This is a genomic window from Kosakonia sp. MUSA4 (genome assembly GCF_013085925.1).
GTDB lineage: Bacteria > Pseudomonadota > Gammaproteobacteria > Enterobacterales > Enterobacteriaceae > Kosakonia > Kosakonia sacchari_B.
Map to the genome: position 1 here is coordinate 1,875,432 of NZ_CP025697.1, position 55,789 is coordinate 1,931,220.

Annotated in this window: 61 protein-coding genes, 1 tRNA gene and 1 other RNA gene (1 of these 63 running past the window's edge); 40 read left to right on the forward strand and 23 right to left on the reverse strand. The window is 54.3% G+C overall.

Annotated elements, in window-relative coordinates:
- On the forward strand, positions 1–267 hold a 267-nt coding region (locus C0557_RS08785), incomplete at its 5' end, for an IS3 family transposase (RefSeq protein WP_208658185.1).
- A 63-nt stretch (positions 268–330) separates the two neighbouring features.
- Here C0557_RS08785 and C0557_RS08790 read toward each other — a convergent pair.
- Together C0557_RS08790 and C0557_RS08795 are read right to left on the reverse strand one after the other, a co-directional pair.
- A non-coding RNA gene (locus C0557_RS08790) (RtT sRNA) lies at positions 331–466 on the reverse strand.
- A 47-nt stretch (positions 467–513) separates the two neighbouring features.
- A tRNA-Ser gene (locus C0557_RS08795) sits at positions 514–601 on the reverse strand.
- Between the two features lie 261 nt (positions 602–862).
- On the opposite strand from C0557_RS08795, the gene ghrA reads away from it, so the two are divergent.
- The 6 genes from ghrA to ymdB all read left to right on the forward strand — a co-directional run bounded on the left by ghrA (position 863) and on the right by ymdB (position 4,854).
- On the forward strand, positions 863–1,801 hold the full coding sequence (gene ghrA, locus C0557_RS08800) for a glyoxylate/hydroxypyruvate reductase GhrA (RefSeq protein WP_208658186.1): 939 nt from the start codon (positions 863–865) through the stop codon (positions 1,799–1,801).
- 84 nt (positions 1,802–1,885) lie between these two features.
- Complete coding sequence (locus C0557_RS08805; RefSeq protein WP_074777788.1) at positions 1,886–2,623, forward strand: phosphatase; 738 nt, start codon at positions 1,886–1,888, stop codon at positions 2,621–2,623.
- Between the two features lie 19 nt (positions 2,624–2,642).
- Positions 2,643–3,197 carry a molecular chaperone gene (locus C0557_RS08810; protein ID WP_208658187.1) on the forward strand — a complete coding sequence of 185 codons (555 nt, stop codon included), beginning with the start codon at positions 2,643–2,645 and terminating at the stop codon, positions 3,195–3,197.
- 101 nt (positions 3,198–3,298) lie between these two features.
- On the forward strand, positions 3,299–3,781 hold the full coding sequence (locus C0557_RS08815) for a DUF1097 domain-containing protein (protein ID WP_217273292.1): 483 nt from the start codon (positions 3,299–3,301) through the stop codon (positions 3,779–3,781).
- Positions 3,782–3,951: 170 nt separating this feature from the next.
- Positions 3,952–4,236: a type 1 fimbrial protein gene (locus tag C0557_RS08820; RefSeq protein ID WP_208658189.1), complete on the forward strand. Its 285-nt coding sequence runs from the start codon at positions 3,952–3,954 to the stop codon at positions 4,234–4,236.
- A gap of 75 nt (positions 4,237–4,311) precedes the next feature.
- Positions 4,312–4,854, forward strand: a complete 543-nt coding sequence (gene ymdB, locus C0557_RS08825; protein ID WP_074777796.1) for an O-acetyl-ADP-ribose deacetylase — start codon at positions 4,312–4,314, stop codon at positions 4,852–4,854.
- Between the two features lie 38 nt (positions 4,855–4,892).
- On the opposite strand, the gene mdoC is transcribed toward ymdB, so the two are convergent.
- On the reverse strand, positions 4,893–6,041 hold the full coding sequence (mdoC, locus tag C0557_RS08830; RefSeq protein ID WP_074777798.1) for a glucans biosynthesis protein MdoC: 1,149 nt from the start codon (positions 6,039–6,041) through the stop codon (positions 4,893–4,895).
- A gap of 271 nt (positions 6,042–6,312) precedes the next feature.
- On the opposite strand from mdoC, the gene mdoG reads away from it, so the two are divergent.
- From mdoG to C0557_RS08845, 3 genes are all read left to right on the forward strand, one after another.
- Positions 6,313–7,848 (forward strand): glucan biosynthesis protein G, encoded by a 1,536-nt coding sequence (gene mdoG / locus C0557_RS08835; protein WP_208662860.1) that lies wholly within the window; start codon positions 6,313–6,315, stop codon positions 7,846–7,848.
- The gene (gene mdoH, locus C0557_RS08840; protein WP_208658190.1) at positions 7,841–10,369 is read left to right on the forward strand and encodes a glucans biosynthesis glucosyltransferase MdoH; all 2,529 of its coding nucleotides are present in this window, start codon (positions 7,841–7,843) and stop codon (positions 10,367–10,369) included. The genes mdoG and mdoH overlap by 8 nt, the downstream gene beginning before the upstream one ends.
- Before the next feature lie 73 nt (positions 10,370–10,442).
- Positions 10,443–10,670 carry a YceK/YidQ family lipoprotein gene (locus tag C0557_RS08845; protein ID WP_043953916.1) on the forward strand — a complete coding sequence of 76 codons (228 nt, stop codon included), beginning with the start codon at positions 10,443–10,445 and terminating at the stop codon, positions 10,668–10,670.
- On the opposite strand, the gene C0557_RS08850 is transcribed toward C0557_RS08845, so the two are convergent.
- The 3 genes from C0557_RS08850 to C0557_RS08860 all read right to left on the reverse strand — a co-directional run bounded on the left by C0557_RS08850 (position 10,671) and on the right by C0557_RS08860 (position 13,536).
- Positions 10,671–11,045, reverse strand: a complete 375-nt coding sequence (locus C0557_RS08850; protein WP_208662862.1) for a MysB family protein — start codon at positions 11,043–11,045, stop codon at positions 10,671–10,673. It abuts the gene before it with no gap.
- A gap of 168 nt (positions 11,046–11,213) precedes the next feature.
- The gene (mdtG, locus tag C0557_RS08855) at positions 11,214–12,470 is read right to left on the reverse strand and encodes a multidrug efflux MFS transporter MdtG (RefSeq protein ID WP_208658191.1); all 1,257 of its coding nucleotides are present in this window, start codon (positions 12,468–12,470) and stop codon (positions 11,214–11,216) included.
- A 145-nt stretch (positions 12,471–12,615) separates the two neighbouring features.
- Entirely contained in the window at positions 12,616–13,536 is a 921-nt protein-coding gene (locus C0557_RS08860) for a Kdo(2)-lipid IV(A) acyltransferase (protein ID WP_208658192.1), read from the reverse strand.
- Positions 13,537–13,753: 217 nt separating this feature from the next.
- Here C0557_RS08860 and C0557_RS08865 point away from each other — a divergent pair, with 217 nt between their 5' ends.
- The gene (locus C0557_RS08865) at positions 13,754–14,803 is read left to right on the forward strand and encodes a rhodanese-related sulfurtransferase (protein WP_208658193.1); all 1,050 of its coding nucleotides are present in this window, start codon (positions 13,754–13,756) and stop codon (positions 14,801–14,803) included.
- 35 nt (positions 14,804–14,838) lie between these two features.
- Here C0557_RS08865 and C0557_RS08870 read toward each other — a convergent pair whose 3' ends face one another.
- The 10 genes from C0557_RS08870 to mdtH all read right to left on the reverse strand — a co-directional run bounded on the left by C0557_RS08870 (position 14,839) and on the right by mdtH (position 22,257).
- Positions 14,839–15,414, reverse strand: a complete 576-nt coding sequence (locus C0557_RS08870; RefSeq protein WP_208658194.1) for a YceI family protein — start codon at positions 15,412–15,414, stop codon at positions 14,839–14,841.
- A 1-nt stretch (position 15,415) separates the two neighbouring features.
- Positions 15,416–15,982: a cytochrome b gene (locus C0557_RS08875; RefSeq protein ID WP_208658195.1), complete on the reverse strand. Its 567-nt coding sequence runs from the start codon at positions 15,980–15,982 to the stop codon at positions 15,416–15,418.
- A 262-nt stretch (positions 15,983–16,244) separates the two neighbouring features.
- Positions 16,245–16,358 (reverse strand): YceO family protein, encoded by a 114-nt coding sequence (locus C0557_RS08880; RefSeq protein WP_064567264.1) that lies wholly within the window; start codon positions 16,356–16,358, stop codon positions 16,245–16,247.
- 50 nt (positions 16,359–16,408) lie between these two features.
- Complete coding sequence (gene solA / locus C0557_RS08885; RefSeq protein ID WP_208658196.1) at positions 16,409–17,527, reverse strand: N-methyl-L-tryptophan oxidase; 1,119 nt, start codon at positions 17,525–17,527, stop codon at positions 16,409–16,411.
- Between the two features lie 118 nt (positions 17,528–17,645).
- Entirely contained in the window at positions 17,646–17,900 is a 255-nt protein-coding gene (gene bssS / locus C0557_RS08890) for a biofilm formation regulator BssS (protein ID WP_017456389.1), read from the reverse strand.
- Positions 17,901–18,175: 275 nt separating this feature from the next.
- Complete coding sequence (dinI, locus tag C0557_RS08895) at positions 18,176–18,421, reverse strand: DNA damage-inducible protein I (RefSeq protein WP_007374461.1); 246 nt, start codon at positions 18,419–18,421, stop codon at positions 18,176–18,178.
- Between the two features lie 73 nt (positions 18,422–18,494).
- Entirely contained in the window at positions 18,495–19,538 is a 1,044-nt protein-coding gene (pyrC, locus tag C0557_RS08900) for a dihydroorotase (protein WP_074777816.1), read from the reverse strand.
- A gap of 115 nt (positions 19,539–19,653) precedes the next feature.
- Positions 19,654–20,214 (reverse strand): lipoprotein, encoded by a 561-nt coding sequence (locus C0557_RS08905; protein ID WP_007374463.1) that lies wholly within the window; start codon positions 20,212–20,214, stop codon positions 19,654–19,656.
- A gap of 121 nt (positions 20,215–20,335) precedes the next feature.
- Entirely contained in the window at positions 20,336–20,983 is a 648-nt protein-coding gene (gene grxB, locus C0557_RS08910; protein WP_074777818.1) for a glutaredoxin 2, read from the reverse strand.
- Between the two features lie 65 nt (positions 20,984–21,048).
- Positions 21,049–22,257, reverse strand: coding sequence for a multidrug efflux MFS transporter MdtH (mdtH, locus tag C0557_RS08915; RefSeq protein ID WP_208658197.1), 1,209 nt, complete (start codon positions 22,255–22,257; stop codon positions 21,049–21,051).
- Positions 22,258–22,495: 238 nt separating this feature from the next.
- Between mdtH and rimJ the strand changes: the two genes are divergently transcribed.
- From rimJ to murJ, 4 genes are all read left to right on the forward strand, one after another.
- Positions 22,496–23,080, forward strand: a complete 585-nt coding sequence (gene rimJ, locus C0557_RS08920) for a ribosomal protein S5-alanine N-acetyltransferase (RefSeq protein WP_064567252.1) — start codon at positions 22,496–22,498, stop codon at positions 23,078–23,080.
- 9 nt (positions 23,081–23,089) lie between these two features.
- Positions 23,090–23,737: a YceH family protein gene (locus C0557_RS08925; protein ID WP_074777822.1), complete on the forward strand. Its 648-nt coding sequence runs from the start codon at positions 23,090–23,092 to the stop codon at positions 23,735–23,737.
- A 2-nt stretch (positions 23,738–23,739) separates the two neighbouring features.
- On the forward strand, positions 23,740–24,663 hold the full coding sequence (locus tag C0557_RS08930) for a Gfo/Idh/MocA family protein (RefSeq protein WP_208658198.1): 924 nt from the start codon (positions 23,740–23,742) through the stop codon (positions 24,661–24,663).
- Positions 24,664–24,769: 106 nt separating this feature from the next.
- Positions 24,770–26,305, forward strand: a complete 1,536-nt coding sequence (gene murJ / locus C0557_RS08935; RefSeq protein ID WP_208658199.1) for a murein biosynthesis integral membrane protein MurJ — start codon at positions 24,770–24,772, stop codon at positions 26,303–26,305.
- Positions 26,306–26,350: 45 nt separating this feature from the next.
- Here murJ and flgN read toward each other — a convergent pair whose 3' ends face one another.
- The 3 genes from flgN to flgA all read right to left on the reverse strand — a co-directional run bounded on the left by flgN (position 26,351) and on the right by flgA (position 27,825).
- Positions 26,351–26,773, reverse strand: coding sequence for a flagella biosynthesis chaperone FlgN (gene flgN / locus C0557_RS08940; protein WP_074777828.1), 423 nt, complete (start codon positions 26,771–26,773; stop codon positions 26,351–26,353).
- Positions 26,774–26,777: 4 nt separating this feature from the next.
- Positions 26,778–27,071, reverse strand: coding sequence for a flagellar biosynthesis anti-sigma factor FlgM (gene flgM / locus C0557_RS08945; protein ID WP_074777830.1), 294 nt, complete (start codon positions 27,069–27,071; stop codon positions 26,778–26,780).
- A 94-nt stretch (positions 27,072–27,165) separates the two neighbouring features.
- On the reverse strand, positions 27,166–27,825 hold the full coding sequence (gene flgA, locus C0557_RS08950; protein ID WP_208658200.1) for a flagellar basal body P-ring formation chaperone FlgA: 660 nt from the start codon (positions 27,823–27,825) through the stop codon (positions 27,166–27,168).
- A 157-nt stretch (positions 27,826–27,982) separates the two neighbouring features.
- Here flgA and flgB point away from each other — a divergent pair, with 157 nt between their 5' ends.
- The 11 genes from flgB to flgL all read left to right on the forward strand — a co-directional run bounded on the left by flgB (position 27,983) and on the right by flgL (position 37,851).
- Positions 27,983–28,399 (forward strand): flagellar basal body rod protein FlgB, encoded by a 417-nt coding sequence (gene flgB / locus C0557_RS08955; protein WP_007374474.1) that lies wholly within the window; start codon positions 27,983–27,985, stop codon positions 28,397–28,399.
- A gap of 4 nt (positions 28,400–28,403) precedes the next feature.
- Positions 28,404–28,808, forward strand: coding sequence for a flagellar basal body rod protein FlgC (gene flgC / locus C0557_RS08960; RefSeq protein WP_043953897.1), 405 nt, complete (start codon positions 28,404–28,406; stop codon positions 28,806–28,808).
- An 11-nt stretch (positions 28,809–28,819) separates the two neighbouring features.
- The gene (gene flgD / locus C0557_RS08965; protein ID WP_208658201.1) at positions 28,820–29,503 is read left to right on the forward strand and encodes a flagellar hook assembly protein FlgD; all 684 of its coding nucleotides are present in this window, start codon (positions 28,820–28,822) and stop codon (positions 29,501–29,503) included.
- Positions 29,504–29,529: 26 nt separating this feature from the next.
- Positions 29,530–30,738, forward strand: coding sequence for a flagellar hook protein FlgE (flgE, locus tag C0557_RS08970; RefSeq protein WP_208658202.1), 1,209 nt, complete (start codon positions 29,530–29,532; stop codon positions 30,736–30,738).
- Positions 30,739–30,758: 20 nt separating this feature from the next.
- A complete protein-coding gene (locus tag C0557_RS08975) occupies positions 30,759–31,514 on the forward strand; it encodes a flagellar basal body rod protein FlgF (protein ID WP_007374478.1) in 756 nt (251 codons plus the stop codon).
- 15 nt (positions 31,515–31,529) lie between these two features.
- Positions 31,530–32,312, forward strand: coding sequence for a flagellar basal-body rod protein FlgG (gene flgG, locus C0557_RS08980; RefSeq protein ID WP_007374479.1), 783 nt, complete (start codon positions 31,530–31,532; stop codon positions 32,310–32,312).
- 57 nt (positions 32,313–32,369) lie between these two features.
- Positions 32,370–33,068 (forward strand): flagellar basal body L-ring protein FlgH, encoded by a 699-nt coding sequence (locus C0557_RS08985; RefSeq protein WP_208658203.1) that lies wholly within the window; start codon positions 32,370–32,372, stop codon positions 33,066–33,068.
- A gap of 12 nt (positions 33,069–33,080) precedes the next feature.
- Positions 33,081–34,175, forward strand: a complete 1,095-nt coding sequence (locus C0557_RS08990) for a flagellar basal body P-ring protein FlgI (protein ID WP_074777842.1) — start codon at positions 33,081–33,083, stop codon at positions 34,173–34,175.
- Positions 34,175–35,143: a flagellar assembly peptidoglycan hydrolase FlgJ gene (gene flgJ / locus C0557_RS08995; RefSeq protein WP_208658204.1), complete on the forward strand. Its 969-nt coding sequence runs from the start codon at positions 34,175–34,177 to the stop codon at positions 35,141–35,143. The genes C0557_RS08990 and flgJ overlap by 1 nt, the downstream gene beginning before the upstream one ends.
- 75 nt (positions 35,144–35,218) lie before the next feature.
- On the forward strand, positions 35,219–36,868 hold the full coding sequence (gene flgK, locus C0557_RS09000) for a flagellar hook-associated protein FlgK (protein WP_074777846.1): 1,650 nt from the start codon (positions 35,219–35,221) through the stop codon (positions 36,866–36,868).
- Positions 36,869–36,882: 14 nt separating this feature from the next.
- Complete coding sequence (flgL, locus tag C0557_RS09005; protein WP_074777848.1) at positions 36,883–37,851, forward strand: flagellar hook-associated protein FlgL; 969 nt, start codon at positions 36,883–36,885, stop codon at positions 37,849–37,851.
- Positions 37,852–37,930: 79 nt separating this feature from the next.
- Here the strand turns inward: flgL and C0557_RS09010 are convergent, their stop codons facing one another.
- A complete protein-coding gene (locus C0557_RS09010; protein WP_208658205.1) occupies positions 37,931–39,142 on the reverse strand; it encodes an MFS transporter in 1,212 nt (403 codons plus the stop codon).
- 173 nt (positions 39,143–39,315) lie between these two features.
- On the opposite strand from C0557_RS09010, the gene C0557_RS09015 reads away from it, so the two are divergent.
- Positions 39,316–40,218, forward strand: coding sequence for a LysR family transcriptional regulator (locus C0557_RS09015; RefSeq protein ID WP_371813242.1), 903 nt, complete (start codon positions 39,316–39,318; stop codon positions 40,216–40,218).
- A gap of 39 nt (positions 40,219–40,257) precedes the next feature.
- On the opposite strand, the gene rne is transcribed toward C0557_RS09015, so the two are convergent.
- Complete coding sequence (gene rne / locus C0557_RS09020) at positions 40,258–43,407, reverse strand: ribonuclease E (protein ID WP_208658206.1); 3,150 nt, start codon at positions 43,405–43,407, stop codon at positions 40,258–40,260.
- A gap of 571 nt (positions 43,408–43,978) precedes the next feature.
- On the opposite strand from rne, the gene rluC reads away from it, so the two are divergent.
- Positions 43,979–44,932, forward strand: a complete 954-nt coding sequence (gene rluC / locus C0557_RS09025) for a 23S rRNA pseudouridine(955/2504/2580) synthase RluC (RefSeq protein WP_090397083.1) — start codon at positions 43,979–43,981, stop codon at positions 44,930–44,932.
- Between the two features lie 37 nt (positions 44,933–44,969).
- On the opposite strand, the gene C0557_RS09030 is transcribed toward rluC, so the two are convergent.
- Together C0557_RS09030 and C0557_RS09035 are read right to left on the reverse strand one after the other, a co-directional pair.
- Positions 44,970–46,103, reverse strand: a complete 1,134-nt coding sequence (locus C0557_RS09030) for a dienelactone hydrolase family protein (protein WP_253073831.1) — start codon at positions 46,101–46,103, stop codon at positions 44,970–44,972.
- Between the two features lie 103 nt (positions 46,104–46,206).
- The gene (locus tag C0557_RS09035; protein WP_074777860.1) at positions 46,207–46,791 is read right to left on the reverse strand and encodes a nucleoside triphosphate pyrophosphatase; all 585 of its coding nucleotides are present in this window, start codon (positions 46,789–46,791) and stop codon (positions 46,207–46,209) included.
- Between the two features lie 141 nt (positions 46,792–46,932).
- Between C0557_RS09035 and yceD the strand changes: the two genes are divergently transcribed.
- The 12 genes from yceD to holB all read left to right on the forward strand — a co-directional run.
- Positions 46,933–47,454, forward strand: a complete 522-nt coding sequence (yceD, locus tag C0557_RS09040) for a 23S rRNA accumulation protein YceD (protein ID WP_208658208.1) — start codon at positions 46,933–46,935, stop codon at positions 47,452–47,454.
- A gap of 16 nt (positions 47,455–47,470) precedes the next feature.
- Positions 47,471–47,644, forward strand: coding sequence for a 50S ribosomal protein L32 (gene rpmF, locus C0557_RS09045; protein WP_007374494.1), 174 nt, complete (start codon positions 47,471–47,473; stop codon positions 47,642–47,644).
- Between the two features lie 79 nt (positions 47,645–47,723).
- A complete protein-coding gene (gene plsX, locus C0557_RS09050; RefSeq protein WP_208658209.1) occupies positions 47,724–48,812 on the forward strand; it encodes a phosphate acyltransferase PlsX in 1,089 nt (362 codons plus the stop codon).
- Between the two features lie 6 nt (positions 48,813–48,818).
- Positions 48,819–49,772, forward strand: coding sequence for a beta-ketoacyl-ACP synthase III (locus C0557_RS09055; protein ID WP_064567219.1), 954 nt, complete (start codon positions 48,819–48,821; stop codon positions 49,770–49,772).
- A gap of 16 nt (positions 49,773–49,788) precedes the next feature.
- Positions 49,789–50,718 (forward strand): ACP S-malonyltransferase, encoded by a 930-nt coding sequence (gene fabD / locus C0557_RS09060; protein ID WP_208658210.1) that lies wholly within the window; start codon positions 49,789–49,791, stop codon positions 50,716–50,718.
- An 11-nt stretch (positions 50,719–50,729) separates the two neighbouring features.
- On the forward strand, positions 50,730–51,464 hold the full coding sequence (fabG, locus tag C0557_RS09065) for a 3-oxoacyl-ACP reductase FabG (RefSeq protein WP_035886189.1): 735 nt from the start codon (positions 50,730–50,732) through the stop codon (positions 51,462–51,464).
- 154 nt (positions 51,465–51,618) lie between these two features.
- The gene (gene acpP / locus C0557_RS09070) at positions 51,619–51,855 is read left to right on the forward strand and encodes an acyl carrier protein (RefSeq protein ID WP_000103754.1); all 237 of its coding nucleotides are present in this window, start codon (positions 51,619–51,621) and stop codon (positions 51,853–51,855) included.
- Between the two features lie 90 nt (positions 51,856–51,945).
- Entirely contained in the window at positions 51,946–53,187 is a 1,242-nt protein-coding gene (gene fabF, locus C0557_RS09075; RefSeq protein WP_208658211.1) for a beta-ketoacyl-ACP synthase II, read from the forward strand.
- A 114-nt stretch (positions 53,188–53,301) separates the two neighbouring features.
- Positions 53,302–54,117 (forward strand): aminodeoxychorismate lyase, encoded by an 816-nt coding sequence (gene pabC, locus C0557_RS09080; RefSeq protein WP_208658212.1) that lies wholly within the window; start codon positions 53,302–53,304, stop codon positions 54,115–54,117.
- Positions 54,114–55,136: a cell division protein YceG gene (gene yceG, locus C0557_RS09085; protein ID WP_208658213.1), complete on the forward strand. Its 1,023-nt coding sequence runs from the start codon at positions 54,114–54,116 to the stop codon at positions 55,134–55,136. Before pabC ends, yceG begins: the two co-directional genes overlap by 4 nt.
- Positions 55,126–55,770, forward strand: a complete 645-nt coding sequence (gene tmk, locus C0557_RS09090; RefSeq protein ID WP_208658214.1) for a dTMP kinase — start codon at positions 55,126–55,128, stop codon at positions 55,768–55,770. The genes yceG and tmk overlap by 11 nt, the downstream gene beginning before the upstream one ends.
- On the forward strand, positions 55,767–55,789 hold the 5' end (the start) of the coding sequence (gene holB, locus C0557_RS09095) for a DNA polymerase III subunit delta' (protein WP_208658215.1). Its footprint extends 982 nt past the window's final position; only the first 23 of its 1,005 coding nucleotides appear in the window; it begins with the start codon at positions 55,767–55,769; its stop codon lies beyond the right edge, outside the window. Before tmk ends, holB begins: the two co-directional genes overlap by 4 nt.

Here is a 55,789-nt window from a genome sequence, read left to right on the forward strand (position 1 = left end):
ATGGCAGGCTATCAGGCAAAGTTAAAGGCGCGGGGCATGACACAAAGTATGTCGCGCAAAGGAAACTGCCTGGATAATGCAGTGATGGAGAACTTCTTCGGTACGCTGAAATCGGAGTGTTTTTATCTGAGCAGGTGGGACAGTGTCAACGAACTGAGAAAGGCGATAGAGGAATACATCTGTTACTACAACAACAAGCGGATAAGCCTGAAATTAAAAGGCCTGAGTCCGGTAGAGTACCGAACCCAGGCCCTGAAAGCCGCTTAACATGAACTGTCCAACTTTATGGGGTCAGTCCACTTTCGTACAGGCTCTTATCTGAAATGATGGCGGTGAGGGGGGGGGATTGACTCGCTCCGCTCGCCCTGCGGGCAGCCCACTCATGTTATTCGTGGTCTGTCCAACGGGCAGTTGCCCGTTGTCGAACCCCGGTCGGGGATTCTCATCCCCCCTGGGATGGAGAATATAAAAGAAAAAAGCCCGTACTTTCGTACAGGCTCTTATCTGAAATGATGGCGGTGAGGGGGGGATTCGAACCCCCGATACGTTGCCGTATACACACTTTCCAGGCGTGCTCCTTCAGCCACTCGGACACCTCACCACATTGTCTTCCCGATGTCATCGGGACGGGCGCTAATTTAGGGAAAAGCCATTGCGGCGTCAATCTTCTTTTTCAATAAATTAGCGTGTTTAGACAAACTTCAAACAACCTGCTTCTTAAACGTTCTGAAATCGCTTTTTTTCTCGTCACGGTACTTTCTCCGCGGCGTACAGGAGAAATTTGTTATGCTGATCATCTGTTTAAAATAACCAATAGAACCGGAAATTATCCGGATACATCACAACGAGTTCTGGAGTTGGAATGGACATTATTTTTTATCACCCTTCCTTTAATAGCGATTACTGGATTAACGCACTGCGTAAGGCGATGCCGCAGGTGAATGTTCGTGCATGGACGGCAGGCGATAATGCCCCGGCGGATTACGCCCTGGTGTGGCATCCCCCTGTCGAAATGCTTAAAGGGCGTAAACTGAAAGGGGTGTTTGCGCTTGGCGCCGGAGTGGATGCTATTCTCGGCCAGCTCAACGCCAATCCGGGGATGCTGGCTGATGATATTCCGCTATTCCGCCTGGAAGACACCGGGATGGGTTCGCAAATGCAAGAGTATGCGGTAAGCCAGGTGCTGCACTGGTTCCGGCGTTTTGATGATTATCAGGCGTTAAAACAGCAGTCCAGGTGGCAGCAACTGGAAGAGTATGCGCACGGCGATTTCACTGTCGGTATTCTTGGCGCGGGCGTGCTGGGTTCAAAAGTCGCGGAAAGCCTGCTGCCGTGGGGATTCCCGGTTCGTTGCTGGAGTCGCAGCCGTAAGTCGCTGCCCGGTGTACAAAGCTTTGCTGGCCCTGAAGAGCTGGGCGATTTTTTGCAGGGCACGCGCGTGCTGATCAACTTACTGCCGAATACGCCGGAAACGGTTGGTCTGATTAATCAGTCGCTGCTTAACCAACTCGCCGAACACAGTTATGTGATGAACCTGGCGCGCGGCGTCCACGTTGTGGAAGCCGATCTGCTGGCGGCGCTGGAGAGTGGGAAGGTGAAGGGCGCGATGCTTGATGTGTTCAGCCGCGAGCCGCTTCCTGCCGATAATCCACTGTGGGCGCATCCGCGTGTGGCAATGACTCCGCACATTGCGGCGTTCACGAGACCGACCGAAGCCATTGAGTTTATCAGCCGCACTATCGGCAAACTGGAGCGCGGAGAAACCGTCAGCGGGCGCGTTGACAGAGTTCGGGGTTATTAATGAAAGCCCGGCCGGCCGGGTTTTGTCATTAAAATCGCCACCGATAACTGCTATCCTTGCAAAAAATAACGACAGGAGTGAGCCATGTACCCCGTTGACCTGCATATGCATACCGTCGCCAGCACCCATGCTTATAGCACGCTTCATGATTATATTGCCGAAGCAAAAAGCAAAGGCATCAAACTGTTTGCCATTACTGACCACGGCCCGGATATGGCGGATGCGCCGCATTACTGGCACTTCGTCAATATGCGCATCTGGCCGCGTCTGGTAAATGGCGTGGGGATTTTGCGCGGTATTGAGGCCAACATTAAAAACACCGATGGTGAGATCGACTGCACCGGCCCGATGCTGACAGCACTCGATCTGATCATTGCCGGTTTCCATGAGCCGGTCTTTCCGCCGCAGGATAAAGCTGCGCATACGCAGGCGATGATTGCCACGATGGCCAGCGGCAACGTGCATATTATCAGCCATCCCGGCAACCCGAAATTTGAGGTTGATATTCCTGCAATCGCCGAAGCTGCCGCGAAATATCAGGTCGCGCTGGAAATTAACAACTCTTCCTTTATGCACTCACGCAAAGGCAGTGAAGATAACTGCCGTGCAATTGCTGCCGCGGTGCGTGATGCCGGCGGCTGGGTTGCGCTGGGATCGGATTCTCACACCGCGTTTACGCTGGGTGATTTCTCTGAATGCCGCAAGGTACTCGATGATGTCGATTTCCCGGAAGATCGTATTCTGAATGTCTCACCGCGTCGCCTGCTGAGCTTCCTTGAGTCACGCGGCATGGCGCCGATTGCTGAATTTGCTGAACTTTAATACTGACTGGAACAACTGAATGAACGAATTTTCTATCCTCTGCCGCGTGCTTGGCTCGCTGTTTTATCGTCAGCCGCAGGATCCGCTGCTGGTGCCGCTGTACACCATGATCCGTGAGGGGAAACTGGCGGAAAGCTGGCCTCTGGAGCAGGATGAACTGCTGGAGCGCCTGCAAAAAAACTGCGATGCGCAGGCGCTGGCTGCCGATTACAACGCGCTGTTTGTCGGCGAAGAGTGCCGGGTATCGCCGTTTCGCAACTCCTGGGTGGATGGCGCTACAGAAGCCGAAGTGCGTTCATTTTTGTCGAGCCGTGGTATGCCGTTAACCGATGCGCCAGCCGATCATATTGGTACCTTGCTGCTGGCAGCCTCCTGGCTGGAAGACCAGTCGGCTGAGGATGAAAGTGAAGCGCTGGAAACCCTGTTCGCAGAGTATCTGCTGCCGTGGTGCGGCACGTTCTTCGGTAAGGTGGAAGCCCACGCTACCACGCCGTTCTGGCGCACAATGGCACCGCTTGCGCGCGATGCCATTGCAGCAATGTGGGATGAGTTGCAGGAAGAATCTGCGGAATAATGTGATTCGCATCACTAATTTAATGTAACGTATAGTTTATCGTTTCAATTAATGTGCCTCTTGTCACATAACACCGGTGCGCATCTGCTATGATGCGCACCATGAACATTCTCCTTTCTATTGCACTGACAACGGGTATCCTCTCTGGCCTTTGGGGCTGGGTGGCCGTTTCCTTCGGCTTGATTAGCTGGGCGGGTTTTCTCGGATGTACGGCCTATTTCGCCTGCCCACAGGGCGGGTTGAAAGGGTTGCTGATTTCCGCCTGTACCGTCATGAGCGGCGTTGTCTGGGCGCAAGTGATTATTCACGGCGCGGCGCTGGCACCGCATTTGGCGATTGTCGGTTATATGATGACCGGCGTGGTGGCATTCCTGATGTGTTTGCAGGCCAAAAGTTTGCTGCTCTCCTTTGTGCCGGGCACTTTTATGGGTGCCTGCGCGACGTTTGCCGGGCAGAGCGAGTGGCGGATGATTGTGCCTTCGCTGGCCGTCGGGCTGCTATTTGGTTACGCCATGAAAAATAGCGGCCTGTGGATCGCTGCTCGCCGCGCGCAGCCTTTGCTCAACGAGCAAGAAGAAGTATAAATCGCATCAATAAAAAATCTTCTAAAAACAGCCCGGTAGCCAGCAACGGTGCGCTTTGTGCGCTAAACTATTAAAGAGATTAATTAAAAATGCCGATGAGTCAGGTAGGTGGAATATCTGACTCCCACCATCAAGGATGAACAACCTGTGAGGTGTTTATGCGGCTTTTTATGACATTCCTGTCTCTCATTATCCTTTTATCTACCACCTCTGTCGGCGCTGCGACGCCGGGCGGGATCATTCATTTCCAGGGCGAAATTGTTGAGGGGGGCTGCGATTATCGTACGCACTCACAGCAACTGGAGCTCTCTTGCCCGCAGGGGCAAAAGGTTGAAACGCAGCAATTTTCGCTTCGTGACATTGCCGGGCAGTCTTTTGCATCGCTGGCGAAAGTCGAGATGCACTATCTCGATCCAGAGCATTCAAAGGCCGTTGTCGTTATTAGTTATCACTGATAGTGCCTGCATGTTGCCCCCGCTCCAGGATACACTTATCAGAACGGCGGTTGATTGACCGGAAAGGGGGCAAAAATGCAGCCACGTATGCAGGTACTTCAGGGAGATATCACTACTCTCGAGGTTGATGTCATTGTAAATGCCGCAAACTCGTCGCTACTTGGCGGCGGCGGTGTTGACGGCGCTATTCATCGCGCGGCAGGACCGGAATTGTTGAAGGCCTGTCAGCAGGTGCGTCAGCAACAGGGGGAGTGCCCTCCGGGGCATGCGGTGATCACTACGGCGGGAAATTTGCGCGCCAAAGCGGTGATCCACACGGTTGGCCCGGTGTGGCGCGGCGGCGGTGAACACGAAGCTCGTCTGCTCGAGGATGCGTACCGTAACAGTCTGTTGCTGGCTGAAGCGAACGGCTACACCACGATCGCTTTTCCGGCGATAAGCACTGGCGTGTATGGCTATCCGAAACCGGCGGCGGCAGAGATCGCGGTCAACACGGTTTCTGCGCATCTGATCCGGCGTCCTCAACTACAGCAGGTTTTGTTTGTCTGCTTTGATGGCGAAACGGCGCACCTTTACCAACGATTATTAACACAGCAGGGCGAAGAACCAGCGAAGTAGGGGAAACGCAGGCTACTCACCAGGAGCAGCCTGCGAAATCAACGGGCGGTAGCGTGGGTTTTCACCTCTTTCTCCTGCGGTTTACCGGAGAAGAGAAAACGCAGCAGCGGAATGCGCAAATGAATTTCATACAGCAAAACCGCAATCCCAATGACGAATACCAGCCCGGTAACAAAACCTAACGCGTTGGACTGAATATGTGGGGTGATCCATGCGCCAAAGAGCAGCGTCAGCGGGTGGTGTACCAGATAAATAAACAGCGACGCATTGACAAAATAACTCACCCGCGCCGACTGAAAATTAAGCAACCGGTGCCCCAGCGAGAACACCACATTCACCATCCACAGCCCCAGCAGCATGGTAATTACCGCTTCGGTTTCATACAACCACGCATCGCCGCTGCCATAGCGTTGGTTAAGCAGATAAGCAACAAACGCCAGTGCTGAGCCGATCATGCACCACGGTGACGGCGTGGTAAAAAGTGATTTTAGGCGTGGATTTATGAACGTTAGCGCGCCAAGGATAAAGAATGGAATGTAAAACAGCGTCTGCATGACGGCGAAATTAAACAGCGCATCGCGCAATATATCGGGATACAACAGAAAAATAATGCGCCGAAATGCGGCCCAGGCAATGCCCAGCAGCAGGAACCAGAGGGAAAGCGTACCGAGTGAAATAGAACCAGGCAGGCGATCGGCACTGTTTTTTATTTTTTTAAACAACCACATGCCAACCGTTGTTAATATGACAAGTACTAACAGGAACCATAAATGAGATATCAGCTCCCACGACAGCGTATTGAATTTGTCATACGCCGATAAGGTGCGCCATTCCGCGGTATTGTTATTCACATATTGCAACATAATAAATTGCGGTAACGTGAGCAGCGGAATTGCGGTGAGCATCGGTATACCGACGCGTTCAACGCGCACCGTCCACCAGCGTTTTAGCGGATAACGCAGATATAGCATGTATGAAAAATAACCGGATATGACAAAAAATACCTGCATGCGAAACGCATGAATAGCGTCATTAAACAGGGTCAGCCACCAGGAAGGATAGGTACTGTTAACGTGCCACATATGGCTGGAATAAATCAGCGAGATGTGGAACGGGATCCCAAGCAGCATTAACCACGCGCGGATGGAATCAAGGAAATATTCTCGTTGTGTGGGTACTCTGGCCATATAACTCCGGGCATTCTAAGACTTTTCGCCTTATCCATAAGACAAATAATGGTTACATTCGAAACTAACCCTACACTATGTCCGATAACCTGTCTCCAGGATAAGCCTGCAAAACGATAAAGGGTGAGTTTCTTTGCTTATTCAATGAGCCAGCAGGCAGAACAATCAGGGATTCAGTTGTCGGATTGGCTGAGTTTCCATTAAAATGGATCGGATCGATTTAAGCACACAAAGGGGGAAGTGCTTAGTTATTATGAAACCTAAATTACAAATGATGAAAATGCGTTGGGTAGGCGCTGCGGTTCTGTTGTCACTTTATACGTCATCAGGCTGGGCTTTTTCTATTGACGATGTCGCAAAACAGGCACAATCCCTGGCTGGCAAAGGCTATGAAGCACCCAAGAGTAATCTGCCCTCTGTGTTCCGTGACATGAAATACGCGGACTATCAGCAGATTCAGTTCAACCACGACAAAGCCTACTGGAACGCGACCAACACCCCGTTTAAGCTTGAGTTTTATCATCAGGGCATGTATTTCGATACGCCGGTGACCATCAACGAAGTGACCGCCACCGCCGTTCGCCAAATTAAATACAGCCCGGACTACTTTAATTTCGGTAACGTTCAGCACGATAAAGACACGGTAAAAGATCTTGGTTTTGCTGGTTTCAAAGTTCTTTACCCCATCAATAATAAAGATAAAAACGATGAAATCGTCAGCATGCTGGGCGCAAGCTACTTCCGCGTGATTGGCGCAGGTCAGGTTTATGGGATCTCCGCGCGCGGTCTGGCGATTGATACTGCGCTCCCCTCCGGCGAAGAGTTCCCGCGTTTTCGCGAATTCTGGATCGAGCGTCCTAAGCCTGCCGATAAACGCCTGACGATTTACGCATTGCTGGATTCACCGCGCGCCACAGGCGCCTATCGCTTCGTCATCATCCCTGGCCGCGATACCGTAGTGGATGTGCAGTCCAAAGTTTACCTGCGCGATAAAGTGGGCAAACTGGGTGTTGCGCCGCTGACCAGTATGTTCCTGTTCGGTCCGTCGCAGCCCTCTCCGGCGACCAACTACCGCCCGGAACTGCATGATTCTAACGGTCTGTCGATGCTTGCCGGCAACGGCGAGTGGATTTGGCGCCCGTTGAACAACCCGAAACACCTGGCTGTCAGCAGCTATGCGATGGAAAACCCGCAGGGCTTTGGCCTGCTGCAGCGTGGCCGTCAGTTCTCCCGTTTTGAAGATATTGATGACCGCTACGATCTGCGTCCGAGCGCATGGGTTACGCCGAAAGGCGAGTGGGGCAAAGGGAAGGTTGAGCTGGTTGAAATTCCGACCAATGACGAGACCAACGATAACATCGTGGCCTACTGGACGCCGGATCAACTGCCGGAACCAGGCAAGGAGATGAACTTTAAATACACCATCACCTTTAGCCGCGACGAAGATAAACTGCATGCGCCAGACAACGCGTGGGTACTGCAAACCCGTCGCTCGACCGGTGATGTAAAACAGTCGAACCTGATTCGTCAGCCTGACGGAACGATTGCCTTTGTCGTCGATTTCACCGGCCAGGATATGAAAAAACTGCCGCAGGACACCCCAGTCACCGCGCAAGCCAGCATTGGCGATAACGGCGAAATCGTGGAAAACACCGTTCGCTATAATCCAGTGACGCAAGGTTGGCGTTTGATGTTGCGCGTGAAAGTTAAAGATCCGAAGAAAACGACGGATATGCGCGCGGCCCTGGTTAATGCCGACCAGACTCTGAGTGAAACCTGGAGCTATCAGCTACCTGCCAATGAATAAGACAACTGAGTATATCGACGCGCTGCCGCTCACGGATGCGGAGAAGGCAGCGCTGCCGACAGAGAGTATTCTTAGCGTGCATCAGGCGCTGGATGCTGAACATACAGACTGGAAACGTGAAGACGATACGCCGTTGGGTTCTCTGACGGCGCGCTTGCAGCATAGCTGGCCGGATTCACTGGGCAAAGAGCAGCTTATTAAGGATGATGAAGGGCGTGCGCAACTTCAGGCGATGCCGAAAGCGAAGCGCTCTTCCATGTTTCCCGATCCGTGGCGTACCAACCCTATCGGACGTTTCTGGGATCGCCTCCGTGGGCGGGAAGTGGCGCCGCGTTATCTTTCTCGTCTGACGAAAGAAGAGCAGGCGCACGAACAGAAATGGCGTACTGTCGGCTCAATCCGCCGTTATATTTTACTGCTGCTGACGCTGGCGCAGACGGTGGTGGCAACCTGGTATATGAAAACCATCCTGCCTTATCAGGGCTGGGCGCTGATCAACCCGACCGATATGGCGGGCCAGAATCTGTGGGTTTCCTTTATGCAGTTGCTGCCGTACGTGCTGCAAACCGGCATCCTGATCCTGTTCGCCGTCTTGTTCTGCTGGGTATCCGCCGGTTTCTGGACGGCGCTGATGGGCTTCCTGCAACTGCTTATCGGCCGCGACAAGTACAGCATTTCGCACTCAACGGTGGGTGATGAGCCGCTTAATCCGGAACATCGTACCGCGTTGATTATGCCTATCTGTAACGAAGACGTGGATCGCGTTTTTGCGGGGCTGCGTGCGACCTGGGAATCGGTTAAAGCCACCGGGCAGCAACAGCATTTCGACGTCTATATCCTCAGCGACAGCTATAACCCGGATATCTGCGTTGCTGAGCAGAAAGCGTGGATGGAGCTGATCGCGGAAGTGCAGGGCGAAGGGCAGATCTTCTATCGTCGCCGTCGCCGCCGTGTGAAACGTAAAAGCGGCAACATCGATGACTTTTGCCGTCGCTGGGGCAGCCAGTACAGCTACATGGTCGTGCTGGATGCAGACTCCGTGATGAGCGGTGAATGTCTGACCGGTCTGGTGCGTCTGATGGAAGCCAACCCGAATGCCGGGATCATTCAGTCATCGCCGAAAGCGTCCGGTATGGATACGCTGTACGCGCGCTGCCAGCAGTTTGCCACCCGCGTTTACGGGCCGCTATTTACTGCGGGGCTGCACTTCTGGCAGTTGGGGGAATCCCACTACTGGGGGCATAACGCGATTATCCGCGTGAAACCGTTTATCGAGCACTGCGCGCTGGCGCCGCTGCCGGGTGAAGGTTCTTTTGCGGGTTCCATTTTGTCGCACGACTTCGTGGAAGCGGCGCTGATGCGTCGTGCGGGTTGGGGCGTGTGGATTGCATATGACCTGCCGGGTTCGTATGAAGAGCTGCCGCCGAACCTGCTCGATGAGCTGAAACGCGACCGCCGCTGGTGCCATGGCAACCTGATGAACTTCCGCCTGTTCCTGGTAAAAGGCATGCACCCGGTACACCGCGCGGTGTTCCTGACCGGCGTAATGTCCTACCTTTCCGCACCGTTGTGGTTTATGTTCCTTGCGCTCTCCACTGCGTTGCAGGTGGTGCATGCCCTGACGGAGCCGCAATACTTCCTGCAACCGCGCCAGTTGTTCCCGGTATGGCCGCAGTGGCGTCCGGAGCTGGCTATCGCGCTGTTTGCCTCGACGATGGTGCTGCTGTTCCTGCCGAAGCTGCTCAGTATTATTCTGGTATGGTGTAAAGGGCCGAAAGAGTATGGCGGTTTCTTCCGCGTAACGATCTCGTTGCTGCTGGAAGTGCTGTTCTCGGTTCTGTTGGCGCCCGTCCGCATGCTGTTCCACACTGTATTTGTTGTCAGCGCCTTCCTCGGCTGGGAAGTGGTGTGGAATTCGCCGCAGCGTGATGATGACTCCACTCCGTGGGGCGAAGCCTTTATGCGTCACGGCTCGCAGTTACTGCTGGGGCTGGTGTGGGCCGTGGGAATGGCGTGGCTGGATCTGCGTTTCCTGTTCTGGCTGGCGCCGATTGTGTTCTCGCTGATCCTGTCGCCATTTGTCTCAGTGATCTCCAGCCGCTCTACGGTAGGTCTGAGTACGAAACGCTGGAAGCTGTTCCTCATTCCGGAAGAGTATTCGCCGCCGCAGGTGCTGGTGGATACCGATAACTATCTGGAACTGAACCGCTCGCGTTCGCTGGAGGATGGTTTTATGCACGCGGTGTTTCATCCTTCTTTCAATGCGCTGGCAACAGCAATGGCAACTGCGCGTCACCGCTCCAGCCGCGTGCTGGAAATTGCCCGCGACCGTCACGTTGAGCAGGCGCTGAACGAAACGCCTGAGAAGCTGAACCGCGATCGTCGCCTGGTGCTGCTAAGCGATCCCGTGACGCTTTCGCGACTGCACTATCGTGTATGGTCCGCACCGGAGAGATATCTCTCTTGGGTAAACTATTACGAAGAGCTGAAGCTAAACCCGCTGGCGTTGAAGGCGAAGTAAGCCGACATTAAGGAAAATACCGGCCACTGTGCCGGTATTTTTTTACTCTACAAACAGCAAGATGAGGTCAGGTGTGAGAGTTATTCTGGTTGTCGTAATGGCCTGTTTATTAAGCGGTTGCGGCAGCATTATCAGTCGGACTATCCCGGGGCAGGGCCACGGAAATCAGTACTATCCCGGCGTGCAATGGGATGTTCGTGATTCGGCGTGGCGCTATATTACCGTGCTCGATCTGCCTTTTTCACTGGTGTTCGACACTTTACTGCTGCCACTGGATGCACACCACGGCCCCTATGAGTGATCAGCGCTCGTCCCATTCGTCTGCCGCGGTCTGACCCTCTTCGGTATCGAGCGGCGGTTCAAGTTGAAATTCGCCCTCGTCCCATTCGTGCAGCGTATTCTCTTCCTGCCACTCCTGGCTTATTTCGATCTCGTCGAAATCACCGTCAAACACGCTCTGCGCGGCTTCGCCACTGAGCATCGGCAGACACTCTCCAGGCTCCTCCTCATCGGCAAAGAACTCAGCCTGCCAGGCGATATCGCCATCCTGAAGAACATACTTTTGCACATTAAATTGCTGCACGCTGATCTCGTCTTCATCAAGATCTGGATTACTGGCGATAAAAATTTCCCGTGCGGCATCAATTGCTTCAGACAGTGTTGAGTAATACTCCAGTTCGGATTCAGCCATGGAAAAACTCCTCAAGTTGCAGAAAAAGTATCTGCAAAAATCTATAGTCGCTGGTTTCGCCAGCGTCAAATGATGGCTGCGGTAATCAGATATTTAACAGAAATTGATCATTATGAAAAAGCGACAGAGCAGAGGAATCCGCTCTGTAACCGATCACTCTTTACTGCTGACCACGGATGCGGTGGAAGCGGGCGTTTCAGCATGAGCACGTGCAGGGCGCTGTAAGCTGAACCAGGAATAGACGGCATTAAAAAGCACCACGCCTGCGGTTACACAAAAGACCGCGCGGAACCCGTAGCTGGCGGAGACCGCTGCACCAATCAGCGGTCCGGTAACGTTGCCGATATCACGGAATGATTGGTTATAACTGAAGATGCGCCCGGCAATCTGGTTGGTCGAGTTATACACCAGCAGCGTCTGCACCGCCGGGAGTAACGCGCCATCGGCGGCGCCGAGCAGAAAACGCAGGATCGCCAGTTGCCACGGAGTTTGTACAAACGACATGGGCACCAGCAGCAGCACGGATATCACCAGCGCGGCCACCAGGATCTTCTCCGGGCCGATGCGATCGCCCAGTTTTCCCAGACGAGGAGCGCTCATCAGTGCCGCGACGCCTGGCACCGAGGCAATCATGCCGCTGATAAACGCGATATTGCTGACATTACCCGCCAGTTCGCGCACATACAGCGTCAGAATCGGCGCAATGGAGCCGGTTGCCACCTGAATAATCATGGTGGTGATAAACAGGCTCAGCACCAGTTTTGGACTTTTCAGCGAGGCAAAAACCTCTTTGAAGTGCAGCATTTCGCGCTTCGCCACCGGAACAAAATTCTCCCGGATACAGAACAGAGTCAGCAGGAAGCAGAGAAACAGTACCGACGCGGTGATAAAGAAGACCATTCGCAAGCCCCAGTTATCGGCGAGCAGACCGCCTGCCAGCGGCCCTAGCAGCGCACCGCCGACGCCGCCGGTGGAAAGGGTGCCGAGCGCCCAGCCGCTTTTATTCCGCGGTATTTGTGTCGCAATCAAAGCATTCGCGTTCGGGATAAATCCACCCAATAAGCCCAAAAGCGCGCGCAACACTAAAAACTGCCAGACATTTTGCGCCATACCCATCAGCGCCATGACAATCGCCATGCCCAGCGCCGAACGCAGCAACATAATTTTGCGCCCTTTACGGTCGGCAAGCCCGCCCCAGAATGGCGAAGCGATGGCAGAAAAAAGGAAGGTAATACTGAACACCAGCCCGGACCACATATTCAGCGCACCCGGATCGGTCACGCCGAGTTGCTCAACATACAGCGGCAGAAAGGGCATGACCAGGCTGAAGGCCGCGCCAGTCAGAAAACAACCAAACCAGGCAACGGTAAGATTACGTTGCCAGTTTATTGGGGCATCAGAAGATGACATAACCATCCGTACAGCGTTGTTGCAACGCGCGCATAAGGGAAATTGATAAGCATGCTAATTATGCGCTCAGGTGATGGTTGCTGCAATGCGCAGGACGATTTTTGTATGATGAAAAAAAGCCCGCAAATGCGGGCTATTCAGACGTTCAGTAGCGGGAAGGGACGCCTTCCGGGCGGGTTTTAAAGCGGCGATGTAGCCACATATACTGCTCGGGAGCCATCATGATGCAACGTTCCACAACTTTGTTCATCCAGGCGGCTGTTGTTTCCGCATCGTCAAGCGGTGGTGAATACTCCGGTTCCAGCATGATCAGCTCGTAGCCTTTAGCATCCGGCTTACGGCGCGGAACAAACGGTACAATCGCGGCCTGAGACATTCGCGCCAGCATCCAGGTGCCGGAAGTGGACGCCGCCTGCTCAACGGCAAAGAAGGGGGCGAAAACGCTGGCACGCGGGCCGTAATCGTGGTCCGGCGCGTACCAGACAACCTCGCCTGCTTTCAGCGCGCGGATCATGCCTTTAAGATCTTTTCGGTCGATCATACTCTTGTTGGAACGCATGCGTCCCCAGGTCTGCATCAGATCGATAACCGGATTGTCGTTCGGTCTGTAGACACCAATCCCCGGCTCATTCATACCGAACATACGGGCGCCAATTTCCAGGGTGAGAAAATGCACGCCAATCAGCAAAATACCGCGCCCTTGCGCCTGTACGTCGCGAACATATTCAAAACCGGATACATCCATCCAGCGCGCCATTCGGCGATCGGACCAGAACCAGGCTATGCCAGTCTCCAACAGACCCATGCCGACGGACTCAAAATTTTTCGTGAGCATGCGCTGACGTTCTTCGGCGCTCATCTGCGGAAAACAGAGTTCAAGATTGCGCTCGGCGATTTTTACGCGCCGTTTCATCACCCGTTTAGCCAGATGGCCAATGCCATACCCCAGACGATAAATGACTGGATAGGGGAGTTGAACAACCAGCCACAGCACACCTATTCCAAACCAGGTGGGCCAAAAACGAGGGTGTAAAAGTGAAGCTGAAAACTTAGGTAAAAGCGTCATGACTGTCCTGTGTTAAGCAACAATTCCCTGTATTCTCGCACTTTTTCGGAATTTGCCAAAATCCGGGCGCACGGAATGGCGGTTTTTCCGGTGATTGTTATGCCGCAATAAGCAGATTGAGAAGAAATGTAGCGTAAAATGTGTGGATGTAAATTATCAGTATTTGCTTTATGATGCCGCCGTTTTTTCACTCTCTACTTTGCAGGATACGTACACCATGCCAGTGTTACACAACCGCATCGCCAACGATGAATTAAAAGCGCGCATGCTTGCCGAAACCGAGCCACGTATCACGGTCTCGTTTTATAAATATTTTTCTATTATGAACCCGCAGGCAACGCGCGATGCCCTTTACCAGGCGTTTACCGCACTGAAGGTATTTGGTCGCATTTATCTTGCTCATGAAGGGATTAATGCCCAGGTCAGCATACCGCAAAGCCTGTTCCCGGCTTTTCGCGATGCGCTTTATGCCTTCGATCCGGCACTGGATGGTCTGCGTCTGAACATCGCCATTGACGATGACGGTAAATCATTCTGGGTGCTGCGCATGAAAGTGCGCGATCGCATTGTTGCGGACGGTATTGAAGATGAGAGTTTTGACGCCAGCGATGTCGGCGATTACCTGAAAGCGGCGGAAGTGAACGCGATGCTTGACGATCCGGAAGCGATTTTTATCGATATGCGCAACCACTATGAATATGAAGTGGGGCATTTTGACGGCGCGCTGGAGATCCCGGCCGATACCTTCCGCGAGCAGTTACCTAAAGCCGTTGAGATGATGCAGGCGCATAAAGACAAGAAAATTGTGATGTACTGCACTGGCGGTATTCGCTGTGAAAAGGCGAGCGCCTGGATGAAGCACAACGGTTTTAATAAAGTGTGGCATATCGAAGGCGGCATCATTGAGTATGCGCGTCGCGCCCGTGAACAGGGCCTGCCTGTTCGCTTTGTCGGGAAGAATTTCGTTTTCGATGAACGAATGGGGGAACGCATTTCCGACGACGTGATTGCCCATTGTCACCAGTGCGGTGCGCCGTGTGACTCACATACCAACTGCCGCAATGATGGCTGCCATTTGCTGTTTATTCAGTGCCCGGCTTGTGCGGAGAAATATGAAGGCTGTTGCAGTGAATTGTGTCACGAAGAGAGCAAGTTGCCGGAAGAGGAGCAGCGTAAACGCCGCGCCGGACGTGAGAATGGCAATAAAATCTTCAACAAATCGCGCGGACGTCTGAACACAAAACTGGGGATTCCGGATCCGGAATAACGCAAACGGGAGAGGGGAAACCCTCTCCTGCTTATTTACTTCTGCTGTACGCCTTCGACAGAAATAATCAGCTCCACATCCTGCGATGCTGGCCCAAGATCGGTCGTAATATTGAAATCTTTCAACGCGATTTTGCCGGAAGCTTCAAAACCTGCACGCACGCCGCCCCACGGATCTTTGCCCTCACCGATGAGTTTTGCCGCCAGCACCACCGGCTTCGTCACGCCATTCAGCGTCAGATTACCGGTAATATTCAGCCCATCAGCCGTTTTCTTCACTTCGGTAGAGCTGAACGTTGCCTGCGGGAATTTCGCTACATTCAGAAATTCCGCACTGCGCAGATGCTTATCTCGCTCAGCATGATTGGTGTCCAGACTGTTGGTGTTGATCGTTACATTCACTTTATCGGCGGCCGGGTTGGCTTCGTCGAAGGTAAATGTACCGTCGAAATCTTTAAATGTGCCGTATAACCAACTGTATCCAAGATGCTGGATGCGGAAGTTGACGAAAGCGTGTTGCCCCTCTTTATCGATTTTATAATCTGCGGCTACGGCAGCGCCGGTAGCAAAGAGTAGCGAGGCGAGAGCGAGTCCCGGCAGGATTTTCTTCATATTATGCTCCAGAGTCAGGCGACGATTTTCCCAGCATGCGCTTGAGAGTGACGTCTTTATCGATGAAATGGTGTTTTAAGGCGGCCAGACCGTGCACTACCGAGAGCACGACTACGCTCCATGCCAGCCATAAGTGAACAGTACCGGCGAGATCCGCCTGCGAACCGGCGTCGGTAAGCGTCGCAGGCACGTTAAACAGGCCAAATACGTTAATCGGTTTGCCGTCCGCGGTGGAGATTAAATAGCCGCTGATGAGAATGCCAGACAGCAACACATACAGTGCTATATGAGCCAGTACGGCACTTGCTCGTGTCAGGCGTGAATAACTGGATAGCGGAGAAGGGGGCGGTGAAATATGCCGCCAGACAATGCGCACCACCAGCCCTAACATCAACAGAATGCCGATACTTTTATGCAGTTCCGGCGCCTGATGGTACCAGCCATCATAATAGCTGAGCGTCACCATCCATAATCCCAGCGCGAACATGCCATAAATGGCTATTGCCATCAGCCAGTGAATAGCAACGGAAATAGTGCCGTAGCGGGCGGGTGAGTTGCGAAATTGCATAATTGTGAATCATTGTTAATGAACGGTTAATTTAAAATGGCGAGGGCGGATACATATTGCAACTGAAAATTAAGCAATTAGACAATTAATTTTTCTATGTCATTTTTTTTGAATGACTGTTGCTTTCAATGTTCAGGTGATTAGAGGGTGACAGATAATTTTTGCTGTTAATAGCAGGGTACGTGAGATTTTTTATTGTTCAGGAAAATTGTTTTAACTCTGGTTTTTTTAAATAAATGTCAGCTTTTGTCAGTATTTATGATTAAGGCCATACAATATAAATAAGGTCGATCAGCGCAACGAGTAGCCACAGCGCAATATATAACATCAAATGCTCACGCACATTATTAATAAGGAAGTCGAATAAACGACGCATGATCTCTCCGCAAAAAAATAAAGGCGGCCACAAATAAGGCCGCCGACGGATTATCGGGTAAAGCGTGACAGGGAAAAAGGCGTCAAATCAAAATCGCTGCATTTACCCTGCGCAAATTCACAGGCGATTTCGCCGAGCACTGGCGCGAATTTAAATCCATGGCCGCTCAGTCCGGTGATAATCAGCGTGTCCGGATGCTCCGGCAACGTATCAATAATAAAATCTTCATCCGGCGAGTTATCGTAGGTACATGAAGCGCCGTACAGACAACCACCAATGCCCGGCAGGAACTGGCGCAGAAAACCGAAGCACTCCGAACCGTCTCCTGCCTCATTGCCAAAAGGTGTACGCTGTTGTGCTTCGTCGATGAGCTGGCCGCCGTTATGACGACCGATCTTCAGCGCGTTGTCTTCGGCGGGGAAACCGTAATACTGATCGCCATTCGGCATTTCACCGGTGAAGGCTGGAAAGTGATTTTTGCTGCTGTAGCGACCGTCCGCCTGGAACCAGGCGAAAACCTTGCGTACGGGTTGTACCGGAAGCGTTGGAATTAACTGACGTACCCAGGTGCCGGCGCTAACCAACACTTTCTTGCCGACGAACTCGCCTTCCGCTGTTTCGATGGTCACGCCTTCAGGGCCATGACGCAGCGCGGTAACCGGGCAGTTAAACAGTTGCGCGCAACCGGCCTGTTGGGCGAGACGGATCCAGGTTTTAACCGCCAGTTCGCTCTTCAGTACGCCGGAATCGGCTTCGAACAGACCGATATAGTCTTCCGGCACGGTGATTTCGGGCCAGCGGGCCATCAGTGAAGGCGCATCCAGTTTTTCTACCGCCAGATCCCACTGCTTAGCACTGTGGGCGACATTGACGAGAAATTCGGAATCAGCCGGGCCGAGATTGATCACGCCGGTCCGTTCGAACACCGCCTCGCCGCTTTCGCTGGCTAACTGATCCCACAACTGTTGGGCGCGCAGCACCAGCGGGACATATTTTTCACCTTCGCCATACGCGTGGCGAATTAGACGCGTATCGCCATGATGGCTGCCTTGCTGGTGCGGCGGGAGATGGGCATCGGTCATCAGCACATTTAACCCGGCGCGGGTAGCGTAATAGCCGGTCGCTGCGCCGACAGATCCGCTGCCGATAATAATCAGGTCATATTTCATGGTGTTCTCCAGGAAAAAGCGTGTTCAGGAGGGTAATTAACCTGGCGGCGTTATACAAGGGCAGAAATAATTAAGGCACCCTGAAGGGTGCCTGTTGGGATGAAGGTCAGCATTAAGACTAATGCCTGCGGTACTCATCTTCCTGGTAATCGCCTGATTCAATCTTGGCAATACCCGCCTCGAGAATCGATATAAACTGGCGGGCGACATCTGTCGTTAACCATAACGTCTGGCCGACTTCAGTCTCTTCCTGAGCGGCTCTGTTAGGGGTCTGGTAGTGTAACCGGAGCATCAGGGCATCGTAACTATCCACAGTACTGATGTCCCATCCGACCAGTGGATGGGTCTGGATGACTTCATTATTCTTTACCATCATAACCCCCATATTAGCGTGTTTATTTAGACAACGACTTTCGAGGTTCAATGCGTGTTTTTTTTGAAGCCTCTTTAGTATATCAACAGATGGGGGTGATGATCGAATAAATAAACACTCTGCAACATGTTTTTTAGGCTGTTTGATTTTTTTGAATAAGAAAACGAAACCTTAAGCACATATTTTTACTAAAGAACTAGAGAATTAATGAATGGCGTAAAAAACAGACAAAAAAGCCGGGGCGACCCGGCAATAAGAACAAACTTAAAGAGAAATTAGTCGTTGATAAACCAGTCGTCGGCGCTTTCCCAGGTTTCCTGCAAAATTTCACTTATGCGATCTTTATCTTCTTTTGCGCCGCCAAGCACCGACAAGTTATTAGCCGCCGCATAGCGAACGGTGATTTTGTTATCGTGTTCGGGATAGTAATTATTTAGCCGACGGGATAATTCGCCCGCCAGCGCATCGATAGCACCTGGCGGTAAGGGTGTGGTTTTGGCGATAGTCACTTCAATGCGCATAATAGCCCCCTGTGTGTTTGCTGTATATATATACAGTTAATGAAGTATCTTTACAACAGGGGGCAGTAAATTTTTACTGCTTAACGCGCCAGCGAACGGTTTCACCTGCGAGGAACGGTACCAGCGTATCGTCCGTCAGCGCAATGCTCTCTGGCACGACGCTTTCGATGCGTTCCAGCTCAATAAAGCCCTCATTGAGCGGCAGCCCGTAAAAGCGCGGTCCGTTCAGCGAACAGAACGCTTCAAAATGCTGCAAGGCGTTCATCTCTTCAAACACGGTAGCGTAGCTGCCGAGCGCGGTTGGCGCATTGAAGCAACCGGCACAACCACAGCTCGCCTCTTTTTTGTGCCGCGCGTGCGGTGCGGAATCGGTGCCGAGAAAAGCGCGTTCAAATCCGCTGGCGACCAACTCTCGCAGTGCCTGCTGGTGGATATTGCGTTTAAGGATAGGCAAACAGTAGAGATGCGGACGTACGCCGCCAACCAGCATATGGTTACGGTTAAACATCAAATGCTGTGGCGTAATGGTCGCCGCCAGGCGCTCGTTACCCTCGCGCACATAATCCGCCGCGTCTTTGGTCGTGATATGCTCAAACACCACTTTTAACCCCGGCAGGCGCTGGCGCAGCGGCTCCATCACCGTTTCAATAAAACGCGCTTCGCGATCGAAGATATCGATCTCCGCGTGGGTCACTTCGCCATGCACCAGCAGCGGCATGCCCAGTTTTTCCATGCGCTCCAGCACCGGCATAATGGCATCAATGCTGGTGACGCCGTGGCTGGAGTTGGTGGTGGCATTGGCGGGATAAAGTTTTGCCGCCGTAAAGACGTTTTCGTTAAACCCACGTTCCACTTCATCCGCACTCAGGCTGTCGGTGAGATAGCAGGTCATTAGCGGGGTGAAATCATGTCCGGCAGGCACGGCATCAAGAATGCGCTGGCGGTACGCGCGCGCAGCATCAACGGTTGTCACAGGGGGAGCGAGATTGGGCATGACAATGGCGCGGGCGTAGGTTTCACTGGTCCACGGCACCACGGTTTTTAACATATCGCCATCACGCAGGTGGACGTGCCAGTCGTCAGGACGGCGGATTTTCAAAACCTGGGATTGTGTCATTGGAGTGCTCCGGCTGGTGAGAATCAGGTGTTTTTGCCGGGCACTAAGGATAAGCGGAAACGTTTTCGTTTGCATCTTTTTCCTGAAAAAAAGGGCGCCCGCGGCGCCCTGTAACTCAGTCGGTGAGGGGGATAATAATTTCGCCCGGTTTCACCTCAATGCCTTTGGCGTATTTCTTCGCCAGCGCTTCGCCTTTGCTGCTGTCCTCTTTCAGTACATAGGCCGGACGCTGATTAAAGTAGTTGCGCAGCGACTGGTTCAGGTAGGGCATCAACGTTTGCAGCACCGTCTGCATTTTTTCCGGCTGCACGTCGGCTTTCACTACTTCCATCTCCTGCAAGTAAATGGCGCCTTTCTCTTTATCAAACACCGGCAACGCCTTCAGTTTCAGCTTGATGACCGCTTTCTGGTTACCGAAAAGGGATGTCATATCCAGGTTGGCATCGCCGGTCAGCGTCACTTTGTTCGGCTCTTCACGACCAATTTCCGACGCCAGGTTATTCAGCACAATGTGCGCGTCGGCCACGCCTGGCAGGCCAATGTCTTTCGCAAAATCATTGCGTTTTTGCAGCGCCTGGTTAATTTCCTGTTCGCTGATGGAATATTGGGTCAGTTGGTTACAGCCCACCAGCACGCCGCTCAGCAGTAAAGCAGCGGCAAAAAAGATCTTCTTCATAATTCCTCAACGTGATTCCGAAGGCGTCAAAGCCGGTGCGTAGGATGCGTCAGACGAGGTACAAAGGCTAGCGGAAAAAGCTGAAAGGCTGGCGGAAACATACGCTTCCGCCGTGAGTCCGCTAAATAGCCATCGATGAAAGCAGGTTAACCTGGGTCTGCTTGGCCATATTATCGCGGTAATCCGCTACCCGGCTCGGCCAGTTAATTCCGGCGACAAGCGTCAGGTTACGCAGCAGCGGGAAAAGATGAATATCGTCCTCGGAGAGCTCGCCGTTGACCGCATTCGGTTTGACTATGAGCTTGTCCAGCGCCCGTAGGTCGTCGCTGATATTTTTCACCAGCCCGGCAGAGTGGGCGAGATGTTCGTCGAAGCTGCCGATCGCCGCCTCTTTCTTCGCGACAAACGAGGCGCGCGCCTGCGGTGTGGAAAACTCGTCGAAGGCGGATTTCGCAAAGCGGGGTATCAGCAATTTATTCACATAGCCGTTAACCTTGCGCAGCCACTCTTCCAGTTTCGGGTTCCGTTTACCGGTGAGCAGCGGTTTGCCGTCAAGTTTATCGACATAGTGCACAATATCCATACTCTCCGGCAGATAACGGCTGTCGTCTTTTTGCAGGATGGGCGCCATCTTCTGGCCAATCATTTTGGTTGGCGTGGCCTCGTCGTCACTGAGCAGGATATTGAGTTCTACGGGAAGATTTTTAAGGCCGAAAATCATGCGGGCTTTGACGCAGAAAGGGCAGTGGTCGTAAATGTAGAGTTTCACGTTTCTCCTCCATACTGGCTTATCCGTTAAAGACCAGTATGGAAGAGAGCATGGCATGGCGCAAATCAGGCGCCAGGTTCAAGCATCCGCGGGCGAATGCGCTTATGGCCGAATTGCCACAGCAGCGCCATTGAGGTCATCAGCCCGATCAGGCCGAGCATCATCCACGGCAATTCCGGCTGGTTGAAGGCTTTGCCGGCATCAAACAACCACCCGCCGCCGGCATAACCCAGCGCGCCGCCAAATGCCAGCCCAAGGCGACTGAAACCCATATAACTGCCGCGCGCGCGGGCATCTGCCAGCTGCGCGCTTAAGGTTTCCCGCGCTGGTTCGGCAATAATTGAGCCGATATAGAACGTGCAGATAAGCGTAAACAGTTGCTGCAACGTCCCGACCATTCCGACCGGCAGCAGGCTGAATGACATCACCAGCAGCCCGGCCATCAGACGGTGTTCAAGACGAAAGCGTTTTTCGCTCCAGCGGGCGATAGGGTAGAGCAACGTCAGCGATAAACAGGCTTCGATGGCGTACATCCACTTCACTGCCGCCGGTGAACCGGCAATATCGTTGACCATGATCGGCAGCATCAGCATCACCTGTACTGCCAGCATATAGTAGCCGGTCAGTGTCAGGACGTAAGTGACAAACCGTTTGTCGCGCAGCACGCGTGCCAGCCCTTCGCGCACCGGGGCTTTGACCGTAGAGAGTTTCCACGCCGGTAACAGCCAGGCGTTGAACGCGGCGCAGAGCACGAACATTAGCGCACCGACGGCACACACCAGACGAAAGTCGTATTGCAACAGCCAGCTACCGAGCAATGCACCGACAACCGCGCCGGCGCTGTCCTGCATCATCAGGATAGAGAAAAAGCGGCTGCGCTGGTTGGGACGCACCAGTTTGACCACCAGCGCGGAACGCGGCGGATCGAACAGCGTGCCGCCCAGCCCGGAAAGAATGCAGGAGAGCCACAGCAACCAGGGTTCATGCGCCACGCCCATCGCGACGAAACCGCCCGCACGCATCAACATGCCGGTGACGATCAGCGGTTTTGCGCCAAAACGGTCGGCAATTGCGCCGCCGAAAATGCCCAAACCCTGCTGAATAAATTGCCGCAGGCCAAGCGCAATACCGACCATCAACGCCGCCCAACCGAGCTGATCAACAAAACGAATAGAAATAAGTGGGAATACAACGAAAAAGCCGAGGACCACCAGCATATTATCGACAAGCAGGAAATATTTACCCAGGCTCCTTGCCTGCGATATGCGCGCCATTTCCCCTCCGGGAAATTAAGAAAGATAAGACATTCTTATTCTGCGGGTTCGCCCGATCTTTTCCCACATTCGCAGTGACAATATTTTTTTATCAAAATCCGGCTTTGATTCAGAGTTTTCATCGAAAGTGGCCCACAAAGTGGAAAATGCCATGTTGCTGTTTTCACAGAGTGGCTGCGCAAATGTATAGTAAAGGTAAGGGGTTAAAAGTGTGGTGAAATGGAAGGAGTGGTAATGCATGTTTGGCTACCGCAGTAACGTGCCGAAAGTACGCTTAGTCACAGACAGATTAGTGGTTCGTTTAGTGCATGAGCGCGATGCCTGGCGCCTGGCGGATTATTACGCCGAAAATCGGCAATTTCTAAAGCCCTGGGAGCCCGTGCGCGATGAAAGTCATTGCTATCCTTCCGGCTGGCAGGCTCGTCTTGGCATGATCAATGAGTTTCATAAGCAGGGATCGGCATTCTATTTCGCGCTGCTCGATCCTGAGGAAAAAGAGATCGTCGGCGTGGCGAATTTTTCCAATGTGGTGCGCGGTTCGTTTCATGCTTGTTACCTTGGCTACTCCATCGGACAGAAATGGCAGGGGCAAGGGCTGATGTTTGAAGCGCTGACGGCGGCGATCCGCTACATGCAGCGCACGCAACATATGCACCGCATTATGGCAAATTACATGCCGCACAATAAACGTAGCGGCGATTTGCTGGCGAGGCTGGGTTTCGAGAAAGAGGGCTACGCCAAATCGTATTTGCTGATCGACGGGCAGTGGCGCGATCACGTACTTACCGCGCTCACCGCGCAAGAATGGACCCCGGGTCGCTAAGGAGCAACGATGAAGTATCAACTCTCAGCGGTTGAAGCGCGCGTTATCGGCTGCCTGCTGGAAAAGCAGATCACCACGCCGGAACAATATCCGCTGTCGATCAATGGCGTGGTTACCGCCTGTAATCAGAAGACCAACCGTGAACCCGTCATGAACCTCAGCGAACATGAGATTCAGGATGTGCTGGATGAACTGGTGAAGCGGCACTATCTGCGCACCGTCAGCGGTTTTGGCAATCGCGTAACGAAATACGAGCAGCGTTTTTGCAACTCTGAATTTGGCGATCTGAAACTCAATCCGGCAGAAGTGGCGCTCATCACTACGCTGCTGCTGCGCGGGCCGCAAACGCCGGGGGAACTGCGTGGTCGTGCGGAACGCATGCATCGTTTTAACGATATGGCGGAAGTGGAAACGGCGCTGGAACTGCTGGCGACGCGGGAAGATGGCCCGTATGTCGTGCGGCTGCCCAGAGAGCCCGGCAAGCGCGAAAGCCGCTATATGCACCTGTTCAGTGGCGATGTACAGACGCTGGTGAATGTTGTTGAGGCGGTCAGCCCGCCGGAAGAATCACTGGCGGCGCGCGTTGAGGCGCTGGAAGAGGAAGTGGCAGAGCTGAAACAGCGTCTGGATTCGCTGCTCGCACATTTAGGAGATTAGCCGTGACGAAACTACGTGTTGGAGTGGTCGGCCTGGGCGGCATTGCGCAAAAAGCCTGGTTGCCGGTTGTCGGCGCAGCGACCGACTGGACGCTAACCGCGGCCTGGTCGCCGACGCGGGAAAAAGCCCTGCGGGTATGCGAGACCTGGCGCATTCCCTATGCTGATTCGCTGGCGGCATTAGCCGCGCAGTGTGATGCGGTCTTCGTCCACACCTCGACAGCTTCGCACTACAGCGTGGTCAGTGAGTTACTGAACCTTGGCGTGCATGTTTGCGTCGATAAACCGCTGGCAGAAAACCTCCAGGATGCTGAGCGGCTTATCGAACTGGCCGCGCGGAAAAAACTGACGCTGATGGTCGGTTTTAATCGCCGTTTCTCGCCGCTGTACCGCGAATTGAAACAGCAGATGCCGCAGGCGGCGTCGCTGCGGATGGATAAACACCGCACCGACAGCGTGGGGCCGCACGATTTACGCTTCACGCTGCTCGACGATTATCTGCACGTGGTGGATACCGCGTTGTGGCTGGCGGGAAGCACGGCGGCGTTACAAAGCGGTACGTTGCTTACGGATGATGACGGCGCCATGGTTTATGCCGAACATCACTTCTCACTGGATCACCTGCAAATTACCACCAGTATGCACCGGCGTGCGGGAAGCCAGCGCGAATGGATTCAGGCCGTCACCGATGGCGCGCTGGTGGATATCACCGATATGCGCGAATGGCGCGAAGAGCGCGGGCAGGGCGTAGTGGCGCGTCCGGTCGCTGGCTGGCAGAGCGTGCTGGAACAGCGTGGTTTTGCCGGTTGCGCGCGCCATTTTATTGAATGTGTGCAAAATCAGACGGTTCCGGAAACGGCGGGCGAACAGGCCATACTGGCTCAACGCGTGGTGGAAAAGCTCTGGCGTGAGGCGATGAGTGAATAACCGCCTGTAACATCTGGCGATAGTAATTCGCCTTTTTCCCTGTAGACTAAGCGCTTCGCTGTATACCAACGCCTGCATTGCAGGCGTTGTGCTTATGGAATCCAGAATGAATCTATTAAAATCGCTGGCGGCTGTCAGCTCGATGACAATGTTTTCTCGCGTGCTGGGTTTTGCGCGCGACGCTATTGTGGCAAGGGTTTTTGGCGCAGGTATGGCAACCGACGCCTTCTTTGTGGCGTTTAAACTGCCCAATTTGTTGCGCCGTATCTTTGCCGAGGGGGCGTTTTCTCAGGCATTTGTTCCCATTCTTGCTGAGTACAAAAGCAAGCAGGGCGAGGATGCGACGCGGGTGTTTGTGGCGTATGTCTCGGGTTTGCTGACGCTGGCGCTGGCGCTGGTGACTGTCGCCGGGATGATGGCGGCACCGTGGGTGATTCTGGTCACCGCGCCGGGTTTTGCCGATACAGCGGATAAATTCAATCTCACCTCACAGCTACTGCGCATTACCTTTCCTTATATTCTGCTGATCTCGCTGGCGTCACTGGTGGGCGCGATCCTCAATACCTGGAACCGTTTCTCGGTGCCGGCGTTTGCGCCGACATTTCTCAATATCAGCATGATTGGCTTTGCGCTGTTTGCCGCGCCGTACTTCCATCCGCCAGTGCTGGCGCTGGCATGGGCGGTGACGGTGGGCGGCGTGCTGCAACTGGTTTATCAACTGCCGCATCTGAAGAAGATCGGCATGCTGGTATTGCCGCGCGTGAGTTTCCACGATGCCGGTGCTATTCGCGTCGTGAAACAGATGGGGCCTGCGATTCTGGGGGTCTCGGTCAGCCAGATTTCGTTAATCATCAACACGATTTTCGCCTCGTTTCTGGTTTCCGGGTCGGTATCGTGGATGTACTACGCTGACCGGCTGATGGAGTTTCCGTCTGGCGTGCTGGGCGTGGCGCTGGGGACGATTTTGCTGCCTTCGTTGTCGAAAAGCTTTGCCAGCGGCAATCATGACGAGTACTGCCGTCTGATGGACTGGGGGCTGCGTCTTTGCTTTCTGCTGGCGCTGCCGAGCGCAGTGGCGTTGGGGATTCTGGCAAAACCGCTGACTGTCTCGCTGTTTCAGTACGGTAAATTCACCGCCTTTGACGCGCTGATGACGCAGCGGGCATTAATTGCTTATTCCGTCGGCTTAATGGGCCTGATTGTCGTGAAGGTGCTGGCGCCGGGTTTCTATTCGCGGCAGAACATTAAAACGCCGGTGAAGATTGCCATTGTCACGCTGCTGGTGACGCAGTTGATGAACCTTGCTTTTATTGGTCCGCTGAAACATGCCGGGCTGTCGCTGTCGATCGGTCTGGCGGCCTGCCTGAACGCCGCTCTGCTTTACTGGCAGTTGCGTAAACAAGATATTTTCACGCCGCAGCCAGGCTGGAAAAGCTTTCTGCTGCGTCTGGGAATTGCTGTGCTGGTGATGGCGGCTGCGCTGGTGGGCATGCTCTATGTCATGCCGGAATGGTCACTGGGTACGATGCCATACCGCTTACTGCGTTTGATGGCGGTAGTGGGGGTGGGCGTAGTCGCTTACTTCGCCACGCTGGCGCTGCTGGGTTTTAAACTGAAAGAGTTTGCTCGGCGGACGGCATAAACAATTTTGCCAGGGGGAAACCCCTGGCAAAAAAATGTCTGGCGATTAAATCGAGATTTTTTTGCCGCCGCGGTTAGCGGAAGCGGTGTGGCCGTTGGCGCCGTAAAGCGTCGGTTCCTGATGGGGTTTCAGTACATCCAGCGCCTGCTGATTACGCTCAATTTGCCCTTCCAGCAGCCATCCATTGTGCTGGTTAAGGTCGCGCAAATGCTGTGTCTTCTGCGTAATAATCTGCCAGCGATCGGCGATATCGTCATTAGCGCTGCGCTGTGTTTTCTGCGCCGAACGACGCTGTTGCTCCAGGTAATCCAGCGTTGCGAGCAAGGAACTTTTTTCTTCCGTAATACGCTGTAACGTACTGCCATTCACATGGCCTACGGAAAGTTGCTTTTGCTCAGCATCCATCACGTCTTTCAGAGCGCTCAGGATAACTGTCATTTGATCAAGGATGTCTGACAGTCGATTCATTCTGTTATTTACTCTGTAAGTAACTCTGCGCTTCGTTAATCAGGGCATCGGCAATCTTGCCGGTATCCATTTTCAGTTCACCATTACGAATCGCGGTTTTCAGTTGCTCAACGCGTTCCATATTGATGTCATTCGCGCCCGCCTGCATCAGCTTCGCCTGCGCGCCGCTGATGGTGACGCTGGTGCTGTTCGCCGTCTCGGCTTTTTCCAGCCGTGCTTTCTGCGCCTGCGCGTCGTTGGTTTCACGCTGTTGAACGGCGTTAACCGGCTTCAGAGGCGATGTACGATCAATGCTCATTGTGTTGTCCTCATCGAGGTGTCCCGGCGTTTCGGGCCTGATATCTTTAGTCGTTGCTTATTTATCGGCAGGCAACATAAATTCTTTAAAAAGATTATAGGTTAATCAGAATATTCCCATCAGTGTTCACCGTACCACTGACAATCTGGCCTGAAGACATACGCACGCGGGCATTTTGCGCCACTGCGGCATTGTCCAACGCTTGTCCTTCGCCGTTCACACTAAAGCCATCTCCCGATGCCACAACCTGTACCCGCTGTCCGGCTTTTACCCGCCATGCCTGACGCAGCATCGAGAGCTGAATCGGCTGCCCGGGAACGAGATCGCGCAGGCTGATCGCATCCTGCGCCTGATTGATATCCAGCATCGTGCGCGGCGGTAATTGATCGAGACGACCGCGTTTTAATGTCACGCTATCGGGTTGCAGCGTGCTGCCACGCGCAACAGATTGCGCCGCCACCACATAATTACCCGTCGCCTGCACGTTAACCTGCAAAAAGCGCTTAACCCCCGCACAGTTTGCCACAACGTTTACGTTTCCCCATAACTTTGCGCCGCCGACTACGCTTAGCGCCGGCTGATCGCAGGCGGGCAACATGTTCTGCGGAGTGCGTATATTTACCACTACCTCGTCACTAACGCCAGCAAGGCGCTGAGCAAAAAATGATGTGAGCTGAGCTTGCAGCTCGCCCGCCTGTGTCAGCGGGCTCAAAAACAGTAAGGTCGCGGCTAAACCGCTTTTCAACGTGTTCATCGCAGACTCCTGCCTGTTGATGGGATGCAGAGATTTTAACTGCATGGCAAATCTATCAACGCAATAAATAGCGACGCATTTTGCCCTTATTCCGGCGATAAGTTTGCCTGAGGAGATTTAAGCTGTTGGCTAAATAATTGTCATCAGTGGGGGAGCTATGCTCGATAAACTTGATGCCGCTCTGCGTTTTCAGCAAGAAGCGCTGAACCTGAGCGCCCAGCGCCAGGAGATTCTGGCGGCTAACATTGCCAACGCCGATACCCCGGGGTTTCAGGCGCGTGATATTGATTTCTCCAGCGAATTAAAAAAAGTCATGGAGCGCGGGCGTGCTGAAAACAGCGGCGTTGCGTTGACGTTGACATCTTCCCGCCATATTCCGGCACAAAACATCTCCACGCCGTCCGCCGATCTGCTGTACCGCATTCCTGACCAGCCTTCACTCGACGGTAACACCGTGGATATGGATCGCGAACGTACGCAATTTGCTGACAACAGCGTGAAATACCAGACCGGCCTGACCGTGCTGGGCGGGCAGATCAAAAGCATGATGAGTGTTCTGCAACAGGGGAACTAAGTAAATGGCATTGCTGAATATCTTTGATGTCGCCGGTTCTGCGCTCACTGCGCAATCAAAACGTCTGAACGTCGCCGCCAGTAACCTTGCGAACGCCGACAGCGTAACCGGACCAGACGGGCAACCCTACCGCGCTAAACAGGTTGTCTTCCAGGTTGACGCTGCACCGGGTCAGGCGACCGGCGGCGTGAAAGTATCTGATGTGGTCGAAAGTCAGGCGCCGGACAAACTGGTCTTTGAACCAGGTAATCCGCTGGCTGATGCCAATGGCTACGTCAAAATGCCGAACGTTGATGTGGTCGGTGAGATGGTGAATACCATGTCCGCTTCACGCAGCTATCAGGCAAACGTTGAAGTGCTTAACACCGTTAAGAGCATGATGCTCAAAACGCTCACCCTTGGCCAGTAAAGGAGACACGCATGTCTATCGCCGTGAACGTGAATGACACCACTGCTAACAGTAGTGTCTCATCGACCAGCTCTGGTACGTCCACTACAGGTACTAACAGCGCTTCCGACCTGCAGAGTAGCTTTCTGACGCTGCTGGTCGCACAGTTGAAAAACCAGGATCCGACCAACCCGCTGCAAAACAACGAGTTGACGTCGCAACTGGCGCAGATCAGCACCCTCAGCGGGATTGAAAAACTGAATACCACGCTGGGTTCGATTTCCGGGCAGATTGATAACAGCCAGTCTTTGCAGGCATCCAACCTGATTGGTCACGGCGTCATGATCCCGGGGCAGACAGTTCTGGTAGGCAGCGGGACCACCACGCCGTTTGGGGTTGAACTGACGCAGGCGGCTGACAAAGTCACTGCGACCGTCACGAGCAAAGACGGCACCGTGGTGCGCACGATTGACATTGGTTCGCTGTCGGCTGGCGTTCATACCTTTAGCTGGGATGGCAAGCTGACCGATGGGACGACAGCGCCGGATGGCTCTTACAAAGTGACCATCTCCGCCAGCACCGGCACAACACAGCTGGTTGCGCAACCGCTGCAATTTGCCATGGTGCAGGGCGTCACGCTCAACTCCAGCGGCAACCTTTTAGATTTGGGTACCTACGGTACAACCACACTCGACGAAGTACGGCAGATTATCTAAGCCTTAACACTTATCAGGAGTAAGTCATGGCCTTTTCACAAGCGGTCAGCGGCCTGAATGCTGCGGCCACCAACCTCGATGTCATTGGTAACAACATCGCCAACTCCGCCACATATGGCTTTAAATCCGGGACAGCGTCTTTTGCCGATATGTTTGCCGGTTCTAAAATTGGTCTGGGTGTTAAGGTAGCCGGGATTACCCAGGACTTTAACGATGGTACCACCACCAGCACCGGTCGCGGTCTGGACGTCGCGCTGAGCGGCAACGGTTTCTTCCGTCTGGTCGACAGCAACGGTTCTGTTTATTACAGCCGTAACGGTCAGTTCAAACTGGACGAGAACCGTAACCTGGTGAACATGCAAGGCATGGAAGTAACGGGTTATCCGGCAACAGGTACACCGCCAACGGTTCAGACTGGCGCGAACCCGCAGGCTATTACTATCCCGAACACCCTGATGGCGGCGAAAACCACCACCACGGCAACGATGCAGATCAACCTGAACTCTACGGATTCCACTCCGACAGTTACCCCCTTTGATCCGACTAACGCGGATACCTACAACAAAAAAGGCTCTATTACCGTTTACGATAGCCAGGGTAACGCGCATGACATGAACGTCTACTTCGTGAAAAGTGCTACGGCGAACACCTGGGACGTTTACACGCAGGACAGTAGCGTAAGTGGCAGCACTGCGACACTGGCAAGCACAATGGTGTTTGATACGAACGGCTCTCTGACCAGCGGCACCACGGCGAACATCACCACCGGTACCATTAACGGCGCAACCCCGGCGACGTTCTCCCTGAGCTTCCTGAACTCCATGCAGCAAAACACCGGTTCTAACAACATCGTTGCAACCACCCAGAATGGTTACAAACCGGGTGACCTGGTGAGCTACCAGATTAACGATGACGGTACCGTTGTAGGTAACTACTCCAACGAACAGACTCAGCTGCTGGGTCAGATTGTGCTGGCAAACTTCGCCAACAACGAAGGCCTGAAGTCCGAAGGCGACAACGTCTGGTCTGCCACGTCTTCTTCCGGTGTGGCGCTGCTCGGTACGGCAAACACCGGTAACTACGGTAGCCTGACCAGCGGCGCGCTGGAAGCTTCGAACGTGGATCTGAGTAAAGAACTGGTCAACATGATCGTCGCGCAGCGTAACTATCAGTCGAACGCGCAGACCATCAAAACCCAGGACCAGATCCTTAACACGCTGGTTAACCTGCGTTAATCGTCTGACGGGATGGCTTAATGGATCACGCAATATATACCGCGATGGGCGCTGCCAGCCAGACGCTGAATCAGCAGGCTGTCACGGCCAGCAACCTCGCGAATGCGTCCACTCCGGGTTTCCGTGCGCAGCTTAATGCATTGCGCGCGGTGCCGGTAGAAGGGCTTTCGCTGCCTACCCGTACGCTGGTGGTCGCGTCAACACCTGGCGCCGATATGACGCCCGGCCAACTGGATTACACCTCGCGTCCGCTGGACGTGGCGTTGCAGCAGGACGGCTGGCTGGCAGTACAGACGGCGAACGGTACTGAAGGATATACCCGCAACGGTAACATCCAGGTGAGTTCGACCGGCCAGTTGACGATCCAGGGGCATCCGGTGATGGGTGATGCGGGGCCGTTGACCGTTCCTGAAGGCTCGCAAATAACAATTGCGGCGGACGGTACGATCTCCTCGCTGAACCCGGGCGATCCGGCCAATACCGTTGCGCCGGTTGGCAAACTGAAACTGGTGAAAGCAGACCCGCAAGAAGTGCAGCGCGGCGATGACGGCATTTTCCGTCTGACCCAGGCCGCACAGGCGACGCGTGGCGCGACGTTGCAGGACGATCCGAGCGTACGCGTCATGTCCGGGGTGCTGGAAGGCAGTAACGTTAAACCGGTGGCGGCCATGACCGACATGATTGCCAGCGCGCGTCGTTTCGAGATGCAGATGAAGGTGATCTCCAGCGTCGATGATAACGCGCAACGTGCCAACCAGTTGCTGTCAATGGGCTAATAAACAGGACTACATATGATCAGTTCATTATGGATCGCAAAAACCGGCCTTGACGCCCAACAAACCAATATGGATGTCATCGCCAACAACCTGGCGAACGTCAGTACCAATGGTTTTAAGCGTCAGCGTGCGGTATTTGAAGATTTGCTGTACCAGACGATTCGTCAGCCTGGTGCGCAGTCTTCCGCGCAGACTACGCTGCCTTCCGGTTTGCAGATTGGTACCGGTGTGCGCCCGGTAGCCACTGAACGTCTGCACAGCCAGGGCAACTTGTCTCAGACCAACAACAGTAAAGATGTGGCGATCAAAGGGCAGGGCTTCTTCGAAGTCTCTCTGCCGGATGGGACTTCCGCCTACACCCGCGATGGTTCCTTCCAGGTCGATCAGAACGGACAACTGGTGACGGCTGGCGGTTATCAGGTTCAGCCGGCTATCACTATTCCGGCAAACGCCCTGAGCATCACTATTGCCAGCGATGGCGTGGTGAGTGTGACCCAGCAGGGGACGGCTGCGCCAGTTCAGGTTGGTCAGTTAAACCTGACCACCTTTATGAATGACACCGGTCTGGAAAGCATCGGTGAAAACCTCTACACCGAAACGCAGGCCTCCGGCGCGCCGAACGCCACTACGCCTGGGTTGAACGGTGCAGGTTTGCTGTATCAGGGGTATGTGGAAACCTCAAACGTAAACGTGGCGGAAGAGCTGGTGAATATGATCCAGGTTCAGCGCGCTTACGAAATTAATAGTAAGGCAGTATCGACCACCGATCAGATGCTGCAGAAACTGACGCAACTCTAAGGCGTTTTCCGGCGCGGTAAGCGCCGTGCCGGAACCCTGATTTCGAAGATGAATGCAATGCAAAAATACGCCGTGCACAGCTACCCGATTATGGCTTTAGTGGCATTAACCCTGACAGGATGTGCCTGGGTTCCGTCTACACCGTTAGTGCAGGGGGCGACCACCGCCCAGCCCATTCCGGGGCCGGTGCCGATGGTGAATGGTTCGATTTACCAAACTGCGCAGCCAATCAACTATGGCTATCAGCCGCTGTTTGAAGACCGCCGTCCGCGTAACGTCGGCGACACGCTGACCATCGTACTGCAAGAAAACGTGAGCGCCAGCAAGAGCTCGTCAGCGAATGCCAGCCGCGATAGCAAATCCAGCTTTGGCATGGACACCACACCGCGTTATCTCGAAGGGCTGTTCGGCAATGCCCGTGCCGATCTGAGTTCTTCCGGCAGCAATACCTTTGACGGCAAAGGCGGCGCAAATGCCAGTAACACATTTAGCGGCACGCTGACCGTCACGGTCGATCAAGTGCTGATCAACGGCAATTTACATGTAGTGGGTGAAAAACAGATCGCCATTAACCAGGGCACAGAGTTCATCCGCTTTTCCGGCGTCGTAAACCCGCGCGCCGTCAGCGGCAGCAACACGGTTCCGTCCACGCAGGTGGCGGATGCGCGTATCGAATATGTGGGCAATGGCTACATCAACGAAGCGCAGAATATGGGCTGGCTGCAACGTTTCTTCCTCAACTTATCGCCGATGTAACCGGGGTGAATTATGTTTAGATATCTGGCAATGGCGTTGGTACTGGTGGCATCTGTTGCCCAGGCCGACCGCATCCGGGACCTCACCAGCGTACAGGGCGTGCGAGAAAACTCCTTGATCGGCTATGGCCTGGTCGTTGGCCTTGATGGCACCGGTGACCAGACCACACAGACCCCCTTTACCACGCAGACACTGAACAACATGTTGTCGCAGATGGGGATTACGGTGCCGACTGGCACCAACATGCAGTTGAAAAACGTCGCGGCTGTTATGGTCACGGCACAGTTCCCGGCATTCGCCCGCCAGGGGCAAACCATCGATGTGGTGGTCTCCTCAATGGGTAACGCTAAAAGTCTGCGCGGCGGTACGCTGCTGATGACCCCGCTGAAAGGGGTCGACAGCCAGGTGTACGCGCTGGCGCAGGGGAATATTCTGGTTGGCGGCGCAGGTGCGTCGGCAGGCGGTAGCAGTGTTCAGGTGAACCAGCTTAACGGCGGCCGCATTACCAACGGCGCGGTGATCGAACGTGAGTTGCCGACGCAGTTCGGCGCAGGGAATACCATCAACCTGCAACTGAACCAGGAAGACTTCTCTATGGCGCAGCAGATTGCCGACACCATTAACCGCAGCCGTGGTTATGGTAGCGCAACGGCGCTTGACGCCCGCACCGTGCAGATCCGCGTTTCCACTGGCGGCAGTTCGCAGGTCCGTCTGCTGGCTGATATTCAGAACCTTGAAGTCGGCGTTACCCAGCAGGATGCGAAAGTGATCATCAACTCGCGTACCGGCTCTGTGGTGATGAACCGTGAAGTGTCGCTGGATAACTGTGCCGTCGCGCAGGGGAACCTCTCTGTCACGGTCAACCAGCAGGCTAATGTCAGCCAGCCCAATACACCGTTTGGCGGCGGTCAGACGGTGGTGACACCGCAAACGCAGATCGATTTGCGCCAGAGCGGCGGTTCGCTGCAAAGCGTTCGCTCCAGCGCCAACCTGAACAGCGTCGTGCGCGCACTTAACGCGCTGGGTGCTTCGCCGATGGAACTGATGTCTATTCTGCAGGCCATGCAAAGTGCAGGTTGCCTGCGCGCGAAACTGGAGATCATCTAATGCTGACGGACAGCCGGTTGTTGTCGAGCGCGGCCTGGGACGCGCAATCACTGAATGAACTGAAAACCGAGACCCGACAGGATCCGCAGGCCAATTTGCGCCCCGTTGCACGTCAGGTTGAGGGCATGTTCGTGCAGATGATGCTGAAAAGCATGCGTGAAACGTTACCGAAAGACGGTATTTTCAGCAGTGACTCAACGCGGCTGTACACCAGCATGTATGACCAACAAATCGCGCAGCAGATGACGGCCGGTAAAGGTCTGGGGCTGGCGGATATGATGGTCAAACAGATGGCCGCTCAGCAGGGTTCCGCTGAGCCAGCGGAACAAGCAGCACAAGCAGCACAGCAGGTGCCGATGAAGTTCCCGCTGGAAACGGTCACCTCCTATCAGAACCAGGCGCTGACGCAACTGGTGCGTAAAGCGATGCCAAAAGCGCCGGATGGCAGCGATGAACCGCTTTCCGGCGACAGCAAAGACTTCCTGGCGCAATTGTCGCTTCCTGCCCGTCTGGCGAGTGAACAGAGTGGGGTTCCGCATCACCTGATCCTGGCGCAGGCGGCGCTGGAATCTGGCTGGGGCCAGCGGCAGATCCCGCGTGAAAACGGCGAGCCGAGCTTTAACATTTTTGGCGTTAAAGCCACGCCTGGCTGGAAGGGGCCGACCACGGAAATTACCACCACCGAATATGAAAACGGTGAAGCGGTGAAAGTGAAAGCCAAATTCCGCGTTTACAGTTCGTACCTTGAAGCGCTCTCCGACTACGTTAGTATGCTGACGCGCAATAAACGCTACGCGGCGGTCACTACGGCCGCAACGCCAGAGCAGGGCGCACAGGCGCTGCAAAATGCCGGTTATGCGACCGATCCTAACTATGCCCGCAAACTGACATCCATGATTCAGCAACTGAAATCAATGGGTGAAAAGGTCAGCAAAGCGTATAGCACTGACATCCAAAATCTGTTCTGAAAGATCTCAAGTTTCGCCCTGGGTTGCCGATAATCGTCAACAGGACTCATGACTGAATGTATATAAGGAACCTCCATGTCCAGTTTGATTAATAGCGCCATGAGTGGGCTCAGCGCAGCCCAGGCCGCGCTTAATACTGCCAGTAATAACATTTCCAGTTATAACGTGGCGGGCTACACTCGCCAGACGACGGTGCTTTCAGCGGCGAAAAGTACGCTGGGCGCAGGCGGTTATGTCGGGAATGGTGTTAACGTTGTTGGCGTTCAGCGTGAGTATGATGCCTTTATCACCAACCAGTTGCGCGCGGCACAAAACCAGAGCAGTGGGCTGACGACGCGTTATGAGCAGATGTCGAAAATCGACGATGTGTTGTCAGGCACCACCAATTCGCTGGCGACCAGCATGCAGGATTTCTTCTCCAGCCTGCAAACGCTGGTCAGTAATGCTGAAGATCCGGCCTCGCGTCAGGCACTGTTGGGCAAAGCTGACAGCATGGTTAACCAGTTCAAAGTGGCTGACCAGTATCTGCGTGACCAGGACAAACAGATTAACCTGTCTATCTCGTCAAGCGTTGACCAGATTAACAACTACACCAAGCAGATTGCCTCGCTGAACGACCAGATCTCTCGTCTGACCGGCGTGGGCGCTGGCGCGTCGCCGAATGACTTGCTCGATCAGCGCGACCAACTGGTCAGTGAACTGAACCAGATCGTCGGTGTGGAAGTCAGCGTGCAGGATGGCAATACCTACAACCTGACGATGGCGAACGGCTATACGCTGGTGCAAGGCAGTACTTCTCGCCAACTGGCGGCGGTCTCTTCGAGCGCCGATCCGTCACGTACAACCGTCGCGTATGTTGATAACACCGCTGGCAATATCGAAATTCCGGAAAAACTGATCACCACCGGCTCGCTGGGCGGCCTGCTGGCGTTCCGTTCACAGGATTTGGATCAGACGCGTAACACGCTGGGTCAACTGGCGCTGTCATTTGCCGATTCATTTAACCAGCAGCACACGCAGGGTTATGACGCGAACGGCGACCAGGGCACTGATTTCTTTACCATTGGTTCCCCGACAACGCTGAACAACTCGAAAAACACAGGTGATGCCACATTGACGGCAGCCGTGAGCGATAGCTCTGCGGTACAGGCGACTGATTACAAAGTGGTTTACGACGGCACAAACTGGAATGTTACCCGACTGTCCAACAATACCTCGTTTACGGTTACGCCGGATGCGACTGACGGTACGCTGAACTTTGACGGTCTGAAAATTACCGTCGGTGGCACGACCGGACCGGTTGCCAACGACAGCTTTACGGTTAAACCGGTGAGCAATGCCGTCGTCAACATGAGTGTGGCAGTGACGGATGAGTCGAAGATCGCTATGGCGCAAACCGCTACTGACGGTGCGAGCGATAACCGTAACGGCCAGGCGATGCTGGATCTGCAAAAAGCGACCAAAGTCGGCGGCAACAAAACGTTCAACGATGCGTATGCCACGCTGGTCAGCGATGTGGGTAACAAAACATCGACGCTGAAAACCAGCAGCACTACGCAGACCAACGTGGTGACACAGCTCAGCAACCAGCAGCAGTCTATCTCCGGGGTTAACCTCGATGAAGAGTACGGCAACCTGCAACGTTATCAGCAATATTATCTGGCTAACGCCCAGGTTCTGCAGACCGCAAGCACGCTGTTTAATGCGTTGCTGGAAATTCGCTAAGTAAGGGGTGAATGATGCGTATCAGCACGCAAATGATGTATGAGCAAAACATGCGCGGCGTTACCAATGCGCAGAGCAAATGGCTGGCCTACGGTGAGCAAATGTCTACCGGGCAGCGTGTGAACCGTCCGTCTGACGATCCGATCGCCGCTTCGCAGGCTGTGGTGATCTCTCAGGCGCAGGCGCAGAACACCCAATACGCGACGGCGCGTACTTTCGCTGAACAAAAAGTGTCGCTGGAAGAGAGCGTGTTGCAGCAGGTAACGACCGCTGTTCAGGGCGCGCAGTCTACCATCGTTGAGGCCGGTAGCGGCTCGCTCAGCGACGACGACCGCGCATCGCTGGCCAGCAAACTGCAAGGCTATCGCGATCAGTTGCTGAACCTGGCGAACAGCACTGACGGTAACGGGCGCTATATTTTCGGCGGCTATAAGACCGAAACGGCGCCGTACGATTCTACCGGTACTTACAGCGGCGGCACGCAAAACATCACCCAGCAGGTTGATGCTTCCCGTAGCATGGTGATTGCCCATACGGGGGATGAAATTTTTAACCGCATCACCAGTAACGCCACGCCTGAACCGACGGATCCGGCAACCGGTTTGCCGGGAACGTCGGAAACTGATCTGTTTAAAATGCTGGATACTGCTATCGCCGCGCTGAATACGCCGGTTGCAGGTGATGAGACGGCCAAAGCGACCGCGCAGGCCGCGGTTGATAAAACCAGCCGTGGTTTGACGAACTCCCTGAACAACGTGCTGACGGTACGCGCGGAGTTGGGCACGCAGTTGAATGAGCTGGACAGCCTTGATTCGTTGGGGGATGACCGTGCGCTGGGTCTGACACAGCAGAAAAGCGATCTGGTGGATGTGGACTGGAACTCGGTAATTTCGTCTTACACCATGCAACAGGCTGCTTTGCAGGCTTCTTATAAAGCATTCTCTGATATGCAGGGAATGTCGTTGTTCCAGATTAACTCGTAATCGTTTCGTTTTGAGCATGTCTTGAAACTGGGCATGTTCCGTATGCCCGCTCTGTTACCGGAGCGGGCCTTTTTTTGTCTTATGCTTTCTGCGCCGCTTGCTGGATGCGACGGGCATCGACCAGGCGAATGATCAGCGCGATAAAGCCAGAGATCGTTGCCAGTACTACCACACCCTGCCATGAGGCGACGGAATAGAGTTTACTGCCCAGAGCAGAACCCACCGCCATACCGATAAACACACCTGTAAACAGTAACGCATTCAGGCGGCCACGCGCTTGCGGCTCCAGACCGTACACCAGATTCTGGTGCGCCACGAGGCTGGATTGCAGACCGAGATCGAAGCCGACCGCAGAGAGCGCAATCAGGATAAGCTGAGCGTGCGGCGGCAGTGCCGGCAGTAAAAACATCAGGGCAAAGGAGAGTGTCACCAGCCCGGCGCCCAGTTGTGTCACTTTCTCAGCGCCGACTTTATCTGCCAGACCACCGGCCAGCGGCGCGGCCAGCGCACCGGCGGCACCCGCAATACCGAATGTACCGGCAACGGCGCTGCCCAACTGATATTTTTCCAGCAGCATGACTGCCAGCGTAGACCAGAAGGCGCTAAAAGCGATGGACAAGAAACCCTGGGCGAAAGCCGCACGGCGCAGGGCCGGATAGCGTTGCCACAGGTGTGCCATCGATTTCATCAGTGCCGGATAGCTCAGCGTAGAGTGGGTGGCAAAACGCGGCAGCACGGACCACATCAGCACGCCAATCAGGGCAATACTGACGGCGGCGAGTTGATACATTACCCGCCAGCCAAATGCTGCGCCGACAAAGCCACTTACCGTCCGTGAAAGCAGGATGCCCAGCAGCAAACCGGTCATCACCGTGCCGACCATTTTCCCCTGTTTACCCGCGGGTGCCAGAATGGCCGCCGCCGGGACAATATCCTGCGCCATTGTCGCCGCCATCCCCAGCATCAGGCTGACGAGCAGCAGAGAGGGAAGGTTGCTGGTCAGGCTACAGGCCAGTAGCAGAATCGCCAGTGCCACGCTTTTTATCAGGATGAGGCGGCGACGGTCATGGCGATCGCCCAGCGGCAGTAAAAACAAAATACCCAGCGCATAACCGGCCTGAGTCAGCGTCGGTACCAGCCCCATGCCGTTAACGGTCAGGTGCAGATCGCTACCCATCAGCGGCAGCAGCGGCTGCGAATAGTAGATAGAAGCCACGCTAAATCCCGCGCCCAGCGCCAGCGCTAAAATGACCCAGCCAACAACATCTGTCGAAAGAGAATGACGGTTCATACTGTGTTTCCCCGGTATGGTTTTTATGAATTCGTAGACGTGCTACGCAGTGAGGACATTCTTATCTAATACGCTGTGGCGCGGTAGCCAGCGGAGTGGTAAAACGGTTATACGTGAAACGTATAGGCAAAATAAATATGAAGCGCCAGGAACGTATAGACAGGGTGGATTTGATGCGGACGTTTATCCGCATCGTGGAAGCGGGCTCGCTGTCGGCGGCGGCACGCCAGTTGGGAACGACGCAGGCGACGGTCAGCCGCCGTTTACAGTCACTGGAAACTCTGCTCGGCGTGAAGCTGCTGCTGCGCACTACCCATGCGATGAAACTGACCGATGATGGTGAACGCTGTTATCAACATGCAAAACGGGTAGCGGATGCCTGGGTAGCCCTTGAGGATGAACTGAGCCAATCTGACGATGAACCGGTCGGTATTTTACGCGTGCGTGCGCCGCATGCTTTTGGTCAGGAGCAGTTGCTCGGGCCGCTCACCGAATTTCTGGAGCGACACCCGCAGCTTTCTGTCGAGTGGATGCTGAACGACAAAACGGTAGATTTTCTTAGCGTAAACATCGATTGCGCTATTCGCGTCGGCGCGGAAGTGGACCCGGCAACGGTATCGGTGCTGCTGGCAGAGGTTCCGCGCAGCCTGGTGGCTTCTCCGGCCTTGCTCGCGCGTTTTCCGGCAATTGAGACCCCACAACAACTCTCAGCCTTGCCGTGGATAGCGCTGAACACTTTTTATCAGCATGAAATTCATCTGACGCATCAGCAAACCGGCGATGCGGAACAGGTGCCGATCTCGCCAAAACTGTTTACCGACAGCCTGTACGCTGCGCGGAATACGGCGATCAGTGGTCTTGGTCTGGCGGTTATCTCCAGTTGGGCGGTGGAAGAGGAGATACGCAGCGGAAAACTGGTCGCTCTGTTGCCGGAATGGCAGGCGGCACCGCTGCCGGTGCATCTGGTGTATCCGTGGGCGCGGTACTATCCGGCGCGTTTGCGAAAATTTTTGCAACTGATGCGCGAAGTGATGCCGGGTCTGGGAGGCGTGCGCCAGCCCGCGCGGCAGGCATAAAAAAGCCGACCCTGAGGTCGGCTTTTGGCTATCTGACGATTAGTCAACAGATGGCGGCTTTGTTGCCGGTGCGGTGGCGGCGTGGGTGGCGCTGTGACCGCCCGCGGAGCCTTTACCTTCGAAATTGAAGTCCGGACGAACCCAGTCGCTGTGACGCGGCGCTTCCGGGACATAGGCCGGTGCAGGCGCTTTGGTCATCGGCGCAGTGGCTACTTTACGGGCGACGACAGGCACCACCGTTTCTTTAACCGGTTCAACAACGGGTTCTGCAACCGGGACCGGGGCTTCTTCGCTAACAGCCGGAACGGTTTCGACGATCGGCGCTTCCTGCACTGGTGCGGCTTCTTCCGCAACCTCTTCGGCGACGACACGATCTTCTTCAGCAATCAGTTGCGGCTGCTCATCAACCGGCGCGGCGATAACCTCCGGATGGGTGGTTTCTACCTCAACGGTTTCTGGCTCAGCGACAGTCTGCTGCGGCTCCACAACGGCAGGTTCTGTCACTTCCGTTTCAGCGGCTGGCGCGACAACTTCTGCTTCTGCTGCAGGTTGCTGCTCAACCACTTCGGTCTGTACAGCGCTAACCAGCGCGGCTTCAGCCACCATCGGTGCAACATCCTGCTCAACGGCAACGTTCTCTTCTGCCGCGATCTCTTTCGCCTGCTCTTCCTGAGTGCGCGGAACCGGATAGCGAATCCATACCTTACCGGAAGCCATTTCAGGCGAAGCACATGCGACGGTCAGCGGCATGGCTGACTGTAACGGATAACGTTCGTCACGGTAGCGACGACGGCGCTGGCCGCTGACGCGCAGATGACGCGGAGAACGACGAGAGCGGCGAGGCATCGCGTTTTCGCGCCCTTCAGCATTCTCATCCTGATCCTGGCTGGTTTCCACAACGGCCGGGAGATCGACTTTCGCCACTTCAGTACCCGGAGCAATCGTCTCTTCGGCAACATCCGCAGACTGTGCATCCCCAAAACGTACTTTCTGGCTCAGTTGACGCTGTTTACGACGCGGCATCACCTGTACGCGCTCTTCCTGTTCAGTTTCCTGCTCCGGCTGATCGGCACGGTTCAGTTCTTTAACATCCTGCTGTGCCTGACGTTTGTCATCGTTACGGCGACGGTTGCGTTCACGGCGAGACGGTTGCTGCTCATCGCGCTGTTTGGCTTTGTCTGTCTCTTCGACCGCTACTGGCTCACGTGCTTCGCGAGTTTCCGCGTTCTGCTGCGATTTCTCGCGGCGATTACGGCGGTTCTCTTCACGGCCTTCGCGGTTTTCGCGATTCTCACGACCTTCGCGCGCCTCGCTGCCTTCAGCGCGGCCATCACGGCGTTCGTTACGATCGCGACGATTGCTCTGGCGCGGTTTGCGGCGATCCTGTTGGCGATCTTGTTTCGCCGGTTTTTTCTCTTCCTGGGCTTCAACGGCTGCCGGGGCTTCTTCGCCCGCAAACAGGCCTTTCAGTGCCGAGACGAAACGGCTGAACAGCCCCGGCGTTGCAGGTTGTGCAGCGGCAGGTTCTGCTTTGGCAACGGGTGCAGCAGCGGCAGCAGGCGCTGGCGGAGCAGGCGGAACATCCGGCATGACGAATGTCGCCAGCGCAGGCTGTTCAGGCAGTTTACGCTCGGCATACTCTTCTTCCGACGGTAGCGCCATCGCTTCTTCATGCAGCTTCGGCAGCAGGTAGCTCAGGGTCGGCGTCTCTTCGCCTTTACGCACGCGCAGTACGGAGTAGTGCGGCGTTTCCATCTGGTCGTTTGGCACGATCACGCAGCGTACGCCGCCCTGACGGGCTTCGATAGCGCTGACCGCAGCACGTTTTTCGTTCAGCAGATAAGAGGCGACCTGGACCGGCACAATTGCGTGCACTTCCTGGGTGTTCTCTTTCAGCGCTTCTTCTTCGATCAGGCGCAGAATCGACAGCGCCAGCGATTCGTTATCACGGATGGTGCCAGTGCCGCTACAACGCGGGCAGACGTGGTGGCTGGATTCGCCCAGCGACGGACTCAGGCGCTGACGAGACATCTCCAGCAGGCCAAAGCGGGAAATATGGCTGATCTGAATACGGGCGCGGTCCTGACGTACGGCTTCGCGCAGACGGTTCTCAACAGCGCGCTGATGGCGAACCGGCGTCATATCGATGAAGTCAATAACAATCAGACCGCCGAGATCGCGCAGGCGCAGTTGGCGAGCGATCTCATCGGCTGCTTCCAGGTTGGTATTGAAGGCGGTTTCTTCGATATCGCCACCGCGGGTTGCGCGCGCGGAGTTGATATCGATAGCCGTCAGTGCTTCCGTGGAATCGATAACGATAGAGCCGCCGGACGGCAGACGCACTTCACGCTGGAAGGCGGATTCAATCTGCGACTCAATCTGATAGTGGCTGAACAGCGGAATTTCACCGGTGTACAGTTTGATTTTGCTGCTGAAATCCGGACGACCCAGCGCGGAGATGTGCTGGCGGGCCAGCTCAAGCACTTTCGGGTTGTCGATGAGGATTTCGCCAATATCCTGGCGCAGGTAGTCACGGAAAGCGCGAACGATGACGTTGCTTTCCTGATGGATCAGGAACGGCGCCGGACGGCTTTCAGCGGCTTTCTGGATAGCTTCCCAGTGTTTCAGGCGGAAACTCAGATCCCATTGCAGCGCTTCGGCGGATTTACCCACACCGGCTGTGCGTACAATCAGCCCCATGCCATCCGGCAGTTCGAGGCTGGAGAGGGCTTCTTTTAATTCAGTACGGTCGTCGCCTTCAATGCGGCGAGAGATGCCGCCTGCGCGCGGGTTATTCGGCATTAACACCAGATAACTGCCCGCAAGGCTAATAAACGTGGTCAGCGCAGCGCCTTTATTACCACGCTCTTCTTTATCAATCTGGACGATAACTTCCTGGCCTTCACGCAGAACGTCTTTGATATTCGGACGGCCATGAGCATTGTAATTGGCGGGGAAATATTCGCGCGCGATTTCTTTGAGGGGGAGAAAACCGTGTCGCTCAGCGCCGTAATCAACGAAAGCGGCTTCAAGACTCGGCTCAATGCGGGTGATTTTACCTTTATAGATGTTCGCTTTTTTCTGTTCGTGCCCCGGACTTTCGATATCCAGATCGTACAGGCGCTGCCCATCCACAAGGGCGACACGCAACTCTTCTTGCTGAGTTGCGTTGATTAACATTCTTTTCATCGTAACTTACTCATTATTCTTACATTGACGACTAAGCTGCGGGCAAGATAACGCCTTTCCGGGGAGAACCGATGGCCTCGAGACTATTCACGTCGCCAACCTCACGGTTGTCGCTCGCTTAAGAGGCGCAGTGTGTCGGTTGCCTGTATTTCCTGTGGAAAATACAGCGCAATTATCAGGGGAACAGCCTGGGAAAAACTCTCCAGAGAAGATTCCATCTACCGGTAAGGACTGCAACCCGCAGCCCGCTAACTGCCTGAAAGTTCAATACGTCTTACGCCATTGCTGCGTGTATGATCGGACAGGCAAAACTGGTCATTCCGCTTATTTGCTTGTTTCAACAAGATTCAACACGGAAAACCGCAACATTATTCCCTGCGAACCCTCTTATAGCAAGCTGACTTTTACCATTTATCACCCGGTTACTCACAGTTTTTTCACCTCTGCACGGAGATTGGTTTAATAACCACCGCATCAGAAGAATCTAACGCCAGTATCCAGGTGCGAATGTAAATATAAGCATAGAAAAATGAGTGGCGCTAATCATCATGGCTATTTAGAATCGCCTCCCATGAAAACTGAGACACCATCCGTAAAATTTGTTGCTATTTCCGCTGACGAAGCGGGGCAACGCATCGATAACTTTTTACGCACCCAATTAAAAGGTGTGCCGAAAAGCATGATCTACCGCATTCTGCGTAAAGGCGAAGTGCGGGTGAATAAAAAACGCATCAAACCGGAATATAAACTGGAAGCGGGCGACGAAGTGCGCATCCCACCGGTGCGCGTTGCTGAACGCGAAGAAGAGGCGGTTTCACCGCATTTGCAGAAAGTTGCGGCATTAAGCGACGTTATTTTATATGAAGACGATCATATTCTCGTCCTCAACAAGCCGTCCGGTACAGCGGTACACGGCGGCAGCGGCCTGAGTTTTGGCGTGATTGAAGGTCTGCGCGCGCTGCGTCCGGAAGCCCGGTTCCTCGAACTCGTTCACCGTCTCGATCGTGATACTTCCGGCGTTCTGCTGGTGGCCAAAAAACGTTCGGCGCTGCGTTCGCTACATGAGCAACTGCGCGGCAAAGAGATGCAGAAAGATTATCTCGCGCTGGTGCGCGGGCAATGGCAGTCACACGTAAAAGCGGTGCAGGCACCGTTGCTGAAAAATATTCTGCAAAGCGGTGAACGCATTGTGCGCGTCAACAGCGAAGGCAAACCGTCGGAAACCCGGTTTAAAGTAGAAGAGCGTTACGAGTTTGCGACGCTGGTACGTTGTAGCCCGGTAACCGGTCGTACGCACCAAATCCGCGTACATACGCAGCATGCGGGTCATCCGATTGCTTTTGACGACCGGTATGGCGATCGTGAATTTGACAAGCAACTGGCAGCAACCGGTTTGTCTCGTCTGTTTTTGCATGCGGCAGCGCTGAAATTTACCCATCCAAATAGCGGTGAGACATTGCGTATTGAAGCGCCGCTCGATGATGAACTGAAACACTGTTTGCAGGTGCTGCGCAGCGCCAAATAAGCGTTTCCCCCTCCGGTACGAGGGGGAGAGCAACAGGTCAGGGCTTCAGCCACTTATCCAGCCACGGAAAGACTTCATCCTGCTGTTCACGGTAAAAAACATGCCCCAGTTGCGGCCAGGTGCGGGTGACGAGTTTGTCGTCAGCGTGCTGCGATTTCCAGACGCGGTGCACTTTGGCAAAGGCCTCTTTTACTGCTTCCGGCGGGAACAGTTTGTCCTGGCCGCCGCTGAAGATCAGCATCGGTTTAGGCGCGGCGATACTGGCAATGTCCGGAATATCCATCTGCGCAGGCATCCCCGGATGGAGCATATAAAAGGCGGACTGGCCGCGCAGTACGTTATTGCCCGGCTGCATCAGGCCGTTATACGTACCAAACCATGAGATCACGGCGGTCGCCGCCACTTTGTCGCTCAGTGCGGCCAGTTGCCAGGCGCGAAAACCGCCCATCGAGAAGCCCAACACGCCTACGCGTTGGCTGTCCACTCCGGCATATGAGGCGATAAAGTCTACCGTGCGCATATCTTCATAAGCCATTTCGCCTGCCAGAGAACGACCAAGGTTGAAATAGTTACTGGCCAGCGCCTGCTGCTGCTCATAGACCATTGGCCCGCGATCGCCCCAACCCGGGCTGTCGATGGCGATGACGGCATAACCACGGCTGGCCAGCTCATCACCGATAAATTTTCCGCTAAAAAATTTGTCAGCCCAGGCTTGCGCGCTGGCGAGCTTTCCCGCATCGCCCCAGGGACGGATCAGCTTCTCTTTACCGATATCAAATTTCGAACCGTGATCGTGTAACAGTACTATTGCGGGGTGAGGCTCCGGAGATTTCGGCATCAGCAGTAGCGCCGCAATACGATTATCGTCAGTGATAGTAAGCGCCAGTTTTTCTGCGGTATAACTGCCACGATCTTCTTTGCTGAGAATTTCTGGCGCGAAAGGTTTCGTCGAGTTCGGGGTAAGCAATGCTGTGCGGAATAACTGGCGGCTAAGGTTTTGCCACTGAGTAAAATCTTTATAGTGGCCGGAGAGCCAGGAATGGGGGTAGCGCATCTCTGTTTTCAGCGTTTGCCATGAAGCGGGGAGGTTGCCTTCAACCACTCCCTGCGTTTGCCAGGGTGCCTGCGCAATGGCATTCGCGGCGCCGAAAAGCGTCAACAGCAGCGCCATTTTATTGAATATCTTCATCACCTCTCCTTAAATTAAAACAGCGTTTTAATAATGGTGATGAATGTAACGTTTGCTCAAAAAAGAAACTGTGATCGCTAAAGCATTAGCTTAACAAGGGGTTACACTGTTCACGACGTAACATTTGGCACAGCGCGATCAGCGGCAGACCGACCAGCGTGTTGGGATCCCGGCCTTCAAGACGTTCAAACAGCGCAATGCCTAAACCTTCGCTTTTGAAACTGCCAGCGCAGTTCAGCGGACGCTCTTTACGGATATAGTCATCGATTTCCGGCTCGCTTAAATGACGGAAATGGACGTCGAAAGGCTCACATTCAGTCTGCAAATGACCGGTGGCCGAGTTATATAGCGCCAGACCCGTATAAAAGGTGACAATATTTCCGCGGGCTTTCATCAATTGCTGGCGGGCATTTTCTTCCGTATGCGGTTTGCCGGTTATTTCACCGTCCAGCACGCAGACCTGATCGGAACCAATAATCAGGTGCTGAGGATATTTCTCCGCCAGCGATTGCGCTTTTTCCTGTGCCAGACGCAGCACCAGATGACGCGGTGCTTCGCCTGCATGCGGAGTCTCATCAGCCTGCGGCGCGGCGCATTCAAACGCTAAGCCAAGCTTTTCCAGAAGTGCGCGGCGGTATGGGGAGGTCGAAGCGAGAATAATTTGCGACATATTTTTTTCACCAAATATGGCTTAACAATGAGAGGCATTTTAAACTGTAGGCCGCAATGTGTGCGAATTATTGGCAAAAGGCAACCGTAGGCTGCCTTTTTCTTTGACTATATGACGTTACAAAGTTAATATGCGCGCCCTATGCAAAAGGTAAAATTACCCCTGACTCTTGATCCGGTTCGTACGGCTCAAAAACGCCTCGATTACGAGGGTATCTATACCCCCGAGCAGGCGGAGCGCGTCGCCGAATCTGTAGCCAGCGTAGACAGTGATGTGGAGTGCTCCATGTCGTTCGCTATCGATAACCAGCGTCTGGCGGTTCTGACCGGCGATGCGAAGGTAACGGTATCGCTCGAATGCCAGCGCTGCGGGAAACCGTTCACCCATCAGGTCTACACAACGTATTGTTTTAGTCCTGTGCGTTCAGACGAACAGGCTGAAGCACTGCCGGAAGCGTACGAGCCGATTGAGGTTAACGAATTCGGCGAAATCGATCTGCTGGCGCTGGTTGAGGATGAAATCATTCTCTCCTTGCCTGTAGTTCCGGTGCATGATTCTGAACACTGTGAAGTGTCCGAGGCGGACATGGTCTTTGGCGAATTGCCTGATGAAGCGCAAAAACCAAACCCATTTGCCGTATTAGCCAGCTTAAAGCGTAAGTAATTGAGGAGTAAGGTCCATGGCCGTACAACAGAATAAACCAACCCGTTCCAAACGTGGCATGCGTCGTTCCCATGACGCGCTGACCGCAGTCACCAGCCTGTCTGTAGACAAAACTTCTGGTGAAACCCACCTGCGTCACCACATCACCGCCGACGGTTTCTACCGCGGTCGCAAGGTTATCACTAAGTAATCACGCGCAAGCGTGATTAAGCTTAGTGAGGATTTCCCCGCGAAAGCGGGGATAGACCGAACCAGGCTGCGACGATACCTTGACACGTCTAACCCTGGCGTTAGATGTCATGGGGGGCGATTTTGGCCCGACCGTGACAGTGCCTGCAGCTTTGCAGGCACTGAACTCTAATTCACAGCTCAACCTTCTTTTAGTCGGCGATCCCGACGCTATCACGCCATTACTTGCCAAAGCTGATTTCGAGCAACGCTCACGCTTGCTTATCATTCCTGCACAGTCAGTTATTGCCAGTGATGCCCGGCCCGCACAAGCGATCCGCACCAGTCGCGGTAGCTCGATGCGTATGGCGCTGGAGTTGGTGAAAGAAGGACGTGCCCAGGCTTGCGTCAGCGCAGGCAATACCGGCGCGCTGATGGGGCTGGCGAAAATGTTGCTCAAACCGATTGAGGGGATTGAGCGTCCGGCGCTGGTTACCGTTTTGCCACATCAGCAGAAGGGCAAAACTGTCGTGCTGGATCTCGGCGCGAACGTGGATTGTGACAGTACAATGCTGGCGCAGTTTGCGGTAATGGGGTCGGTGATGGCCGAGGAGATCCTGGGGATCGCGAACCCGCGCGTAGCGCTGTTGAACATTGGTGAAGAAGAAACCAAAGGTCATGACAATATCCGTGATGCAGCGGCTCTGTTACGATCGGTTCCCACAATGAACTACATTGGTTATCTGGAGGCGAATGAACTTCTGACTGGAAAAACGGATGTGTTAGTTTGTGACGGTTTTACGGGAAACGTCACATTAAAAACCATGGAGGGGGTTGTCAGGATGTTTCTTTCGCTGCTGAAATCACAGAGCGAAGGGCAAAAAAGGTCGTGGTGGCTGATTTTATTAAAACGTTGGTTACAAAAAAGCCTGAGCAGGCGATTCAGTCACCTCAACCCCGACCAGTATAATGGCGCCTGTCTGTTAGGATTGCGCGGCACTGTGATTAAAAGTCACGGAGCAGCGAATCAGCGAGCCTTTACCGTCGCGATTGAACAGGCAGTGCAGGCGGTGCAGCGGCAGATTCCACAGCGAATTGCCGCTCGCCTGGAATCTGTGTATGCGCTTTCGGCATCATCCGCCCAGGGCGACGATAACCGGAATGTGTGTATATTACCCAAGAGTGACTGAGCGTACATGTATACGAAGATTATTGGTACCGGCAGTTATCTGCCTGAGCAGGTTCGAACAAACGCCGATTTAGAAACAATGGTGGAAACCTCTGACGAGTGGATTGTCAGCCGTACAGGGATCCGTGAGCGCCGTATTGCTTCGGCAAACGAAACTGTCTCAACCATGGGCTATGAAGCCGCTAAACGCGCGCTGGAAATGGCCGGCATCGATAACGATCAAATTGGCCTGATTATTGTGGCGACAACCTCTGCAACGCACGCTTTTCCGAGCGCGGCGTGCCAGATCCAGAATATGCTGGAAATCAAAGGTTGCCCTGCTTTCGACGTTGCCGCAGCATGTGCAGGGTTTACCTACGCGCTGAGCATCGCCGATCAATATGTAAAATCCGGCGCGGTGAAACATGCGCTGGTGATTGGATCTGATGTGCTGGCGCGTACATTAGATCCAAACGATCGCGGTACAATTATTCTGTTTGGCGATGGTGCCGGTGCGGTGGTATTGGGTGCTTCGGAAGAGCCGGGCATTATCTCAACCCACATGCACGCTGACGGTAGCTACGGCGAACTGCTGACGCTGCCGAACCTCGATCGCGTGAATCCGGAAAACCCGACTTATTTAACGATGGCGGGCAACGAAGTATTTAAAGTCGCGGTGACGGAACTGGCGCGAATTGTTGATGAAACATTAGCCGCTAATAATCTTGAGCGAAGCTCGCTGGACTGGCTGGTGCCGCACCAGGCTAACCTGCGTATCATCAGCGCCACGGCGAAAAAGCTTGGCATGGCGATGGATAACGTTGTGGTTACGCTGGATCGTCATGGCAACACCTCTGCGGCTTCTGTTCCCAGCGCACTGGATGAGGCGGTACGCGATGGGCGTATCAAACCTGGCCAGCTAATTCTGCTTGAAGCGTTCGGTGGCGGGTTTACCTGGGGTTCCGCGCTGGTTCGTTTCTAAGTATAAGGATAAGAAGATGACGCAATTTGCTTTTGTTTTTCCGGGGCAGGGTTCCCAGACCGTCGGTATGCTGGCGGATATGGCGGCAGCTTACCCGGTCATTGAAGAAACGTTTGCCGAAGCCTCTGCGGCTCTGGGTTATAATCTCTGGGCGCTGGTGCAGCAAGGCCCGGCAGAAGAACTTAATAAAACATGGCAGACCCAGCCTGCGCTCCTGAGCGCATCTGTCGCGCTGTGGCGCGTGTGGCAGCAGCAGGGTGGCAAAACGCCGGTACTGATGGCTGGGCATAGCCTTGGCGAATATTCCGCGCTGGTATGCGCCGGTGTTATCGCTTTTGCCGATGCTGTACGTCTGGTTGAGCTGCGCGGCAGATTCATGCAGGAAGCCGTACCTGAAGGTACCGGCGCGATGTCAGCTATCATCGGTCTTGATGATGAGTCTATCGCAAAAGCGTGTGAAACTGCGGCTGAAGGCCAGATTGTTTCGCCGGTGAACTATAATTCTCCGGGGCAGGTGGTTATCGCAGGCCATAAAGAGGCCGTTGAACGTGCAGGCGCAGCCTGTAAAGCCGCTGGCGCTAAACGTGCGTTGCCGCTGCCTGTCAGCGTACCGTCCCACTGCGCACTGATGAAGCCGGCAGCCGAAAAACTAGCCGTTGAACTGAACGCTATTACATTTAATGCTCCGCAGATCCCGGTTATTAACAATGTGGATGTGAAGTGCGAAACGTCGCCGGAAGCTATTCGCAGTGCACTGGTGCGCCAGTTATACAGCCCGGTGCAGTGGACGAAAAGCGTTGAATTTATGGCGTCGCAGGGCGTTGAGCACCTGTATGAGGTCGGCCCGGGTAAGGTTCTTACCGGCCTGACAAAACGTATTGTTGACACACTGACAGCATCGGCTATCAATGAGCCAGCTGCGATGTCAGAAGCACTCGCGCAATAAAGAGGAACACCATGAGTTTTGAAGGAAAAGTCGCGCTGGTTACCGGTGCAAGCCGCGGAATTGGTCGTGCCATTGCTGAGACGCTAGCCGCTCGCGGCGCAAAAGTTATTGGTACCGCGACAAGCGAAAATGGCGCGCAGGCTATCAGTGATTATTTAGGTGCGAAGGGTAAAGGTCTGTTGCTGAACGTGACCGATGCAGCATCTATTGAATCGGTTCTGGAGAACATTCGCGCTGAGTTTGGCGAGGTTGATATTCTGGTTAATAATGCCGGAATCACTCGTGATAACTTGCTGATGCGCATGAAAGATGATGAGTGGAGCGATATTCTCGACACTAACCTTTCATCTGTTTTCCGTCTGTCAAAAGCGGTAATGCGGGCTATGATGAAAAAGCGTCATGGGCGTATTATCACTATCGGTTCTGTGGTTGGTACCATGGGAAATGCTGGTCAGGCCAACTACGCTGCGGCGAAAGCGGGTCTTATCGGTTTCAGTAAATCGCTGGCGCGCGAAGTTGCGTCCCGCGGTATTACGGTGAACGTTGTTGCTCCGGGCTTTATTGAAACGGACATGACGCGTGCGCTCTCTGACGATCAGCGTGCGGGTATCCTGGCGCAAGTTCCTGCGGGTCGCCTCGGCGGTGCTCAGGAAATCGCCAATGCGGTTGCATTTTTAGCCTCTGACGAGGCGGGTTACATCACAGGTGAAACTCTGCACGTCAACGGTGGAATGTATATGGTCTAACCACGATTAAAATCATTTGCGTTATGAGGGCGAAAGGCCTCAAAATAGCGTAAAATCGTGGTAAGAACTGCCGGGATTTAGTTGCAAATTTTTCAACATTTTATACACTACGAAAACCATCGCGAAAGCGAGTTTTGATAGGAAATTTAAGAGTATGAGCACTATCGAAGAACGCGTTAAGAAAATTATCGGCGAACAGCTGGGCGTTAAGCAGGAAGAAGTTACCAACAATGCTTCCTTCGTTGAGGACCTGGGCGCTGATTCTCTTGACACCGTTGAGCTGGTAATGGCTCTGGAAGAAGAGTTTGATACTGAGATTCCGGACGAAGAAGCTGAGAAAATCACCACCGTTCAGGCTGCCATTGATTACATCAACGGTCACCAGGCGTAAGTGAACATCTCCAGGCGGTCACTCGACCGCCTGAGTTTTATCTAGTGTTATCCCTCGAATCTCTTTTTTATCCCTCCCTGGAGGACGAACGTGTCTAAGCGTCGTGTAGTTGTGACCGGACTTGGCATGTTGTCTCCTGTCGGCAATACCGTAGAGTCTACCTGGAAAGCTCTCCTTGCCGGTCAGAGTGGCATCAGCCTGATCGACCATTTCGATACTAGCGCCTATGCAACCAAATTTGCTGGCTTAGTAAAGGATTTTAACTGTGAAGACATTATCTCGCGCAAAGAACAGCGCAAGATGGATGACTTCATTCAATATGGAATTGTGGCTGGCGTTCAGGCCATGCACGACTCCGGCCTGGTTATCACGGAAGAAAATGCTTCCCGTGTTGGCGCCGCGATAGGTTCTGGTATCGGCGGTCTGGGTCTGATTGAAGAGAACCACAGCTCCCTCGTTAAGGGCGGTCCGCGTAAAATCAGTCCGTTCTTCGTACCGTCTACGATTGTTAACATGGTGGCAGGTCATCTGACTATCATGTTTGGCCTGCAAGGCCCAAGCATCTCCATTGCAACAGCCTGTACTTCAGGCGTGCACAACATCGGCCATGCTGCGCGTATTATTGCTTATGGCGATGCCGATGCGATGCTGGCTGGTGGTGCAGAAAAAGCCAGTACCCCGCTGGGCGTAGGTGGCTTTGGTGCAGCGCGTGCGCTGTCTACCCGCAACGATAATCCGCAGGCTGCAAGCCGTCCATGGGATAAAGAGCGTGACGGTTTTGTCCTCGGCGATGGCGCTGGCATCATCATGCTGGAAGAGTATGAGCACGCGAAAAAACGCGGTGCGAAAATCTATGCTGAAATCATCGGCTTCGGTATGAGCAGCGATGCGTATCATATGACGTCACCGCCGGAAAACGGCGCTGGCGCGGCCAAAGCAATGGTCAATGCGCTGCGCGATGCAGGCATTGAACCAGGCCAGATTGGCTACGTCAACGCGCACGGTACCTCCACGCCAGCAGGCGATATGGCTGAAGCTCAGGCGGTGAAAGCGGTGTTTGGCGATGCCGCGCGTAGCGTCATGGTGAGCTCAACCAAATCCATGACGGGCCACCTGTTAGGCGCGGCCGGTGCAGTTGAGTCCATCTACTCTATCCTTGCGCTGCGTGATCAGGCGGTACCGCCAACCATCAACCTGGATAACCCGGATGAAGGTTGCGATCTGGACTTCGTGCCGCACGAAGCGCGCCAGGTCAGCGGTATGGAGTATACCCTGTGTAACTCCTTCGGCTTTGGTGGCACTAACGGCTCGCTGATCTTCAAAAAAGTCTGATCATCTTCGCTGTTTTAAAGGCCCGCTTGTCGGGCCTTTTCTATTCAGCTTTCTCCCCTTGTTCTCTGCTTTCCATCCTGCCAAACTGTCCGGCTACACGCTTAAGGAGCCTCTATGTTCTTGATTAATGGCACAGAGCAACGACAGCTTGCGGCCAGTGACCGGGCCATACAGTTTGGTGACGGCTGCTTTACTACCGCGCGTATCCTTGCCGGGCAAATCCAGTTTGCGCCCGCGCATATACAGCGCTTGCGTCTGGCATGTGAACGGCTATTTATTCCTTTTCATGACTGGGATCTGCTGGCGCAGGAGATGGCATCGCTGGCGCAAGGAAAAGCTGACGGCGTGGTTAAAGTGATCCTCAGCCGCGGTGGCGGAGGTCGCGGCTACAGCGCGGCGAACTGCGATTTACCGACGCGTATTCTTTCTGTTTCAGCCCGGCCCGAGCACTACGCACGCTGGCAGCGGGAAGGCGTTACGTTGGCGCTGAGCGAGGTATGCCTCGGGCGTAATCCGATACTCGCGGGGATCAAACATCTTAACCGTCTGGAGCAGGTGTTAATCCGCGCCGGGCTGGAGCAGACCGGTGCTGATGAAGCGCTGGTGCTGGACAGCGACGGCTGGATCACCGAATGCTGTGCGGCCAATATTTTCTGGCGGCAAGGGCAGGAGGTTTTCACGCCGCGCCTCGACTACGCCGGAGTGGATGGCATCATGCGACAATATTGTATGCGACAACTTGCATCTTCCGGTTTTCGCGTTGTCGAAGTGAATGCCCGCCAGCAAGCGCTGGCGCAGGCCGAGGAAGTGGTTATTTGTAATGCGTTGATGCCAGTCGTCCCCGTTCGCCAATGGGGAGAGCTGCGCTGGTCAACGCGTGATTTGTACCAATTTTTAGCCCCACTGTGTGAGCAGATAAATCAGTCATGAAGAAAATGTTACGTGTTGTTCTCCTGCTGCTGGCGGTATTAGTGATTGCGGCAGGAGCCGGAGTCTGGAAGGTTCGTCAACTGGCGGATTCCACGATCCTTACTAAAGATGAAACCATTTTTACCCTGCCAGCCGGAACCGGCCGGGTGGCGCTGGGTGAATTGCTGTACCAGGAAAAAGTCATCAATCGTCCGCGTGTTTTCCAGTGGTTATTACGCCTGGAGCCGGATTTGTCGCACTTCAAAGCGGGAACTTACCGTTTTACGGCGGGCATGACCGTGCGCGAAATGCTGCAATTACTGGCCAGCGGCAAAGAAGCGCAATTTCCGCTGCGTCTGGTGGAGGGAATGCGCCTGAGCGATTATCTGAAGCAGCTACGTGATGCGCCATACCTGAAGCACACGCTGAAAGATGATGATTATGCCACTGTCGCGCAGGCGCTGAAGCTGGAGCACCCAAACTGGGTGGAAGGCTGGTTCTGGCCGGATACCTGGATGTATACCGCAAACACAACGGATGTCGCGCTGCTCAAGCGCGCGCACCAGAAAATGGCGCGAGCCGTTGAACAGGTCTGGGAAGGGCGCATGGACGGCCTGCCGTACAAGGATCAGAACCAGTTAGTGACTATGGCGTCCATCATCGAAAAAGAGACGGCTGTGGCCAGCGAACGCGATCGGGTGGCCTCGGTCTTTATTAACCGCTTACGCGTCGGGATGCGCCTGCAAACCGATCCGACGGTGATCTACGGGATGGGCGCGCGTTATAATGGTAAGCTGTCGCGCGCCGATCTGGAGACGCCGACGGATTACAACACCTATGTGATTAGCGGCTTGCCGCCAGGGCCGATTGCCACGCCAGGTGAAGCCTCGCTGAAAGCGGCAGCGCATCCGGCGAAGACGCCATACCTCTATTTTGTGGCCGACGGGAAGGGCGGACACACATTTAATACCAACCTCGCCAGCCATAACCGGTCAGTGCAGGACTATCTGAAAGTGCTAAAGGAAAAAAATGAGCAGTAAATACATCGTTATTGAAGGGCTGGAAGGCGCCGGTAAAACGACGGCACGCGATGTCGTCGTCGAAACGCTGAAAGAACTGGGCGTCAGCGAGATGATATTTACGCGCGAGCCGGGCGGTACGCTGCTGGCGGAGAAGCTGCGTAGTCTGGTGCTGGATATCCGTTCCGTTGGTGACGAAGTGATTTCTGATAAAGCCGAAGTTCTGATGTTTTATGCTGCCCGAGTTCAACTGGTGGAAACGGTGATCAAGCCGGCGTTGGCGCGCGGTTGCTGGGTTATTGGCGATCGGCACGATCTCTCCACTCAGGCCTACCAGGGCGGCGGTCGTGGTATCGATCAAGGCATGCTGGCGACGTTGCGCGATGCCGTGCTGGGCGATTTTCGCCCGGATTTAACCCTGTACCTCGATGTCACCCCTGAAGTTGGCCTGAAACGCGCCCGTGCGCGCGGCGAGCTGGATCGCATTGAGCAGGAGTCGTTGGATTTCTTCAATCGCACCCGTGCGCGTTACCTTGAGCTGGCTGCGCAGGATGCCTCTATTCGCACGGTGGATGCCACGCAACCGTTGGATGACGTTGTGCGCGCTATCCGTCAGACAGTTACCGCATGGGTGCAGCAGGAGCAGGGCGCATGAAATGGTATCCGTGGCTGCG

What these genes read in the sequence shown, in the direction of transcription:
- flgC (WP_043953897.1), top strand. Translation starts at nt 28,404, where the DNA reads ATGGCATTGCTGAATATCTTTGATGTCGCCGGTTCTGCGCTCACTGCG.
- pabC (WP_208658212.1), top strand. Translation starts at nt 53,302, where the DNA reads ATGTTCTTGATTAATGGCACAGAGCAACGACAGCTTGCGGCCAGTGAC.
- solA (WP_208658196.1), bottom strand. Translation starts at nt 17,527, where the DNA reads ATGAAATATGACCTGATTATTATCGGCAGCGGATCTGTCGGCGCAGCG.
- C0557_RS08870 (WP_208658194.1), bottom strand. Translation starts at nt 15,414, where the DNA reads ATGAAGAAAATCCTGCCGGGACTCGCTCTCGCCTCGCTACTCTTTGCT.
- rimJ (WP_064567252.1), top strand. Translation starts at nt 22,496, where the DNA reads ATGTTTGGCTACCGCAGTAACGTGCCGAAAGTACGCTTAGTCACAGAC.
- acpP (WP_000103754.1), top strand. Translation starts at nt 51,619, where the DNA reads ATGAGCACTATCGAAGAACGCGTTAAGAAAATTATCGGCGAACAGCTG.
- rpmF (WP_007374494.1), top strand. Translation starts at nt 47,471, where the DNA reads ATGGCCGTACAACAGAATAAACCAACCCGTTCCAAACGTGGCATGCGT.
- rluC (WP_090397083.1), top strand. Translation starts at nt 43,979, where the DNA reads ATGAAAACTGAGACACCATCCGTAAAATTTGTTGCTATTTCCGCTGAC.
- fabG (WP_035886189.1), top strand. Translation starts at nt 50,730, where the DNA reads ATGAGTTTTGAAGGAAAAGTCGCGCTGGTTACCGGTGCAAGCCGCGGA.
- C0557_RS08990 (WP_074777842.1), top strand. Translation starts at nt 33,081, where the DNA reads ATGTTTAGATATCTGGCAATGGCGTTGGTACTGGTGGCATCTGTTGCC.
- C0557_RS08925 (WP_074777822.1), top strand. Translation starts at nt 23,090, where the DNA reads ATGAAGTATCAACTCTCAGCGGTTGAAGCGCGCGTTATCGGCTGCCTG.
- C0557_RS08975 (WP_007374478.1), top strand. Translation starts at nt 30,759, where the DNA reads ATGGATCACGCAATATATACCGCGATGGGCGCTGCCAGCCAGACGCTG.
- C0557_RS08880 (WP_064567264.1), bottom strand. Translation starts at nt 16,358, where the DNA reads ATGCGTCGTTTATTCGACTTCCTTATTAATAATGTGCGTGAGCATTTG.
- C0557_RS08905 (WP_007374463.1), bottom strand. Translation starts at nt 20,214, where the DNA reads ATGAAGAAGATCTTTTTTGCCGCTGCTTTACTGCTGAGCGGCGTGCTG.
- flgA (WP_208658200.1), bottom strand. Translation starts at nt 27,825, where the DNA reads ATGAACACGTTGAAAAGCGGTTTAGCCGCGACCTTACTGTTTTTGAGC.
- bssS (WP_017456389.1), bottom strand. Translation starts at nt 17,900, where the DNA reads ATGGTAAAGAATAATGAAGTCATCCAGACCCATCCACTGGTCGGATGG.
- flgD (WP_208658201.1), top strand. Translation starts at nt 28,820, where the DNA reads ATGTCTATCGCCGTGAACGTGAATGACACCACTGCTAACAGTAGTGTC.
- rne (WP_208658206.1), bottom strand. Translation starts at nt 43,407, where the DNA reads ATGAAAAGAATGTTAATCAACGCAACTCAGCAAGAAGAGTTGCGTGTC.
- dinI (WP_007374461.1), bottom strand. Translation starts at nt 18,421, where the DNA reads ATGCGCATTGAAGTGACTATCGCCAAAACCACACCCTTACCGCCAGGT.
- C0557_RS08875 (WP_208658195.1), bottom strand. Translation starts at nt 15,982, where the DNA reads ATGCAATTTCGCAACTCACCCGCCCGCTACGGCACTATTTCCGTTGCT.
- C0557_RS09030 (WP_253073831.1), bottom strand. Translation starts at nt 46,103, where the DNA reads ATGGCGCTGCTGTTGACGCTTTTCGGCGCCGCGAATGCCATTGCGCAG.
- flgK (WP_074777846.1), top strand. Translation starts at nt 35,219, where the DNA reads ATGTCCAGTTTGATTAATAGCGCCATGAGTGGGCTCAGCGCAGCCCAG.
- C0557_RS08805 (WP_074777788.1), top strand. Translation starts at nt 1,886, where the DNA reads ATGTACCCCGTTGACCTGCATATGCATACCGTCGCCAGCACCCATGCT.
- yceG (WP_208658213.1), top strand. Translation starts at nt 54,114, where the DNA reads ATGAAGAAAATGTTACGTGTTGTTCTCCTGCTGCTGGCGGTATTAGTG.
- mdoC (WP_074777798.1), bottom strand. Translation starts at nt 6,041, where the DNA reads ATGGCCAGAGTACCCACACAACGAGAATATTTCCTTGATTCCATCCGC.
- fabD (WP_208658210.1), top strand. Translation starts at nt 49,789, where the DNA reads ATGACGCAATTTGCTTTTGTTTTTCCGGGGCAGGGTTCCCAGACCGTC.
- C0557_RS08985 (WP_208658203.1), top strand. Translation starts at nt 32,370, where the DNA reads ATGCAAAAATACGCCGTGCACAGCTACCCGATTATGGCTTTAGTGGCA.
- flgG (WP_007374479.1), top strand. Translation starts at nt 31,530, where the DNA reads ATGATCAGTTCATTATGGATCGCAAAAACCGGCCTTGACGCCCAACAA.
- yceD (WP_208658208.1), top strand. Translation starts at nt 46,933, where the DNA reads ATGCAAAAGGTAAAATTACCCCTGACTCTTGATCCGGTTCGTACGGCT.
- C0557_RS09015 (WP_371813242.1), top strand. Translation starts at nt 39,316, where the DNA reads ATGCGGACGTTTATCCGCATCGTGGAAGCGGGCTCGCTGTCGGCGGCG.
- mdtH (WP_208658197.1), bottom strand. Translation starts at nt 22,257, where the DNA reads ATGGCGCGCATATCGCAGGCAAGGAGCCTGGGTAAATATTTCCTGCTT.
- C0557_RS08820 (WP_208658189.1), top strand. Translation starts at nt 3,952, where the DNA reads ATGACATTCCTGTCTCTCATTATCCTTTTATCTACCACCTCTGTCGGC.
- C0557_RS08815 (WP_217273292.1), top strand. Translation starts at nt 3,299, where the DNA reads ATGAACATTCTCCTTTCTATTGCACTGACAACGGGTATCCTCTCTGGC.
- flgB (WP_007374474.1), top strand. Translation starts at nt 27,983, where the DNA reads ATGCTCGATAAACTTGATGCCGCTCTGCGTTTTCAGCAAGAAGCGCTG.
- ghrA (WP_208658186.1), top strand. Translation starts at nt 863, where the DNA reads ATGGACATTATTTTTTATCACCCTTCCTTTAATAGCGATTACTGGATT.
- flgN (WP_074777828.1), bottom strand. Translation starts at nt 26,773, where the DNA reads ATGAATCGACTGTCAGACATCCTTGATCAAATGACAGTTATCCTGAGC.
- murJ (WP_208658199.1), top strand. Translation starts at nt 24,770, where the DNA reads ATGAATCTATTAAAATCGCTGGCGGCTGTCAGCTCGATGACAATGTTT.
- flgM (WP_074777830.1), bottom strand. Translation starts at nt 27,071, where the DNA reads ATGAGCATTGATCGTACATCGCCTCTGAAGCCGGTTAACGCCGTTCAA.
- C0557_RS08865 (WP_208658193.1), top strand. Translation starts at nt 13,754, where the DNA reads ATGCCAGTGTTACACAACCGCATCGCCAACGATGAATTAAAAGCGCGC.
- pyrC (WP_074777816.1), bottom strand. Translation starts at nt 19,538, where the DNA reads ATGACACAATCCCAGGTTTTGAAAATCCGCCGTCCTGACGACTGGCAC.
- tmk (WP_208658214.1), top strand. Translation starts at nt 55,126, where the DNA reads ATGAGCAGTAAATACATCGTTATTGAAGGGCTGGAAGGCGCCGGTAAA.
- flgJ (WP_208658204.1), top strand. Translation starts at nt 34,175, where the DNA reads ATGCTGACGGACAGCCGGTTGTTGTCGAGCGCGGCCTGGGACGCGCAA.
- flgL (WP_074777848.1), top strand. Translation starts at nt 36,883, where the DNA reads ATGCGTATCAGCACGCAAATGATGTATGAGCAAAACATGCGCGGCGTT.
- mdtG (WP_208658191.1), bottom strand. Translation starts at nt 12,470, where the DNA reads ATGTCATCTTCTGATGCCCCAATAAACTGGCAACGTAATCTTACCGTT.
- C0557_RS09055 (WP_064567219.1), top strand. Translation starts at nt 48,819, where the DNA reads ATGTATACGAAGATTATTGGTACCGGCAGTTATCTGCCTGAGCAGGTT.
- flgE (WP_208658202.1), top strand. Translation starts at nt 29,530, where the DNA reads ATGGCCTTTTCACAAGCGGTCAGCGGCCTGAATGCTGCGGCCACCAAC.
- C0557_RS09010 (WP_208658205.1), bottom strand. Translation starts at nt 39,142, where the DNA reads ATGAACCGTCATTCTCTTTCGACAGATGTTGTTGGCTGGGTCATTTTA.
- C0557_RS08860 (WP_208658192.1), bottom strand. Translation starts at nt 13,536, where the DNA reads ATGACGCTTTTACCTAAGTTTTCAGCTTCACTTTTACACCCTCGTTTT.
- C0557_RS08810 (WP_208658187.1), top strand. Translation starts at nt 2,643, where the DNA reads ATGAACGAATTTTCTATCCTCTGCCGCGTGCTTGGCTCGCTGTTTTAT.
- C0557_RS09035 (WP_074777860.1), bottom strand. Translation starts at nt 46,791, where the DNA reads ATGTCGCAAATTATTCTCGCTTCGACCTCCCCATACCGCCGCGCACTT.
- ymdB (WP_074777796.1), top strand. Translation starts at nt 4,312, where the DNA reads ATGCAGCCACGTATGCAGGTACTTCAGGGAGATATCACTACTCTCGAG.
- mdoH (WP_208658190.1), top strand. Translation starts at nt 7,841, where the DNA reads ATGAATAAGACAACTGAGTATATCGACGCGCTGCCGCTCACGGATGCG.
- mdoG (WP_208662860.1), top strand. Translation starts at nt 6,313, where the DNA reads ATGATGAAAATGCGTTGGGTAGGCGCTGCGGTTCTGTTGTCACTTTAT.